Source organism: Pseudomonas sp. SLFW (assembly GCF_009905615.1).
Classification (GTDB): Bacteria; Pseudomonadota; Gammaproteobacteria; order Pseudomonadales; family Pseudomonadaceae; genus Aquipseudomonas; species Aquipseudomonas bambusae.
On sequence record NZ_JAAAKW010000026.1, the window covers coordinates 1 to 55,509 of the forward strand.

The following is a 55,509-nucleotide window of genomic DNA, read 5'->3' on the forward strand; positions in this document are numbered from 1 at the left end:
GATAATCAGTTGACTTCAGTCTTACAGCACAAGCACCCACACGAATTGCTTGATTCAATTGTTAAAGAGCGGTTGGTCAAGAGCTTTTCGTCTCAACCGAGGCGCGCATTCTACAGCAGCGCCTCAATCTGTCAAGCGGTTATTTTCAGAAGTTTTCAAAGTTTCCTTATCAACTTCAACCACTTGCGCTTCGTTCGACTTGGCGTCTCATATCAGCGGGAGGCGAATTCTACAGCGTTACAACTTGCTGTCAACCACCTTTTTCACCGCTATCGATTCGAACACCAGAACCGAAGCACTTCCTCGCTATCCTGAACCTGTAACTCGTTGATCTTCAAGGAGTTTTAGGTTCCGACTGCGCCGGAAGTGGGGCGAATTATAGACACATCCGGAGGGGCGTCAAGCACTTATTCAAGCTTTTGTCACAACAGAAGGTTTTTTATGGACGCGACGCGGGATTCGTCTCGCAATCACGGGGATTCTTAGCAATAACAGCAATACCCCCACAGCCGCATATATCGACCACTCTTTAAGATCGGCCCGCACAATCCACAGCATGTGCAGTAATCCAAGCCCGAGAATCAGATAAGCCAAACGGTGCAGCTTCTTCCATCGCGCCCCCAGCCGACGCTGGCTATAACGATTAGAGGTGATCGCCAGCGTCAGCAGGCACAGGAATGCCAGGCTGCCAACGATAATGTAGGGTCGCTTGACCAGCTCGACGCTCAGCTGAGCCCAATCAAACCCCAAGATAAAGAAGCCATACCCCAGCATGTGCAACAACGCATAGGTGAAACACCACAAACCGAGTTGGCGACGGACATGCACCCACCCCGCCCAACCGGTCACACGCTGAAGTGGCGTCAGCGCCAATGTGATCAGTAACAATATCAACGTGCCCAGCCCAAAGAGATCAACCAGTGCCTTTCCGGGATCTGGCCCCAAGTCGAGTACCCAAGCCCGATCCAACCAGTAAATCGGAGGAATGCAGATTGCAACGAACACGGCGAGGCGCCAAAGCAGATAACGCATCAATAGTTCTTCCGCAAATCCATGCCCGTATAAAGAGAGGCGACCTCCTCCCCATAGCCGTTGAACATTTCAGTGGGTCGGATATTTGGACTGAACAAGCCACTGGGCAGCCGCCGTTCACGGGCCTGAGTCCAACGAGGGTGATCGACGTTCGGATTCACGTTGGCATAGAAGCCGTATTCATTGGCCGCGATGCTTTGCCAGGTTGTCTTGGGCTGCTCACTGACCAGACTGATGCGAACGATGGACTTCACACTTTTGAATCCGTACTTCCACGGCACCACCAACCGTAGCGGCGCCCCATTTTGGTTGGGCAGTTCACGGCCATACATCCCTACCGCAAGAATCGCCAAAGGATTCATCGCCTCATCCAGTCGCAGCCCTTCTACATAGGGCCAGTCGATCAGCGCGAAACCGGACCGTTGCCCTGGCATGGCCTTGGGGTCCTGCAGCGTTTCGAACCGGATGTACTTTGCTTTTGCCGTGGGCTCTACCTGTTTGAGCAAATCAGCAATAGGAAAGCCAATCCACGGAATCACCATCGACCACGCCTCTACACAGCGCAAACGGTAGATGCGTTCTTCCAATTGATAAGGTTTGATGAAATCTTCGAGCGCATAACGACCCGGCTTTCCGACCTCACCGTCGATTACAACAGTCCAGGGTTCGGTCTTCAACGAGCCTGCATTTTGAGCCGGGTCCCCTTTGTCGGTGCCGAACTCGTAGAAATTGTTGTAATGCGTGGCGTCCTTGAACGGCGTAATGGCTTCGTTCTGAACCGTTATCGCCTGCCATTTCGTCGAAGGCAGTTTGTCACTGAACCAATGGGGCGCATTTCCGGCCTCAACCCCGGCGTATTGTGAGGCGTCGGCAGCCTGTGCCCATGAAGGCAACGCACTGATCGCGAGCCCGGCCATTGAGGCGCCGAGCATCGCACGACGTGAGAGATAGACCGATTCGGGCGTGACATCCGACTCTTTGCAGGCGGACGCGGAAGGTGTCTTGATAAGCATGGTAACTCCGCAGCCAAGGTGAATGGCTCAACCTTATAGGCTGCGGAGTGCGGTGTGAAATGAATCTGTGGTGCTATTTATGACGACGCAGGCGCAGCAGGTACTGAACAGGACCCGACGCGGCGTAGGCGAGGAAAATCAGCAGCAGAATGCGTGGCGGATCACTGAACACGACCGCAAACACCAACACGACAGCGAGGATCGCCACAAAAGGCACGCGGCCTTTGAGGTCCAGCTCCTTGAAACTGTTGTACTTGATGTTGCTAACCATAAGCATCCCGGCAGCCGCTACCAACAACGCGACGAGGAACGACAGTTTGGAACCCTGAATGCCGTAGTCGCTGAACGCCCACACCGTACCGGCTACCACGCCCGCAGCCGCCGGGCTCGCCAGGCCGATGAAATAGCGCTTGTCAGCCTTCCCCACCTGCGTATTGAAACGTGCGAGGCGCAATGCAGCGCCGGCGACATAGATAAAAGCGACCATCCAGCCGACCTTGCCCATATCACCCAACGCCCAACCGAACGCCAGCAATGCGGGGGCAACGCCAAAGGCGACCATGTCTGAGAGGGAATCGTACTCAGCGCCAAAGGCGCTCTGGGTGTTGGTCATCCGCGCGACGCGCCCATCAAGGCCGTCGAGCACCATAGCGACGAAGATGGCGATGGCTGAAAACGCGAAATACTTGCTCGCCCCGGCCGCATCACCTGCGCTCATCGCGCTTTGCGCACTCATGGCACTGATGATGGCGTAGAAGCCGGCAAACAGGTTGGCGGTGGTGAAGAGGTTGGGCAGCAGATAAATCCCACGATGGCGGACTTTGCGCCCTTCGGCATCGTGCCCTTCTTCTATGTGTTCATCGATCGGTAGCAGGCTTTCGGCGTCAGAGGCCTGGTTCGGCTCTTCGGGACGTTCGCTCATGGACAATACCTTGCAGCTATGAATTTTCGACAGATGTTCGCGGCGCCGCTGCGCCGGCAAACGATGCAGCTTTATACCAGATGAGCCCCCATAACGAAAAAGCGCGACCCGAAGGCCGCGCTTTTCGTAAACCGTAATCAGACTACAGAATTTTAGTTCTTGGTCTGATCAACGATTTTGTTCTTGGCGATCCAAGGCATCATCGAGCGCAGTTGCTCGCCGATGATTTCGATGCCGTGGGCCTTGTTGTTGCGGCGCTTGGCGGTCATCGATGGGTAGTTGCTCGCGCCTTCGGCGATGAACATCTTGGCGTATTCGCCGTCCTGGATGCGCTTCAGAGCATTGCGCATGGCCTGGCGGGATTCGGCGTTGATGACTTCAGGCCCGGTCACGTACTCGCCATATTCGGCGTTGTTCGAGATCGAGTAGTTCATGTTGGCGATACCGCCTTCATACATGAGGTCGACGATCAGTTTCAGTTCGTGCAGGCACTCGAAGTAAGCCATTTCTGGCGCGTAGCCAGCTTCGACCAACGTTTCGAAACCGGCTTTGACCAGCTCAACGGTACCGCCACACAGTACGGCTTGTTCGCCGAACAGGTCAGTTTCGGTTTCGTCTTTGAATGTGGTTTCGATGATACCGGTACGGCCACCGCCAACGCCCGAGGCGTAGGAGAGCGCAACGTTTTTGGCGTTGCCCGAAGCGTCCTGGTAGATAGCGATCAGGTCAGGGATACCGCCGCCCTTGACGAATTCGGTACGAACGGTGTGACCTGGCGCTTTTGGCGCGATCATGATCACGTCCAGGTCCGCGCGTGGCACGACCTGGTTGTAGTGAATCGCGAAGCCGTGGGAGAAGGCCAGGGTGGCGCCTTTCTTGATGTTCGGCTCGATTTCGTTCTTGTACAGCGAGGACTGGAACTCGTCCGGGGTCAAGATCATGACCAGGTCGGCAGCAGCGACGGCGGAAGCAACGTCAGTCACTTTCAGGCCGTGGGCCTCAGCCTTGGCGACAGTAGCCGAACCTTTACGCAGGCCAACGGTGACATCAACGCCGGAATCTTTCAGGTTGCACGCTTGAGCGTGACCTTGAGAACCGTAACCGATAATGGCCACTTTTTTGCCCTGGATGATCGAAAGGTCGCAGTCTTTGTCGTAATAAACTTTCATGAAATTCCCCTGTTATCTTGGCTGTTCAGGCCATTCGCTAAATGTATGTAGGTTAGATGCTCAGCACTTTGTCGCCGCGGGCAATGCCCGTGACGCCGCTGCGTACGGTTTCCAGGATGGCGGTGGTGCCAATGGCCTGAATAAAGCTATCCAGTTTGTCGCTCGTCCCTGTCAGCTGCACGGTGTAGACACTGCTGGAAACATCAACGATCTGGCCACGGAAGATATCCGTGGTGCGCTTGATCTCGGCGCGCTGGGCGCCAGTGGCCTTGACCTTGATCAGCATCAGTTCGCGCTCGATGTGAGCACTTTCCGACAGATCGACCAGTTTGACCACTTCAACCAGCTTGTTGAGGTTTTTGGTGATCTGCTCGATCACCTCATCATGACCGACGGTGGTCAGCGTCAGACGCGACAGAGTCGGGTCTTCGGTTGGGGCCACGGTCAGGCTTTCGATGTTGTAGTTGCGCTGCGAAAACAGGCCGACGACGCGAGACAAGGCACCCGGTTCGTTTTCCAGCAATAGCGAAATGATGTGCCGCATATTAGGTACGCTCCGTCTTGCTCAGCCACATGTCGCGCATCGAGCCGTCTCTGATTTGCATCGGATAGACGTGCTCGGCAACGTCGACTTGGATGTCGAGGAACACCAGACGATCTTTCATGGCGAACGCTTCTTCCATCTTCGGCTTCAAGTCTTTCAGATCGGTGATCTTCATGCCGACATGACCGTAGGCTTCGACCAGCTTCACGAAGTCAGGCAGCGACTCCATGTAGGAGTGCGAGTGACGGCCGCTGTAGCTCATGTCCTGCCACTGACGGACCATGCCAAGCACGCCGTTGTTAAGCAGGATGATCTTGACCGGCAGGTTGTACTGCAGGCAGGTCGACAGTTCCTGGATGTTCATCTGAATGCTGCCTTCGCCCGTGACGCAGGCAACGTGCGCATCCGGGAAGCTCAGCGCAACACCCATGGCGGCCGGAAGACCGAAGCCCATGGTGCCCAGGCCACCGGAGTTGATCCAGCGGTTAGGCTTGTTGAAGCGGTAATACTGCGCCGCGAACATCTGGTGCTGCCCCACGTCGGAGGACACGTAAGCGTCCCCTTTGGTGACTTCGCACAGAGTTTCGATCACGGTCTGCGGCTTGATCAGACTGCCATCACCGCGGTTGTACGGGAACAGGTCGCCGCCGGCACGCCACTCGTCGATCTGCTTCCACCAGGTCGCCACCGATTCCTTGTTAGGGGTCTCGCCGATTTCCTTGAGGGTCGCGACCATTTCGGTCAGCACGCTCTCCACAGGACCAACGATTGGCACGTCGGCCTTGATGGTCTTGGAGATCGACGCCGGATCGATGTCGATGTGGATGATCTTGGCGCCCGGGCAGAAACGCGAAGCGCCGTTGATGACACGGTCATCGAAGCGTGCACCGACGGCCAGGATCACATCAGAGTGGTGCATCGCCAGGTTGGCGGTGTAGCTGCCGTGCATGCCGAGCATGCCGACGAACTGACGGTCCGTGCCCGGGTACGAACCGAGGCCCATCAGCGTGTTGGTCACAGGCGCGTTCAGCAGTTGTGCCAGCTCGGTCAGCGGCGCAGAACCGTTGCCCATAACCACACCGCCACCGGCGTAGATGATCGGACGCTTGCCCGCGAGGAGCATTTCCACGGCCTTGCGGATCTGGCCCGAATGCCCACGAACCGCCGGGCTGTAGGAACGCAGCTTGGCTTTTTTCGGGAAAACGTATTCGAACTTCTCGGCCGGGTTGGTCATGTCTTTCGGGATATCGACCACGACAGGACCAGGACGACCGGACTGCGCGAGGTAGAAAGCCTTTTTCAGGACTTCCGGGATTTCGGACGGGTGCTTGATCATGAAGCTGTGCTTCACGATCGGCCGGGAGATACCGATCATGTCGGTTTCCTGGAACGCGTCGGTGCCGACCATGGTGCTCGGGACCTGGCCCGACAGGACGACCATCGGGATGGAGTCCATGTAGGCGGTCGCGATACCGGTGATGGCGTTGGTCGCACCCGGACCCGAAGTCACCAATACAACGCCAGCTTTGCCGGTCGCACGTGCATAACCGTCAGCCATGTGAGTGGCAGCCTGTTCGTGACGAACGAGGATGTGGCTCACGGCCGGTTCTTTGAACAGCGCATCGTAAATATGCAGGAGGGCACCGCCGGGGTACCCATAGATATGCTCAACGCCTTCGTCACGCAAAAAGCGGACGACCATTTCAGCGCCAGATAAAAGCTCCACGTTGTTCACCTCTAAAACGCCAGAATACCGTCCACACAGGAGAAGACGGGTCTTAATAGGTTTACTGCCAGCAGAGCATGAGCGACGGTGGTCGCCGACTACGTCAGCACTGACTGAGCAAGTATTGGGAGCTCCCCTAAGTGTTTCGGGGTCATCCCACCCAGCGCGAGGTAACGCGTTGCGGGTGTAACAGGTCGACGCGGGTGTGCGCCTCATGATCTACCGAGACGGTCTGCTTCTGGCAGTCCCTCTACAGCGAACTTTGGATTGTTCTGATTCGTCCCTCTCAAGTCAAGTCATCGATGCGCTTTCTTCACTCACAGCCTATGAAAAAGCACCGAATGAGGTCGTTGCGGTCGGCTTGTGGTAGGTTTCACCCGTACAGCAAACGAAGTTCTAAGGAAGCAGTATGCGCTGGATGATTCTTGCCGCCACACTGACGCTGGCAGCCGGTTCGACCGCCAGTCAGGCCGCCCAGATCTATAAATGGGTCGACGCACAGGGCGTGACGCACTTTGATGCGCAGCCTCCGGTCGGGCAATCCGCCCAGGAACTCGAAACGCAAAAAGCCGTGACGCCGCCACCCGCTCCCCCCGTTCGCACCGAGTCCTCGCAAGAACAGCAAACGGTCGACGCGAAGGTCAAGAAACAAATCGCGGCTCAGGAAGCCAAGCGCAAGGAATACTGCGAGACACAGCGCACCAACCTAGCTCAGTTGCAGAACAACCCGCGGGTGCGTGAGGAAGTGAACGGTGAGTTCAGGCGCTTCACTGAAGAAGAGCGCCAGGCACGTATCGCCGAGGTCAAGAAATCCATCGACGAGACGTGTAATTGAGCGTCAGACCGACTCGGTGATCAGTCGGTCGAATTGCGCCAGGAGCGCTTGCAGGTTTCGCGTTTCCTGAGCACGGCTGGCGTAAACCATCTGCGCCATCTCCAGAATGCCCGAAGCGTTTGGCAGTGCGAGGTCCTGCTCCAGAATGACCTTCATTCGCGGTAGGAAAATCCATTGCAGCCACTGATCGAAATCCAGCGTATCGACACAGAACGGCTCGCGGCTCGATAACGCCTCGTCGCTGGGCGGCACTTCTTTCCACCATCCCAGCACACGCAATTCGCGCTCGATCAGCAACAACTGATCGGCGATCTTCGGGAAGCGTTTATCCATTGGCCTTCTGCCGGGCCAGCGCGGCACCCGCTGCGTCGCCTTGCTTCTCACGCGCTTGAGCGATCAATCCCCAAAGACTGGCCTGCAAACTCGCACGACCATTCGCATAGGTCAGGCCACGGCGAGCCAACTGCTCCGCCTGAGGCGCGTCCCCTTGGGCCAGACGAACCTGTGCCAATTTGTAAAGCACTTGCGGTTCGCGAGGGGCAACGCGCTGAGCGCGCTCCAGGCTCGACGACGCGCCGTTCAGGTCACCGCTGCTCTGCTGTTGCTGAGCGGTGGTCAGCAGCGCGAGAACCGGGCCGTCCAGTTGCTCATCCGCTGACAAGCCACCGCTGGACGCCGACGGAATGCCGGTGGGCGCTGACGAGGGCATGTTGTAGGTGTTGCTGGTCGCAGCCGGCGGGGTGTAGGTGTTGTTAACCGGCGCGGTGTTGATGGGCGCCTGATTGACGGGAGACGTGTCGATCGGTGCCGAATTGATCGGCGCCGACGTTGGCGGGACGAACGTCGAAATCGGCGCGGCGCTGGCGTTGGCACCGCCCGGCACCATCACCGTCACGCCGGAATCCTCTTGGATCGACTGCGTTTGCGTCGGGGCCTGCACTGGAGCGCGATACGCCGCATTGCGATTGGCTGAGACTCGCTCGCTGTTGGACACACGGGAACCCGAGTCCACCACCGGGATATTGCCGCGCGTTTGAGTCGCGCAACCATTGAGCAAAGCCAGAGCCGTTAAAGCCGGAATCCACCACTTGTTCACTTCACATCCTCTTCGCTTAGTTCAACCAGCCTTTGACCCAGTCCATCACCGATTCGGCAGGCGCTGTCGGCCCGCCGCACGTTGGGCCTGGTTGCGGCTCACTGCCACGAATATACGGCATCTGCACGGCACCCGGGCAGCTGGCATCAGTGCCTTGGCCCGTAGACGCGTTGACCCACGCCTGTACCACGTTGTCCGGCATGGCCATGTCCAGCGGAAGCGGGTCGGCCTTTTTCATGAAACTGGTCCAGATCTGCAACGCACCGGTGGCGCCGGTGAACGGTGTTTTGCCGTTATCGTCGCGACCCATCCAGACAATCGCCAGCAGGTCTTGGCTAAAACCGGCGAACCAGCTGTCCCGGGAGTCGTTGGTCGTCCCTGACTTGCCCGCCAGGTTCAGCGTACTCGGCAACACGTTGTACACCGACTTGCCCGTGCCTTCGCGCATCACGCGCTGCATGGCATTTTGCAGCAGATAAATGGAGCCGGGATCGAAACGCTGCTGGATCTGAAACGGATAACGCTTGAGCGGCTCGCCTTCGGCTGTCAGGACACTGCGGATGCCGCGCAACGGCGTATTGAATCCGCCACTGGCGATGGTCTGGTACATCGTTGCCACTTCAATCGGACTCAGCGCACCGGCCCCCAGCAACATCGACGGGAACGCCGGCCAGTCGCGGGTGACACCCAATTTGGTCAGGGTTTTGAACACATTCGGCACGCCCAGGTCCAGACCCAGCTTGGCGCTGGACAGGTTGTAGGAATGCGCCAACCCTTGATACAGGAAAATGTTGCCGTGAGCCTTATGGTCGAAGTTCTGCGGCTTCCAGATCTGGCCGTCTGCACCCTTGACCTGAAACGGCTCGTCAGGCACCCAACTGGTCAGTGTGTATTGCTGCGGACGTTCGAGCGCGGTCAGGTAAATCGCCGGTTTGACCAGCGAGCCAATCGGGCGAACGGCGTCCAGTGCGCGGTTGAAACCCGCGAACCCGGCCTGACGACTGCCGATCAGCGCTTGCACTTCGCCGGTTTCCGGGTTGGTCACGACCATCGCCGTTTCCATGTCGTCCGCGCCCTTGCGGCCCGAAATCTTAGCGAAGCTCTCGCGAACGGCGGCCTCGGACTTCATCTGCAGAATCGGGTCGAAACTGGTGAAAATGCGCAGACCTTCTTCGGTCAAGTCTTCGTCACGGTAGTCCTGACGCAGCTGGCGCTTGACCAGATCGAGGAAGTCCGGGAACGAGCTGTCGGCCAGCGAGCCGTTTTTGGTTACACCCAGTGGCATTTTCTTCGCTGCAGCGACAGCTTCAGCCGACGCAACGCCCTGCTGCTCAAGCAGATCAAGTACCAGATTACGACGCTCAAGTGCGCGATCCGGGTTACGACGCGGGTTGTAATAGGACGGACCTTTGACCAAGCCCACCAGCAACGCGACCTGATGCAGTTTCAGCTCCGACAGCGGCTGGCTGAAAAAATATTGGCTGGCAAGGCCGAAACCGTGCACCGCGCGCTGGCCATCCTGACCGACGAAGACTTCGTTGAGGTACGCCTCGAGAATTTCCTGCTTGCTGTAATGGATCTCCAACAGGATCGCCATCATCGCTTCGGTCAGCTTGCGGGTGATGCTGCGTTCGTTGGTCAGGTAGAAGTTCTTGACCAATTGTTGCGTCAGCGTCGAGCCGCCCTGACGCATCTGCCCCGCCGAGGCGTTAACCCAGAAGGCGCGGGCGATGGACTTGGGCGACACACCGAAGTGGTGATAGAAATCCCGGTCCTCCACCGTGACCAAGGTATCGAGCAAATAGGGCGGCGCCTGATCGAGCTTGATCAGGATGCGGTCTTCGAGGTTCTTCGGATAAAGACCGCCAATCAGCAGCGGCTCAAGCCGTGCCACGGCCAGCTTGGAGCCGTTGGCAGCGGTCAGGTCGGCGACATAATCCCCGGAGAATCGGACGTGAATCTGCTGGGCAGGATCTGCGCCTTCATAAAATTGAAAACCGCGAGTATTCAGATCGACGTTGTTGCCGTTGACCGACGCCGCACCCGGGCCGTTGGCTACACTTTCGCGCCGGTAGCCCAAGGCATCAAGCTCGATCAGGAAATCGTCGCGGGACAGTTTCTGGCCGACGAACAGTTCCAGCGGACGGGCGTAAACCTTGGCCGGGATCGTCCAGCGCTTGCCGGAGAATTTTTCCTGAACGATGGAATCGAGATAAACAGCGAAGCAGGCAAGCACCACCAGCCCGACAAGACTGAGTTTCAGAGCCCAGCCCAACAGGCTGCGCAAGCGGCTGTTGGCGGGTTTGGGGGATTTTTTCGAAGCGCGGGATCGAGTCATGGCGGCGGATTATACGCACTTTCAAAGCCACGGGCAGACCACCCTCACGGCGGTTTTCAGCAATGCGCCGAGCGGCCATAATGGCCACCTTTAGTCACATCATTCTCGACTTATCATCTTTCAAGGATCGTCCGTGAGCCAGACACTGATTGCCGCGCTTCAAAATCCTGCCCTGTTCCCCCACCCAGTGGAGCAATTTCAGGTCATCGAGACGCATATTTCCTGGGTGCTGCTCACTGGCCCCTACGTGTACAAGATCAAGAAACCGATGAATTTCGGTTTCCTCGACTTCACCACCCTGTCGGCGCGCGAGCACTTCTGCCAACAGGAGTTGAAGCTCAATCAACGCCTGACCAATGATTTGTATCTGGACGTGTTGCCCATCACCGGGACCGCCGACGCGCCGCAATTGGGCGGCGAAGGTGAAGCTATCGAATTCGCCTTGAAGATCCGCCAATTCCCGCAGGACGGCTTGCTCAGCACCCTGCAGGCCAAGGGCGAACTGACGACGGCACACATTGACGACATCGCTCGCCAGATCGCCGAGTTCCACATGAGCACCCCCCGTGTGCTGTCGGAAAACCCGCTGGGGTCGCCTGAATATGCGATGGCCCCCGTCACTCAGAACTTCGAACAGATCCTGCCGTTTCTCACCGAGAAGGCTGACCTCATTCAATTGAATGCACTGGAAGCCTGGGCGAATGCCAGCTACGAGCGTCTGAAGCCGTTGATGGGCCGCCGCAAGGCTGACGGTTTCATCCGCGAATGCCATGGCGACATTCACCTCGGCAACATCACGTTGATCGACGGCAAGGTCGTGATCTTCGACTGCATCGAATTCAACGAACCGTTCCGCATGACCGATGTGTATGCCGACATCGGTTTCCTCGCCATGGACCTGGAAGATCGCGGTCTGAAGAGCCTGTCACGTCGCCTCATCAGCCAGTACCTCGAACACACCGGCGATTACGAAGGTCTGGAGCTGCTTAATTTCTACAAGGCATACCGCGCACTCGTTCGGGCGAAAGTGGCTCTGTTCAGCCTGTCTGCGGACGCCGATCATGTGCAGCGCGCCACTACCCTGCGCCAGTACCGCAACTACGCCAATCTGGCGGAAAGCTACAGCGCGATCCCGTCGAACTTCCTGGCCATCACCCACGGCGTTTCGGCTGTCGGCAAAAGCCACGTGGCGATGCGCCTGGTCGAAGCGCTCGGCGCCGTTCGCCTGCGTTCGGACGTGGAGCGCAAACGGCTCTTCGGCGACAGCCAGGATCTGTACTCGGCAGATGTCAGCGGCAAGACCTACCAGCGTTTGAACGAATTGGCTGCGGTCGTCCTGCATGCAGGCTTCCCGGTAGTGATCGATGCCACGTTCCTCAAGCTCGATCAACGCCAGGCCACCGCAAAGGTAGCCGAAGCCACCGGCGCGCCGTTCCTGATCCTCGACTGCGCCGCACCGAAAGCCGTCATTCAGGGCTGGCTGGCGCAACGTCAGGCACAGAACAGCGACCCTTCCGACGCAACCATGGAAGTCATCGAGGCTCAGTTGGCGAATCGTGAGCCGCTGACCGCCGACGAAACCCCGCGCAGTCGCCACGTCGAAACCAACCTGAGTGGGGATCTGGATAAATTGGTGGATGACATCCGCCAATACCTGCCGGGCTTGTAAGCGGCCGAGCCACCAGTCATCGAATCGTGAAGTCTGTCACTTCACGGCTCGATGATAGTGGCATTATAATGGCGTCAGAATTCCAACAAGGTGACGCCAACATGAACCAGCCCAAGCAGCTCGACTCGCCGCTTTTCGCCCTTCTGCGAAAAGATGACGTCAATGCCTTTAATCTCCAACGCCCGAAAGGCGGTCCCATTGACCTCGCGGGCGGTGATTTCCGTGGGCTGGATTTGCGTGAACTCAACGCCGAGGAAATCGACTTCAGCGACGCCTATTTCCGTTCCGCAGATTTGCGCGGTGTCGATTTCCGCACCGCGTCGCTGGAAGGCGCCAGCATCGCTCACGCACAAATCTCAGGTGCTTATTTCCCGGCCGAATTGAGCGCTGACGAGATACTGATGTCTGTCAACTTTGGTACTCGCCTGCGGTATCGCACTCGCTGACACATTCGGCACGCTTCAAACGAGTCACCTGTCCCCTGCCCTGCATGCACAGACATGCCGGGCCCGCGCTGGCGCACTGTCTCCTCACGCTACCGTTCGGCGGCTGATCCGCGAATTCCGCGCGCCCGATTCGAGCAACGCGCTGAGTGAATCTACACTCATTCCATGTCTTGCATCTGCAGTTTTTACAAGGCCAGGAGGTACCCAAAGGGAGCTGTACACACGGAGCGACACCCGCAGGAGGCATCATGGAAGACGAGCTGCTACAGATGAAAAATCTGGGCAAAACCACCGCCCAGTGGCTACACGCCGCGGGCATTCACAACGCTGCTGACCTTCGCCGACTCGGCCCCATCCTCGCCTACAGAGCTGTCAAAGCGCGCGACTTTCGAACGTCCAAAGCCCTGCTGTACTACATTGCAGGCGCACTGAACGACCTGGACTGGCGCGACCTCACCCAAGCAGACAAAGCCCGGCTGGATAGAGAACTGAACAGACTCTGCCCCAATCCGAAGAACGCAGATTGCCAAACCTGAAAATAGTTTGGGATTGCCTGTTGACTTACAAATGAGAATCACTATGATTATCACATCCGGTCGCGAGACTGGCTGGTAACCTGAAAGGCTCCTTGGTTCGGACTCTCAGATTATCTCCTCATCAGGCTAATCACGGTTTTTGACCCGGCTTTTTGCCGGGTCTTTTTTTGCCTTCCATTTGGGACGTTCGTGGCCGACGGTTCGTGCTGCCCAGCCTTTCAAGGCCGGACCCCCAGGTACGCCAACAGATCATCCAGCAGGCTTGCGCCACTCAGCCGAACCCGCGTGGGCTCGGCCCAGAACGGGCCGAACTTGCGTTGAACGACATCAAGATATGTTCGAGCCTCATCAAGCGTACGAACATTCCCGGACGCCTTGAATCCCACCTGCGCGCCCATCTCGGCAATGGCTTCGATGAGTATCCGGGCCGCTTGCGACGTGGTGCCCGCTGCCTGCTTGCCGGTGCTCGTCTTCAGGAATGACGCCCCCTCTCGAATGGCCGTGCGGCACACCTGATGGATGATCTGCGGATCACGCAAAACGCCGGTCTCCAACGTAATCGTCAGCAATCCACGTTGCCCACACTCGGCCCTGCACGCAGCAATCATGTCGGCGCCGACCGTTTTGTCACCACTCAAATGGGCGTGGAAGGGGTACACCAGATCGATCTCGTCGGCCCCGGTGAGCATGGCTGAATGCGTTTCCGACTCGGCAGCACTGACCGAAGCGCCGCCATTCGGGAAGTTGACCGCTGCCACGACCTTGACTTCCCGCGCCAGCAGGCTATCGAGCGTCCGTCGGGCCAGCCCGGCAAATCGAGGCAGCACGCAGACAGCGGCAACATTCCCTACAGGCGTCAGCGCCCGTTCACACAACGCGACGATGCGCTCCGTCGTGTCATCGAGATTCAACGACGTCAGTTCCAGCAGGCCTATCGCTTTTTGAGCAACGGCTTCGTCACTCTCATACACCCGATCCATCACGCACTCCTCGACAACCTGCGAACTCAAGGTAGCGACGATAATCCAGTCGAAGGCAGCGTGAACGGCCATGCGCGCACCAGAGAGCGGGCCTACGCGACTATCAGAAATATCTTAAGGAAATTGCCTTCGAAAAAGTGGGGGCGGAAGGTTGCAAGTCATCGAGCGATGATCAGTGGGTGCCCACGTTCGGGGTGCCGTTGCACCAAGACCTCAAGGCCAAACACTGCCCTCAATGCGTCCGGCACCAGCACCCCGTCCGGAGTGCCCAGAGCAAAAGGGCGACCTGATTCGAGCATTAACAATCTGTCGCAATAACGTGCAGCCAGATTGAGGTCATGCAGGATCACCATCACTGCGCCACCGCGATCCGCGAATCCGCGCACGGCCTGCAACGTGGTGTGCTGATGCAAAGGGTCGAGCATTGAGGTCGGCTCATCCAGCAACAACGTTTGCCCTCCCTCTCCGGGCCATAACTGCGCCAGCACCCGAGATAAATGCACCCGCTGACGCTCACCGCCGGACAGGGCAAGGTAACTGCGATCCATCAGGTGCAACGCGTCGGCGGCTTCGAGAGACTCCCGAACGATCTCGGCATCGCGCTGCCGGCCGGTGTCATGAGGCAATCGGCCCATGGCCACCACATCCCGAACACTGAACGCAAAGCTCAGCGTCGAACTTTGCGGCAATACCGCCAGACGCCGAGCGCGCTGCTGACCCGTCCAGTACGACAATGGCTGATCATCGAGCCACAGTTGCCCCTTCATCGTTTTCAGCTCGCCGCACAGTGCGCTGAGCAACGTGCTTTTCCCTGCACCGTTGGGCCCCAGTACGCCTAGCATTTCGCCGGGCTTGATCGTCAAATCAACATCGGCCAACACGCATTTTCCATCGCGATGCACGCTGATATTTTCGGCTCTCATCATCAGGCGCGCCCTCTCACCAGCAGAAACAGAAAGAAGGGTGCCCCGATGAAAACGGTCACGATACCAATCGGCAATTCAGCCGGTGCCAGCACCAGACGGGCAAACACGTCGGCGAGCAGCAATAGACTCGCCCCTGCAAGCGCCGACGCGGGCAGTACGACTCGATGATCAGGCCCCGCGATCAGCCGCACCAGATGCGGCACGATCAACCCGACGAAACCAATGAGGCCAGCTGCAGCGACGGCAGCACCCACCCCCAGCGCGATGCAGAGGATGAGCTCGCGCTTCAGCCGTTCGACCTCGATCCCCAAATGACGGGCTTCCGATTCCCCGAGCAGCAGCGCATTCAAGGCTCTTGCCCGGCGCGGCAGCCAGGCGATGACGAGCCCGCAGACCAGCAGCAACGGCCATAGCCTCGCGTAACTTGCGCCGTTGAGTGTGCCCAGGTTCCAGAACGTCAGAGTGCGCAATGCCGCGTCATCTGCCAGATAGGTGAACAGACCGATGATCGAGCCGGCCAGCGCGGTCATTGCCACACCTGCCAGCAGCATGACGCCCACGCTGGTCTGGCCGTCCTGACGACCAAGGCGATAGACGATACCTGTCACGATAAGTCCACCTGCAAAAGCACAGATCGACAGCAGATAAGGGGCGAGTGCTTCCGGTAAACCGCCCAGTGACGCACCCGCGACGATCGCGACCGCTGCTCCCAACGCGGCACCGCTGGACACGCCGACCAAACCGGGGTCGGCCAGTGGGTTGCGAAACAGGCCCTGCATGGCCACGCCCGACAGTGCCAGCACCGCCCCCACTGCCAGGCCCAGCAAGGTCCGGGGCACGCGAATCTGACCGAGGATCAGTTCGGCCTGTTGCAGATTCTCGCCCTCCACGGGAAAGCCCAACAGGCGTAACCCGGCACGCAGGGTGTCCATGAGTGGCAGGCTGATCGGCCCCAGCGCGAGAGACAGCCATATCGCTACCACACAGACGACGCTCAGGACGATGAACAACGCGCGAGGTTGCAGAATGACCCTCATTGAGCGGGCGAGACCTTGGCCTTGAGGTCGGTATCCGTGGTGTAAAACGCTTTGCCGAGGGTCTGCATCGCCTCGGGAAGGCGTGGCCCCAGACCGCCCACCAGCAACGTCGGGTCCACTTCAATCAGGCGATTCTGCTGAACGGCACGGGTAGCGCCCAACAATGGGTTTTCCCGAAGCAACGCCTCCCGAGACGACGCGCCGTTTTGCGCGCGGTCTGTGAACACCAATACGTCAGGGCTAAGCCCCGCCATCGCTTCTGCAGAAAAAACCTTGTAGCCCGCATGGGTCGCCAGATTCCGACCGCCTGCCTGTTTGATCAGCCAGTCCCCGACCGTACCCGTTCCCGCCACCATCGGCGCAGCGCCCGCATGGCTGACCAACAGCAACACACCTGGCACGGGTTGATGCAGCTGCGCCCGAGCCACCCAGTCATGCTGGACGCCCAGACGTTTTGCATACTGCTCGCTCAGTTCATCTGCCTGCGCCTGTTTGTCGAGCAAGACGCCCAGCTTTCGCAGGTTGCTTTGAAGCGCACTCACGTCAGCACCGGCGGAAAACACCTCGACCTTCACTCCCGCTGCACGCAATTGTTCCAGCACGGGAGGCGGCCCCATTTCTTCCGTTCCCACCAGAATATTCGGACGCAGACTGAGGATGCCTTCAGACGACAACTGTCGTTGGTAGCCAATACTCGGCAGCGATTTGATGGACGCCGGATGCTGACTGGTACTGTCGATGCCCACCAGCTTCGCCTCACCCCCCAGCGCCACGACCCACTCGGTCAGTGCGCCGCCCGCGCTGACCCAGCGCTGCGTGTCTGCGGATACCACATGAGTGAATGAGAGCCCGATCAGGATGCCAGCCAGCTTGGCGAGAAAACGCATGGGGGAGGAGTCCTTTATATAGAAGAAGCGCGTCAGCTGAATCCCCTGGAAAGGCGATCAGTTGGATCGACGCGTCAATGGCGGAGCTGTCAAACTAAGCCGCTTACAACAGTCGGGCAATTTGATAATTATTTGCATTTACCCGTCAAGCAGCAAGGAGACTCCGCTGAAATACCTGTGTGAAAAAACCGATCTTCGCGAAGGCATGAGCCGGGGTTTCGACGTGGATGGCGTTCGGCTGCTGGCGGTGCGGCGCGCGGGGCAGGTTTACACCTACCAGAACCGCTGCCCCCACCGGAACGTGCCGCTGGAATGGCACCCCGATCAGTTCCTCGACGCCAGCGCCAGCCTGATTCAATGCGCAACGCACGGCGCGCTGTTTGTGATCGAAAGCGGCGAATGCATCGCGGGTCCCTGCGAGGGCAAATTCCTGAGCACCGTTGAATGTCGCGAAGATGCTCAGGGAGTCTGGATCAATCTGCCCATTCAGGACTGACCAGACGCTTTTGGGTCAGGTGAATCTCAAGCCGCCGATCAACCCGCACCTCTTCAGGTGTCAGCTGCACGCCATACGCCAGTACTTCGACACCTGCGGCGACGGCATCTGTGAGCGCTTCGGCGTAGGCAGCGTCGATTTCTTCCGCAGGTCGAACGGCCTCGATGCCCGTCAAATTGACGCAATACAGCAGCACCGCGCGCACGCCCTCCCGCGCCAACGCTGCCAATTCACGCAAATGTTTCGCGCCGCGCTGCGTAACGGCATCGGGAAAGGCGGCGACAGCACTGTCGTCGAAACCCAAGGTGACGCTCTTCACTTCCAGAAACAGCGGGCCTGCCGGGTAGTCGAGGCGAAAATCGACGCGGCTGTTTTCCTGCCCATACGGCACTTCCCGCTTGAGCGCCGTGAAGCCGTTCAGCTCGGTGATCACGCCCGCCAGCAGTGCCTCTTCGACCAGCTTGTTGGCGCGGCCCGTATTGACACAAGCGAAGCGGCCTTGCGGCGTTTCGCTGATTTCCCACGTGCCGGGCAGCCTGCGTTTCGGGTCGGTGGAGCGACTGAACCAGACGCGCCCACCTGGCATCATGCAATTGAACATCGAGCCGGTGTTGGGGCAATGGATGGTCAGGCGCTCACCGCTGGCCGTTTCGATGTCGGCCAGAAACCGCTTGTAGCGCTGTAGCAGGCGTCCTTCTTCAAGTTCGGGAGAAAAGCGCATCAGCCTTGCCAGCTCCGCAGCCCACGACCGATACGCTCGACCGCTTCTTGCAAGCGCGGCAGGCTTTGGGTGTAAGCGAAACGCACGTGATGCCCCGCCTGATGACGACCGAAGTCCAGGCCTGGCGTGAAGGCAACGTGCTCGGTTTCGAGAAAATGTCGGCAGAATGCGAACGCATCACCACCAAAAGCGCTGATGTCCGCATACAAATAGAAGGCGCCCTCCGGCTCGACGGCGATATTGAAGCCCAGTTCACGCAGCGCAGGCAGCAAAAAATCCCGGCGTTTGCCGAACTCGGCGCGACGCTGTTCGAGGATTTCCAGGGTTTGCGGCTCGAAGCAGGCAAGCGCTGCACTTTGCGCCATGCTCGGTGCGCTGATGTAAAGGTTCTGCGCCAGCTTCTCCAGATCACCGACCGCCGCCTCGGGCGCAACCAGCCAGCCGAGGCGCCAACCGGTCATGCCGAAATACTTTGAAAAACTATTCAGCACGAACGCATCGTTATCCACTTCGAGCACGCTGGCCGCGTCGGTGCCGTAGGTCAGGCCATGATAAATCTCGTCCACCACCAAATGACCGTCGCGGGCCTTGAGCGAAGCCGACAGCGCCGCCAGTTCGTCCCGATGCAACAGCGTGCCGGTCGGGTTAGCGGGCGACGCGACCAAGGCGCCGACGCTGTCCTGATTCCAGTGTTGAGCAATCAGATCGGGGGTCAACTGGTAACGCACGTCGGGCCCAACCGGCACCAGTTGCGCGGCACCTTCCACCAGTCTCAGGAAGTGCCGATTGCACGGATAACCTGGGTCGGCGAGCAGCCAGTGTTTGCCCGGATCGACCAACAGGCTCGTCGCCAACAGCAACGCGCCGGAGCCGCCCGGCGTGATCAGAATACGCCCCGGATCAATGCTCAGACCGTAGCGCTGTTGGTAGAAACCCGAGATCGTCTCGCGCAGCTCCGGTAAGCCGCGAGCGGCGGTGTAGCGGGTCTTGCCGGCTGCCAACGCTGCTTGACCGGCCTTGATGATGGGCTCAGCGGTAGTGAAATCGGGCTCGCCGATTTCCAGGTGGATGACGTCGTGCCCCGCCGCCTGCAATTCATTGGCACGGGCCAACAGCGCCATGACATGAAAAGGTTCGATGGCGCGACTGCGCGCACTGTAGGGCTGAGGCATGAGTCTTCCTTTAATAGCAGTGTCGGAAACGATCAGCCGATTCTACCCAACCGCTTTCGCCGCTACAGATTTATCGTTCGGCGCACGAGTGATGCCGGTGATCCGCAAAAACGGATGATGTCGCAGGAGGGGCTAGACTGATGGCACCGCAAAATAATATAAAACCGGGCGCTTTGGCTGTGGTCATAGTTCACGGGCGCGTTGCCGGGCCATGCTCGACAACCGGGAGTAGCGCGCTCCGATACGATCTGGTAAGTTCGCCCGCTTGCAGCCGCAGGGCCGGCAGGTGTCGGCGATGGATCTTTACCCTGCGCAATGGCTTAGAAGAGTGAGAGGCGGTCCGTTCATGCCCACCGAAGAAAAGCAAAAAAGCACACAAACGATTAGCGGGTTCGAACCTTACGTCCCGACGAAGGACGAGGAGTACATGGGCAAGCCCATGCGTGCTCACTTCACCAAGATCCTGAACAAGTGGAAACAGGACTTGATGCAGGAAGTCGACCGTACTGTTGATCACATGAAGGACGAAGCGGCTAACTTTCCTGACCCTGCTGACCGTGCAAGTCAGGAAGAGGAATTCGCGCTGGAACTTCGTGCTCGTGACCGTGAGCGCAAGTTGATCAAGAAGATCGACAAAACGCTGCAACTGATCGAAGACGAAGAATACGGTTGGTGCGAATCCTGCGGCATCGAGATTGGCTTGCGCCGTCTGGAAGCCCGCCCGACTGCCGACCTGTGCATCGACTGCAAGACGCTGGCAGAAATCAAAGAAAAACAGATCGGTAAATGATCCTGCTTTTCGAGTAAGACAAAAGACGCTTCGGCGTCTTTTGTTGTTTATGGACAGGGCCATCACCGCAGTAGACGCACGGCTTTCCGGCAGCAGCGTTGATCCAGACAACACACATGCACCTGTGGGAGCGAATTCATTCGCGAAAACGCCGACAGGAGCGATGCATCTTCATCGCCTGATCTATTTCGCGAATGAATTCGCTCCCACACGGCCAGAGCATCGTTCACCGGCAGCGGTGTCCTACACGAACCGAAGCATCATCCAGTTTTTCGTACATATCATTTCCAGTACCATCATCGCCCATGAAATCCCCTTCTTATATAGGGCGCTTTGCGCCAACCCCCAGCGGTTATCTGCACTTCGGCTCGCTAGTCGCCGCGCTGGCGTCGTACCTCGATGCCCGCTCCGCCGGTGGCCAGTGGCTGATGCGCATGGAAGACCTCGACCCGCCACGGGAAGAACCGGGCGCACAGACCGCCATCCTCAATACACTGGAAACCTACGGCTTTGAGTGGGATGGCGAATGTGTGAGGCAAAGCGATCGTCACGACGCCTATCAGGACATCATCAACCGTTGGTTCAGCTATGGGCTTGCGTACGCCTGCACCTGTTCACGCAAGGAGCTGGAAGATTTCCACGGCATCTACCCCGGTTTTTGCCGCAATGCGGGCCACTCGCCTGAAAACGCCGCGATCCGTATTCGCGTCCCGGAGCTGGAATACCGTTTCGACGACCGGGTTCAGGGCACCTTTCGCCAGCACTTGGGCCGCGACGTCGGCGATTTCGTGATTCGACGTCGTGATGGCCTGTATGCCTATCAACTGGCGGTCGTCCTCGACGATGGCTGGCAAGGCGTCACCGACATTGTGCGGGGCGCTGACTTGCTCGACTCCACGCCTCGTCAGCTCTATCTGCAGGAATTGCTGGGCCTGCCACAGCCGCGTTACCTACACGTGCCACTGATTACCCAACCGAACGGGCACAAACTAGGCAAGTCCTACCGCTCCCCGCCCCTGCCCGTCGATCAGGCTACGCCTTTGCTGCTTCGGGCATTGCGGGCGTTGGGCCAGCCGGCACCGGAAGACCTTTTGTTCGGTACGCCGAGAGAGGTTCTGGACTGGGGAATCGCCCACTGGAATGCCGATTTGATTCCACGGGTCGCCAGTATCGAAGAAGCTCGAATAGACTGAGCCAGAGCACTTGAGGCCAATAGCGGCATGAAGGTGGCCGAAACGTCGCTTGCAGCCTGATAGCCATCCGTTACCATGCCGCTCCTTCACCCGGCGTCAGTCAACCCAGGAGGCCAAATGTACATTTATCGATTGGTCCTGCTACTGGTGGTAGGCATCTACCTTTTTTCCCCAGCCATCATGGACTGGTGGATCGACGCGACAGGCGCCTGGTATCGGCCTTATATGCTGTGGCTGATCCTGATCGTGGTGACTTTCATTCTGCAGAGCCAACGAGATGCCGATGAGCTTTAGCCTGACCCAGATGATTCTGGTCAGCGCCGCCTACTTGCTGGCGCTGTTCAGCGTTGCATGGGTCAGTGAGCGCGGGCTCATTCCGCGCTGGATCATTCGCCACCCACTGACGTACACCCTGTCGCTGGGCGTGTATGCCAGCGCCTGGGCGTTTTACGGGACTGTCGGCCTCGCGTATGAATACGGTTACGGCTTCCTTTCCAGTTATCTGGGGGTATCCGGGGCATTTTTGCTGGCGCCGGTGCTGCTGTACCCGATCCTGAAAATCACCCGCACCTATCAGCTTTCGTCCCTCGCCGACCTGTTTGCCTTCCGCTTTCGCAGCACATGGGCCGGAGCGCTGACGACCATTTTCATGCTGATCGGGGTGTTACCCCTGTTGGCCCTGCAAATTCAGGCGGTGGCGGACTCCATCGGCATCCTCACCCGCGAGCCGGTCCGCAACTACGTCGCGCTGGCGTTCTGCATCCTGATCACACTGTTCACCATTTTCTTCGGCTCCCGGCATATCGCCACGCGGGAGAAACACGAAGGGCTGGTGTTCGCCATCGCGTTCGAGTCGGTCATCAAACTGGTGGCCATCGGCGGTATCGGCATTTATTCGCTGTACGGCGTATTCGACGGTCCGGCGAGCCTTGAGCAATGGCTGCTACAGAATCAAAGCGCGCTCGCGGCGTTGCATACCCCGTTGCAGGAAGGCCCTTGGCGCACGCTGCTGTTGGTGTTTTTCGCCTCGGCCATCGTCATGCCGCACATGTATCACATGACCTTCACTGAAAACCTCAACCCTCGTTCGCTGGTCAGCGCCAGCTGGGGCTTGCCGCTGTTTTTGCTGCTGATGAGCCTCGCCGTTCCGCTGGTGCTGTGGGCCGGACTGAAACTGGGCGCCACCACCAGCCCCGAATACTTCACCCTCGGGATCGGCATCGCGGCGCACAACCCGGCGTTGGCATTGCTGGCCTATGTAGGCGGCCTTTCGGCGGCCAGCGGGCTCATCATCGTCACGACACTCGCCCTCTCGGGCATGGCGCTGAACCATCTGGTGCTGCCGCTCTACCAGCCGCCCGCCGAGGGCAATATCTATCGCTGGTTGAAGTGGACCCGTCGCGCCCTGATCGTCGCGATCATCATGGCGGGATACGGTTTCTACCTGCTGCTGGGCGCCAAGCAGGATTTGGCCAACCTCGGCATCGTCGCGTTCGTCGCCACCTTGCAGTTCCTGCCAGGCGTGCTGTCGGTGCTGTACTGGCCAGCGGCTAACCGTCGAGGCTTCATGGCGGGCCTGATTGCCGGGATCGTGGTCTGGATGGTCAGCATGCTGTTCCCGCTGATCGGCAATTTCCAGGGCTTCTACATCCCCCTGCTGAACATGATCTACGTGCTCGACGACACCAGTTGGCACATGGCAGCCATTGCTTCGCTTGCCGCCAACGTGCTGGTGTTCACCCTGATTTCGCTGTTCAGCAACCCCAGCCCTGAAGAGGCCAGCGCCGCCGAAGCCTGTGCGGTGGACAACGTGCGTCGACCGCAGCGTCGGGAGTTGCACGCCGTTTCTCCGCAGGAGTTCGCGACACAACTGGCCAAGCCGCTGGGCGCCAAAGCCGCGCAGAAGGAAGTTGAACAGGCCCTGCGCGATCTGTACCTGCCGTTTGACGAGCGCCGCCCCTACGCACTGCGCCGTTTGCGTGACCGGATCGAGGCCAACCTGTCCGGCCTCATGGGCCCCAGCGTTGCTCAGGACATGGTGGAAACCTTCCTGCCGTACAAATCGGGCAGCGAGAACTACGTCACCGAAGACATTCACTTCATTGAAAGCCGCCTTGAGGACTACCATTCGCGCCTCACCGGTCTGGCCGCCGAGCTGGACGCCCTGCGTCGCTACCACCGCCAAACGTTGCAGGAATTGCCGATGGGCGTCTGCTCGCTGGCCAAGGATCAGGAAATCCTGATGTGGAACAAGGCGATGGAAGAACTCACCGGCATCGGGGCCCAGCGCGTGGTGGGGTCTCGCCTGGAGACCATCGCCGATCCATGGCGTCAGTTACTGCTGGGTTTCATCAACGTGCCGGATGAGCATTTGCACAAACAGCGCCTGGCGCTGGACGGACAAACGCGCTGGCTGAACCTGCACAAAGCAGCCATCGACGAGCCCTTGGCACCTGGCAACAGTGGTTTGGTGATTCTGGTGGAAGACCTCACCGACACCCAGATGCTGGAAGACAAGCTGGTGCACTCCGAGCGCTTGGCGAGCATTGGACGCCTGGCAGCCGGGGTGGCCCACGAAATCGGCAACCCGATCACCGGTATCGCTTGTCTCGCGCAAAATCTGCGCGAGGAGCGTGAAGAAGACGGCGAACTCACTGAAATCAGCAGCCAGATCATCGAACAGACCAAGCGCGTGTCGCGCATCGTTCAATCGCTGATGAGCTTCGCCCATGCGGGTGGTCACCAGCATGCGGACGAAGCCGTCTGTCTGGCCGAGGTCGCTCAGGATGCCATTGGTCTGCTCGCGCTGAATCGCCGCAACTTCGAAGTGCAATTCTATAACCTGTGCAACCCGAACCACTGGGTCGATGGCGATCCGCAACGGTTGGCGCAGGTATTGATCAACCTGCTCTCCAACGCCCGTGACGCCTCGCCTGCAGGCAGCGCGGTGCGGGTGAAAAGCGAGGCGTCCGAACATACGGTCGATTTGATCGTCGAAGACGAAGGCACTGGAATTCCGAAAGCAATCATGGACCGCTTGTTCGAACCGTTCTTCACCACCAAGGACCCGGGGGAAGGGACAGGACTGGGGCTCGCACTGGTCTATTCCATCGTTGAAGAGCATTATGGACAAATCACCATCGACAGCCCGGCTGACCCCGAGCAACAGCGCGGAACCCGCATTCGGGTGACCCTACCGCGACATGTCGAAGCGACGTCCGCTGTGAACTGAGACCGTCGAGAGTATCGAATCAATGCCGCACATTCTGATCGTCGAAGACGAAACTATTATCCGCTCTGCCTTGCGTCGCCTGCTGGAACGTAATCAGTACCAGGTCAGTGAAGCCGGCTCCGTACAGGAAGCTCAGGAACGTTTCAGCATCCCCTCGTTCGACCTGATCGTCAGCGATTTGCGCTTGCCCGGTGCTCCCGGTACCGAGCTGATCCGGCTCGGCCAAGGCAAACCGGTGCTGATCATGACCAGCTACGCCAGCCTCCGCTCGGCCGTGGACTCGATGAAAATGGGCGCTGTGGATTACATCGCCAAGCCCTTCGACCACGACGAAATGCTGCAAGCCGTGTCTCGCATTCTGCGAGACCGACAGACCGTGCAAAGCATCCAGGCTGAACGCGTGGCCTCGGCTGGCAAGGCGTCGGGGTCCGACAAATCAGCCCCTGACAACAGCAATGGCGAGATTGGGATCATCGGCTCTTGCCCGCCGATGCAAGACCTTTACAACAAGATCCGTAAGGTCGCCCCGACTGACTCCAACGTGCTGGTGCAAGGTGAATCAGGTACGGGTAAAGAGTTGGTCGCCCGAGCGCTGCACAACCTGTCCCGCCGCGCCAAGGCACCGATGATTTCGGTGAACTGTGCCGCGATCCCGGAAACGTTGATCGAGTCCGAGCTGTTCGGCCACGAAAAAGGCGCGTTCACCGGCGCCAGCGCCGGGCGTGCGGGGCTGGTTGAAGCCGCCGACGGCGGAACCCTGTTTCTCGATGAAATTGGCGAATTGCCTCTCGAAGCTCAAGCCCGTCTGCTGCGTGTGCTCCAGGAAGGCGAAATTCGTCGGGTTGGCTCGGTACAGTCGCAGAAGGTCGATGTGCGCCTGATTGCCGCGACCCACCGAGACCTGAAAAGCCTGGCCAAAGTCGGGCAGTTCCGTGAAGACCTTTACTACCGTCTGCACGTCATTGCCTTGAAGCTGCCGGCCCTGCGCGAACGGGGCTCGGACGTGAACGAAATCGCCAATGCGTTCCTGGCTCGCCAAAGCGCCAAAGCTGGCCGTACCGACTTGCGCTTCGGACCAGACGCCGAACAGGCGATCCGCCACTACTCGTGGCCGGGTAATGTCCGCGAACTGGAAAACGCCGTTGAGCGTGCCGTCATCCTCTGTGAGAGCCCGGAAATTTCCGCCGACCTCTTGGGCATCGACATCGAGCTGAGCGATCTGGACGTCGAGGAGTTCATCGGCCTGGCGCCGCAGCAGCCTTCATCCAGCTCAACGGCTCATGAACCTACGGAAGATTTGTCCCTGGAGGACTACTTCCAGCACTTCGTGCTTGAGCATCAGGACCACATGACCGAGACCGAACTGGCGCGCAAGCTTGGCGTCAGCCGTAAATGCCTGTGGGAGCGTCGTCAACGGCTGGGCATCCCGCGTCGCAAAACCGGTGTAGCCAGCGAAACCTGATCTCAGGAGCAGGCGCGAGGCTCTGGCACGCGCCTTCCGGGACTTGTGAAAAAACTGTTACCTCATCAGCAACACGTAACAAAAGCCGGGGCGTACGGTAACGTAGTCCCGGTTTTTTTTGGCTACACAAAAATAGCGTCGATTTGCCACACCCCCGGATTTAAAGGGCTGTAGCCGTTTCGACAAAAGTTGGCACGCGTTCTGCTATATCCTTAGTACAAGAACAACAAAAATCAGTCACCCGCAAAACACCATAATAAAAATAAGACGTATCGACTCACGCATAATAAAAACAACACGGCGGAGGCGCAGCTAACTGATTCTTTTGGAGAGGCGTTGCATTTGGGACTTGTCCCGCAACCAGGCTGAGAACAACAAAAAACTACCCCAAGGTAGCGCCTGAACTGGTTGGATCGATTGATCACTGCAGCACAGCGACCAAAGCAATCCGTTTGCTCTTGACTCCCGATTGGGAGGTTTCACAGGCGAAAGCCGTGAATTGGGCGCTCAACAAAAACAAAAAGCCCGACAGACAATAAAAATAAGAGCACGCACTTTGGGGGAGCTTCGGCTCCCCCAGTAGCTTCCGAAACAAAACAATTTTCCGGTAGCGTTCGCCAAAAACCGCTCCAAACTCTTCGTAACAACCGCTCCAGCCCCGCCATACCTGCCTCCAGAGCCCGTTCGCGCGGCGTCCTACACCATCCCTCGACTAAATGCTAGAATCCCCGCCCATCATGCGGTCATTCTTTGTCATTGGCCGAATATTCCTTCAAACAGTGCATCCCATGCTGAAGAAGCTGTTCCAGTCATTCCGTACTCCCCTGCGCAAGCCGCAGCAACATACGCGCACCACGCCTGAAGTGCTCAGCAGCAGCCAACACTCGTTGCAACGCGCTCAATTCAGCCGTTATGCGGTGAACATCGTCGAGCGTTTGCAGAACGCGGGCTACCAGGCCTATCTGGTCGGCGGCTGCGTGCGGGACCTGATGCTGGGCATCACCCCCAAGGACTTCGACGTCGCCACCAGCGCCACGCCTGAGCAAGTCCGGGCAGAATTTCGCAATGCGCGCATCATCGGCCGCCGCTTCAAGCTGGTTCACATCCACTTCGGTCGCGAAATCATCGAAGTGGCCACGTTCCGCGCCAATCACCCTCAAGATGACGAGGAAGAAGACAGCAATCAGTCGTCGCGCAACGAGAGCGGCCGAATTCTGCGAGACAACGTCTACGGCACACTGGAAGAAGACGCCCAGCGTCGTGACTTCACCATCAACGCGCTGTATTACGATCCGGTCAGCGAACGTGTGCTGGATTACGCCAACGGCGTACACGACATCCGTAACCGTCTGATCCGACTGATCGGAGACCCTCAGCAGCGTTATAAAGAAGACCCGGTGCGGATGCTGCGTGCCGTGCGCTTCGCCGCCAAGCTGGATTTCGGCATCGAAAAGCACAGCGCCACGCCGATTCGCCCGCTGGCACCCATGCTCCGCGATATTCCGGCAGCGCGCCTGTTCGAGGAAGTTCTCAAGCTGTTCCTGTCGGGTTACGCCGAACCAACGTTCGAGATGCTGGTGGATCTGGAGTTGTTCGACCCGCTGTTCCCGGCCAGCGCCAAGGCGTTGGAATACACCCCGACCTACACGCACACGCTCATCAGCGAGGCATTGGCCAACACCGATTTGCGCGTGCAGCAGAACAAGCCGGTGACGCCAGCGTTCCTGTTCGCTGCGCTGTTGTGGCCTGCCTTGCCCGCTCGCGTCCTGCGCCTGCAAGAGCGCGGCATGCCGCCGATCCCGGCCATGCAGGAAGCCGCGCACGAGCTGATTGCCGAGCAGTGCCAGCGCATCGCGATTCCCAAGCGCTTCACCATGCCGATCCGCGAGATTTGGGACATGCAGGAGCGTCTGCCACGTCGCTCGGGCAAACGTGCCGATCTGTTGCTGGACAACCCGCGTTTCCGAGCCGGTTACGACTTCCTGCTGCTGCGTGAAACGGCAGGCGAGGAAACCGACGGCTTGGGCGAGTGGTGGACCGATTATCAGGACGCCAACGAATCCGGTCGCCGCGACATGATTCGTGATCTGGGCAGTAAATCCGACACCACCGGCCAGGGCCCGCGCAAGCGTCGCCGTAGCGGTGGCGGCAAGCGCAAACGCGCTGGCGCCGACGCATCGGAGTGATGGTGATGGAACGGGTGTATGTCGGCATGGGCAGCAACCTCGCTGACCCTGCCGAACAACTGCGCGAGGCGATCCAGTCATTGGGACAGTTGCCTCACACCAGCCTGTCAGGCGTTTCTTCTTTTTACGTGAGCGATTCGTTGCTGCCCGGTCAGCCGCGCTACACCAACGCCGTCGCCGCCCTAGATACCACAATGGAGCCACTGGCCCTGCTGGATGCCTTGCAAGGCATCGAGAACGGTCAAGGGCGCGAGCGGCTTGAGCGCTGGGGGCCGAGGACGCTGGACCTGGACATTCTGTTGTTCGGTGACCGGCTGATCGACGAGCCCCGTCTGATGGTCCCGCACTATCACATGCAGGCGCGGGCGTTCGTGTTGTATCCCTTGGCCGAGCTGGCGCCCGGGATTACCTTCGCTGATGGCCGCGCGCTGGATGACCTGCTGGCCGACTGCCCGTTTGAAGGGCTGGAAAGACTCTCGGGTTGAATGCCGACGCGCGCGATTCGGGCACATTCTCGATTCATAGCTCGGTACAAATCCTGTAGGCGCGAATTCATTCGCGAGACCTCGGTACAGCCGATGAAGGTGTGTGGATTGACCCGTCCAATCGCGAATGAATTCGCGCCTACAGGGGTAATGCGTCGCGCCGAGCGAAGCGACGTTGCCTACAGATCGTTTGCAGGCACTGCGCGCCGTTACATGTCTCGGTAACATCCCCACCTCATCCGGTAACACCCGGAATTGACTTCCCGCCCCCTCCTCACGAAGATAAGCGTCCCAAAGCCGGACGACCGGCTTGCCAGGTGCCAGACAGGCTTTTTCAAACATCGCGAAACGACGATGTGCCTGCGTTTGCAGAATGAATCACGCGTTGCTCGCCGTCGTATTCACAGCGCCTGTAATGAGGACTTTTTCATGCCAGATATCACCGTGACGTCCCTGCTGGGCCTGAAGCAGAAAGGTGAAAAAATCACCATGCTCACGGCCTACGACGCAACGTTCGCCCACGCAGCTTCACAGGCAGGCGTTGAAATCCTGTTGGTGGGCGACTCGCTGGGCATGGTTTTGCAGGGTCACGACAGCACCCTGCCCGTGACGAACGCCGACATGGCGTACCACGTGGCCAGCGTCAAACGTGGCAATCAGGGTGCACTGATCCTCGCCGACCTGCCGTTCATGTCCTACGCCACCCCGGAACAGCTATTCGCCAGCAGCGCGACGTTGATGCAGGCGGGCGCGCACATGCTCAAGATCGAGGGCGCGGGCTGGCTGGCCGAGTCGATTCGCTTGCTGGCTGAAAGGGGCGTTCCGGTGTGCGCACACATGGGCCTGACGCCGCAGACCGTCAACGTGCTGGGCGGCTATAAAGTGCAGGGCCGTCAGGAAGCGCAGGCGCGGCAGATTCGTGCTGACGCCATCGCCCTGGAACAAGCCGGGGCCGCGATGCTGCTGCTGGAATGCGTGCCGAGCGAGCTGGCGCAGGAAATTACCCAAGCGGTGAAGATTCCGGTGATCGGCATCGGCGCGGGCAGCGCCGTCGATGGCCAGGTGCTGGTCCTGCACGACATGCTGGGTCTATCCATCACCGGGCGCGTGCCCAAGTTCGTGAAGAACTTCATGATCGGCCAGCCTGACATTCAATCGGCCATCGCCGCCTACGTCAGCGCTGTGAAAGACGTCAGCTTCCCGGCCCCTGAACACGGATTCTCGGCATGAACACTGTAAAAACCGTGCGTGAACTGCGCGCCGCCGTGGCCCGCGCCCGCAGCGAAGGCAAACGTATCGCGCTGGTCCCGACCATGGGCAACCTGCACAGCGGTCACACCGCGCTGGTGACCAAGGCTGCGCAACGTGCCGATTTCGTGGTAGCGAGCATTTTCGTCAACCCTTTGCAGTTCGGTCCTACAGAGGACTTGGCCACCTACCCACGCACGCTGGCGGCCGACCAGGAGAAGCTGCTGCAAGCCGGTTGCCATCTGCTGTTCACGCCCACGGTCGAAGAAATGTACCCCCACGGCATGGCCGACCAGACCATCGTGCGCGTGCCCGTCGTGTCGGAAGGCTTGTGTGGCGGCAGTCGCCCCGGCCATTTCGACGGCGTATCCACAGTTGTGAGCAAACTGTTCAACATGGTTCAGCCTGACATCGCGATCTTCGGCCAGAAAGACTTTCAACAGCTTGCCGTGGTCAGTGCGTTGGTGCGCGACTTGAACATGCCGATCCAGATCATTGGCGAGCCCACCGTCCGCGCGGCCGATGGCCTGGCGCTGTCTTCGCGCAACGGTTACCTGACCGAAGCGGAACGTGCGACTGCCCCCGCGCTGTACCGTGTCATCAAACAGATCGGTGACGCGCTGCACAATGGCGAGCAGAACCAAGAACAATTGCTGGATGACGGCAGGAAGGCCCTCGAAAGCGCGGGTTTCCGTCCGGACTATCTGGAAATCCGCCAGGCCGTGACCCTGCGCCCCGCGACCCCGGGCGATCAGGATCTGGTGGTGCTCGGCGCCGCGTTCCTGGGCAAGACACGCCTGATCGACAATCTGCACCTGACCACGGCCCCGTAAACGGAACGCCATGGTCTCGGGATTCGCAACTATGCTCAGTCCCGGAACGTTTCATGAAACTTCAGCCCGCGCAGGCTCTATCTGGCTCCGGGCAATGAACTTAGCCACACCCGCAATGCCATACCGGTACAGGTCGCCCCACACGGGCGACACTACCTTGTGAGAAAAAGTACCGAGCAAAGGTAAAGCGAGGCGCAGACATCGGCGCGTCCGAGGATTAGGCTTCGGAGAACGCACGCATTCGACCCGCCCCTGGCTTTTCAACGTCCAAAGGCAGTTCAAGTACAAGGAAACCCGCAGCGATGGCGTACTACCACACCCCTCATGACGTCACCACCCTGCCCGCCTGGCAGGCGCTCTCCGACCACCGCAAAGCGATGCAGAATTTCAGCATGCGCGACGCGTTCAACGAAGACCCGCAGCGTTTCAACGAATTCACCCTCAGCAGTGCCGGGCTATTTCTCGACTACTCGAAGAACCTGATCACCGCCGAAACCCGTCAGCTGTTGGTCAATCTGGCCAACGAAGTGGGCCTGAAAGACGCAATCAAAGCGCAATACGACGGCGAGTTGGTCAACTCTTCCGAAGGTCGCCCGGCCCTGCACACCGCGCTGCGCCGTCCAGTGGGCGACAAGCTGTTGGTGAACGGCGTCAACGTGATGCCCGAAGTGCACAAGGTGCTGAACCAGATCACCGACCTCGTGGGCCGCATTCACGACGGTCTGTGGCGCGGTTACACCGAGAAGCCGATCACTGACGTGGTTAACATCGGCATCGGTGGCTCGTTCCTCGGCCCTGAGCTGGTGTCCGAAGCGCTGTTGTCCTACGCGCAGAAAGGCGTTCGCTGCCACTACCTGGCGAACATCGACGGCACAGAGCTGCACGAACTGACCAGCAAGCTGCGTGCGGAAACCACGCTGTTTATCGTCTCGTCCAAGACCTTCAGCACCCTCGAAACCCTGAAAAACGCCACCGCCGCACGCGCCTGGTACTTGGCTCAAGGCGGCTCCGAGGCGGAGCTGTACCGTCACTTCATCGCGGTGTCGAGCAACAACGCGGCTGCCGTGGCGTTCGGCATCCGTGAAGAAAATATCTTCCCGATGTGGGACTGGGTCGGCGGTCGTTACTCGCTGTGGTCGGCCATCGGTCTTCCCATCGCTTTGGCTGTGGGCATGTCCAACTTCAAGGAATTGCTGTCCGGTGCCTACACCATGGACCAGCATTTCCTGAACGCACCGTTCGAGCAAAACATGCCGGCGCTGCTGGGCCTGCTCGGCGTGTGGTACGGCAATTTCTGGGGCGCGCAAAGTCACGCGATCCTGCCGTACGACCACTACCTGCGTAACATCACCAAGCATTTGCAACAGCTGGACATGGAATCCAACGGCAAGAGCGTTCGTCAGGACGGCGTGCCGGTGAAGACCGACACCGGCCCGGTGATCTGGGGTGGCGTGGGCTGTAACGGTCAGCACGCGTATCACCAGCTGCTGCACCAAGGCACCCAACTGATTCCGGCCGACTTCATCGTGCCGATCGTCAGCTTCAACCCGGTGTCCGACCACCACCAATGGCTATACGCCAACTGCCTGTCGCAGAGCCAGGCTCTCATGCTCGGCAAGACTCGCGCTGAGGCCGAAGCCGAACTGCGTGCCAAAGGCCTGTCGGAAGACGAAGTGCAGCGTGTCGCGCCGCACAAGGTCGTGCCGGGCAACCGTCCGAGCAACACCATCGTCGTCGAGCGCATCAGCCCGCGTCGTCTGGGTGCGCTGGTCGCGATGTACGAGCACAAAGTCTTCGTCCAAAGCGTGGTCTGGGGCACCAACGCCTTCGACCAGTGGGGCGTCGAGCTGGGCAAAGAACTGGGCAAAGGCGTTTACAGCCGCCTCGTCGGCACGGAAGAAACCGTTGCTGAAGATGCGTCCACTCAAGGCTTGATCAATTACTTCCGCGGTCGTCACCGCGGCTGATACCGCCTTGGCGCAACCCCCGAAACCCGCCCCCTCGCAAGAGGCGGCGGGTTTTGTGTATCTGGATCACCGAGTCAAGCCGAAAGGCAGAATCAAAAGAGAGCACGACTGAATCCGACCCGCCTGAACCCTGCCGACACGATCGACTCTGATGTCCTATTGTGGCTACACAACATCACAAAAAAAAGGAGACGCCATGTTCAATATCAGCGATTTCCCACACGCCGACGCGACGCGCAAAGCCGCTCAACTCAGTGCCGATGACTATCAGCGTCTGTACCGGCAATCCATCGAGCAGCCCGACACCTTCTGGGCCGAGCAGGCGAAAAAATTTCTCCACTGGTTCTCGCCGTGGGATCAGGTCCAGCAGTGCGACATCAAGACCGGCAGCGCGCAGTGGTTCAAAGGCGGCACGCTGAACGTGAGTTACAACTGCATCGACCGTCATCTGGAAAAGCGCGGCGACCAAGTGGCGATCATTTGGGAAGGCGATAATCCCTCCGAGTCCGCCGAAATCACCTACAAGAAGCTGCACCACAACGTTGCCCGTCTGGCGAATGTGCTGAAGCAGCGCGGCGTGAAGAAAGGCGACCGGGTGTGCATCTACATGCCGATGATTCCGGAAGCGGCCTATGCAATGCTGGCCTGCACCCGCATCGGCGCGATTCATTCGGTGGTGTTCGGCGGCTTTTCCCCTGACGCCCTGCGTGACCGGATTCTCGACGCTGATTGCCACACCATCATCACCGCCGATGAAGGTGTGCGCGGCGGCAAATACGTGCCGTTGAAACAGAACGTCGACAAAGCCCTGCAAAGCTGCCCGAACGTCAGCACGGTGCTGGTGGTCAAGCGCACCGAAGGCCAGGTCGAGTGGGTCGAAGGCCGCGACATCTGGTATCACGAAGCGCTTCACGGCATCAGCGACGATTGCCCGCCCGAACCGATGGACGCCGAAGACCCGCTGTTCATCCTCTACACCTCGGGCAGCACCGGCAAACCAAAGGGGGTGCTGCACACAACCGGCGGTTACCTGCTGCAAGCGGCGATGACCCATCAGCATGTCTTCGATTATCGCGAGGGCGAGATTTTCTGGTGCTCCGCCGACGTCGGCTGGGTCACCGGACACACGTACATCGTCTACGGCCCGCTGGCCAACGGTGCCACCACGCTGATTTTCGAAGGCGTGCCGAATTACCCCGACACCTCGCGCTTCTGGCAGGTGATCGACAAGCACCACGTCAATATCTTCTACACCGCGCCAACGGCATTGCGAGCACTGATGCGTGAGGGGCCGAAGCCGCTGGAAACGACAAGCCGGGAAAGCCTGCGCATTCTCGGCACGGTCGGTGAGCCCATTAACCCGGAAGCGTGGGAATGGTATTTCCATAAAGTAGGAAAAGACCGCTGCCCTATCGTCGATACGTGGTGGCAGACCGAAACCGGCGGCACGATGCTCACCCCGCTGATCAGCACAACGCCCCTAAAACCGGGCTGCGCCACTCAGCCGATGTTTGGCGTACAGCCCGTGCTGCTCGACGAAAAAGGCAATGAGCTGGAGGGCGCGACCAGCGGCTTATTGGCGATCAAGGCCAGTTGGCCGGGGCAGATTCGCGGTGTGTATGGCGATCAGCAACGCATGATCGACACCTACTTCAAACCCTACCCCGGTTATTACTTCACGGGTGACGGCGCGCGTCGGGATCAGGACGGGCATTACTGGATCACCGGGCGGGTGGACGACGTGATCAACGTGTCCGGGCATCGCATCGGCACGGCGGAGGTCGAGAGCGCGTTGGTATTGCATGACAGCGTGGCCGAGGCAGCGGTGGTGGGTTACCCCCATGACGTGAAAGGCATGGGTATTTATGCATTCGTGACCACCATGGCCGGGATCGAGCCGGACGAGGCGTTGCAGAAGGAACTGTTGACGCTGGTCAGCAAGGAAATCGGCAGTTTCGCTAAACCGGAGCTGATTCAGTGGGCCCCGGCCTTGCCGAAAACCCGTTCCGGGAAGATCATGCGGCGCATCCTGCGCAAGATCGCCTGCAACGAAATCGACAGTTTGGGGGATATCTCGACCCTCGCGGATTCGAGTGTCGTGGAGGGGTTGATCGAGAAGCGCCTTAACCGATAGAGGTAGGAGCGTGGCTTGTCCCGCGATCGGCGGGGAACCCGTCGTAAAACCGCCATACGTGTAGTGTCAGGTGCACTGCTGATCGCAGGCTTTTACTGCCGTTCCGGCAGATCGCGGGACAAGCCACGCTCCTACAGTATTGGCATTCCATCTTTCGACTGGACACCCATGGAATTCATCCGCACCCGCATCGAAACCCAGGTCATGAGCATGACCGGCCTGGCCCTTGGCCAACTGGACATGGAGAACCCCAAGGGCGATCCGGGTCTGTTCGGGCCGCAGGCGGTGTGCTGGCAGGTGCACGGCGATTTCCCGAGCATGATGATCGGCGGCATTTGCGCATTGATGCTGCAAATGCTCCATCCTCGCGTGCTGGCTGGGGTGTGGGATCACTCCAACTTTCGTGAAGACCTGCTCGGGCGGCTGCGGCGAACCGGGCAATTCATCTCCGGCACCACGTTCGGTTCGACCCACGACGCCAATTGGCTGATCGACAAGGTGCTGAGCATCCATTCGCAGATCAGCGGGATCGCCCCGGACGGCACCCCGTACAAGGCCGATGACCCGGCGCTGCTAACGTGGGTGCACGTGGCCGAAGTGAGCAGTTTCATGGCTGCACATTTGCGATACCTCAATCCGGACCTGCCCCTCGACGCTCAGGACTGCTATTACGCCGAAACCGCGCTCGTCGCGGAGCGTCTGGGTGCGCGCGACATTCCGCGTTCGGCCGCTGAAATCGACGCTTACCTGCATCGGATGCGCCCGCAGCTGGTGTGTGATGACCGGGCGCGTGAGGTGTTCAGCGTCCTGCAGAATGCCCCGGCACCCAGCCGCATGGCCAAGCCAATGGGGCGTCTGATGATGCAGGCCGGGGTTGAATTGATGCCGGAATGGGCGAGCGGGATGTTCGATATCCGGATGGGGAATTTCAAACGCCAAATGATCCGCGCGGGGGTTAACCGGACCGCACCGATCTTGAGATGGGCCGTGCGCAATGCGTCGGTGCATCGGGCGCGGCGCAGGATGGGAGTTCTCTGAGACCGGCATCACCCTATCCTCCTGTAGGAGTGAGCGTGCTCACGAAAGGGCACGTACATTCAAAACATTTCAATGTCCTGACGTCAGCATTCGCGAGCAAGCTCACTCCTACAGTTGATCGTATCCCCTGTAGGAGTGAGCTTGCTCGCGAGGGCCGGCACTACCAATACAGGGCTCGCGGGAAGGAACAATCTTGAACAGTCAGCGCAATCAAGAAAACGCTTAAATTACCACCGTCATTCATGCCACCATGTGCCCCTTTGATTTCCCGGCCACGGGCCTCCCTTTTCAGCTTTGTCTCCAGGCCCGGGCGTTACACCCACAACCGTGAGGATTCGTACCATGCAAGACGTCGTAATCGTTGCAGCCACCCGCACCGCGGTCGGCAGTTTTCAGGGTTCGTTGGCGAATGTGTCGGCTGTTGATCTGGGCGCAGCGGTGATCCGTCAGTTGCTGGCGCAGACCGGTCTGGACCCGGCGCAGGTCGATGAGGTGATCATGGGGCAAGTCCTTACCGCAGGTGCCGGTCAGAACCCAGCGCGTCAAGCATCGATCAAAGCGGGGCTGCCGTTCGCGGTGCCCGCGATGACGCTGAACAAGGTCTGCGGTTCGGGCCTCAAGGCCCTGCACTTGGGCACTCAGGCAATCCGTTGCGGCGACGCTGACGTGATCATTGCGGGCGGTCAGGAAAGCATGAGCTTGGCCAACTATGTGATGCCGGGTGCGCGTACCGGCCTGCGCATGGGCCACGCGACTATGGTCGACACCATGATCAGCGACGGCCTGTGGGATGCGTTCAACGATTACCACATGGGCATCACCGCCGAGAACCTGTCGGAAAAGTACGGCATCAGCCGTGAGGCGCAAGACGCCTTCGCCGCTGCCTCGCAACAGAAAGCCGCTGCGGCCATCGAAGCCGGGCGTTTCGTCGATGAAATCACCCCGATCCTGATCCCTCAGCGCAAAGGCGACCCGATCTCCTTCGCCACCGACGAACAACCCCGTGCAGGCACCACCGCCGAATCCCTGGGCAAACTCAAGCCGGCCTTCAAGAAAGACGGCACCGTGACCGCCGGTAACGCCTCGTCGCTGAATGATGGCGCCGCTGCGGTCATCCTGATGAGCGCGAAGAAGGCTGAAGAACTGGGCTTGCCGGTGCTGGCGCGCATTGCCGCTTACGCGAACGCGGGTGTTGACCCGGCGATCATGGGCATCGGCCCGGTCAGCGCCACCCGTCGTTGCCTGGACAAAGCGGGCTGGTCGCTGGATGAGCTGGACCTGATCGAAGCCAACGAAGCGTTTGCCGCGCAATCGCTGTCGGTGGGCAAAGAGCTGGGTTGGGACATGGAGAAGGTCAACGTCAACGGTGGCGCCATTGCCATCGGCCACCCGATCGGTGCGTCGGGCTGCCGCGTGCTGGTGACCCTGCTGCATGAAATGATCAAACGCGATGCCAAGAAGGGTCTGGCGACCCTGTGCATCGGTGGGGGTCAGGGCGTGGCGTTGGCACTGGCGCGGTAATTTCACCCACACCGCAACTCCCCCTGTGGGAGCGAATTCATTCGCGAAAAATGGTTCAACCGACGCACATGTGTTGGTTGAACCAATGCCTCGCGAATGAATTCGCTCCCACAGTCGTTTTCAGCCCGCCGTAGGCATCGGCTTTACCTCACTGCCACCCAAACTTGCGCACGTAGAACCCCTTCACCGCCTGAGTCAGCCCCACGTACGCCAGTAGAATCACCGGCAGGATGACGAAGTACAGCGGTGGCAGCGCCTGCAGTTTGAAGTAATGCGCCAGCGGCCCCATCGGCAGGAACACGCCCACCGCCATGATCACCCCGGTCATCACCATCAACGGCATGGCCGCGCGGCTCTGCAGGAACGGGATTTTCGGGGTGCGGATCATGTGCACGATCAGCGTCTGAGTCAGCAGCCCCACCACAAACCAGCCTGACTGGAACAGGGTTTGATGTTCAGGCGTGTTGGCGCCGAACACGTACCACATCACCGCAAAGGTGGTGATGTCGAAGATCGAGCTGATCGGCCCGAAGAACACCATGAAACGCCCCACGTCCGCAGGCTGCCAGCGTTGCGGTTTTTTCAGCAGTTCCTCGTCGACGTTATCGAACGGAATGGCAATCTGCGAAATGTCGTACAGCAGGTTCTGCACCAGCAGGTGCATCGGCAGCATCGGCAGGAACGGAATGAACGCACTGGCCACCAGCACCGAGAACACGTTGCCGAAGTTCGAACTGGCCGTCATTTTGATGTACTTGAGCATGTTGGCGAAGGTACGACGCCCTTCCAGCACGCCCTCCTCCAGCACCATCAGGCTTTTTTCCAGCAGGATGATGTCGGCCGCTTCCTTGGCGATGTCCACCGCGCTGTCCACCGAAATGCCGATGTCAGCAGTGCGCAGTGCTGGCGCGTCGTTGATGCCATCGCCCATAAAACCCACCACGTGGCCGTTGGCCTTGAGCAGCCGCACGATGCGTTCCTTGTGAGAAGGCGTCAGTTTGGCGAACACGTTGGTGGTTTCCACGGCGACCGCGAGTTCAGCATCGCTCATGCGCTCAACGTCGCCGCCCAGCAACAGGCCCTGGCGTTCCAGCCCCACTTCACGGCAGATCTTCGCGGTCACGCGCTCGTTGTCGCCGGTCAGCACCTTTACCGCCACGCCGTGTTCAGCCAACGCCTTCAGTGCAGGCGCGGTGCTTTCTTTGGGTGGATCAAGGAAGGCCACGTAACCGATCAGGGTCAGGTCGCTTTCATCGGCCAGCCCATAAGTGTCACGCCCCGCGTCCATTGCACGCGCAGCCACAGCCACGACGCGCAGGCCTTCTTCGTTGAATTCCGCCGTGACTTGCAGGATGCGCTCCAGCAGTTCCGGGGTCAGCGCTTCATCCGCATCGCCATGACGCACGCGGTTGCACACGCCCAGCACTTCTTCCAGCGCGCCTTTGCAGATCAGCAGATGCGGCTGGCCTTGCTCCTGCACCACCACCGACATGCGCCGACGGTTGAAGTCGAACGGCACTTCGTCGACCTTGCTGAACGCCGTGCCGACTTGCAGTTCGCGGTGGATTTCCACGTGTTCCAGCACCGCGACGTCCAGCAGGTTTTTCAGGCCGGTCTGGTAGTAGCTGTTCAGGTACGCCATTTCCAGCACGTCGTCGGACTCATCCCCCCACACGTCCACATGGCGGGCGAGGAAGATTTTGTCTTGGGTCAGCGTCCCGGTTTTGTCGGTGCACAGCACGTCCATGGCGCCGAAGTTCTGAATCGCGTCCAGACGTTTGACGATGACTTTCTTGCGCGACAGGAACACCGCGCCTTTGGCAAGCGTCGAGGTGACGATCATCGGCAGCATTTCCGGGGTCAGGCCCACGGCGATGGACAGCGCGAACAGCAGCGCTTCCATCCAGTCGCCCTTGGTGAAGCCGTTGATGAACAGCACCAACGGGGCCATGACGAACATGAAACGGATCAGCAGCCAGCTGACCTTGTTGACCCCGGCCTGGAACGAAGTGGGTGCGCGGTCGGTGGCGCTGACCCGCTGAGCCAGGGCGCCGAAATAGGTGTGGTTGCCGGTCGCTAGAATCACCCCGGTCGCAGCACCGGACACCACGTTGGTGCCCATGAACAGGATGTTTTCCAGGTCCAGCGGATTGCCGGTATCGACTTCCTGACGGCGGGCGAATTTCTCCACCGGCATAGACTCCCCGGTCATCGCGGCCTGACTGACGAACAGGTCCTTGGCGCTCAGCACGCGGCAGTCGGCGGGGATCATATCGCCAGCCGAGAGCACGATCAGATCACCCGGCACCAGTTGCTTAATCGGCAGCTCGATGCGCTGCGACTTGGTTTCCTGACGACGCAGCACGGTCGCGGTGTTGCTGACCATCGCCTTGAGGGCATCGGCGGCCTGATTGGAGCGGGTTTCCTGCCAGAAGCGCAGCAGGGTCGAGAGCACCACCATCGAGAAAATCACGGTGGCGGCTTTCATGTCCTCGGTCAGCCATGAGATGAAGGCCAGCAGGGTCAACAGCAGGTTGAACGGATTTTTGTAGCAGTGCCACAGATGTACCCACCAAGGCAGCGGCTGCTCGTGCTCGACTTCGTTGAGGCCATGTTGCTGGCGCAAGGCCAGGGCTTCGTCTTCGCTCAGGCCTTCGTGGTGGGTGTGCAGGCGTGCGAGCAATTCAGGCACGTCGCTGCTGGCACCCCGGGTGAGGGTTTGCGCCAGAGTGGGCGGGACTTCGCGGCTGACGGTGGCGTCGGTGAGGCTGTCGAGCATCGCCAGCCGACGGAAGTGCCGGGCGAAGTGGCGAGTGCGCAGGAAGCCTGCGAAGAACTCTTTCAGGGTGTTGAATTTCATGGCCGTGTCCCCTGGACTGAAGGGCTACTACTCATGGAGATTCAGGGGGCACAGCCGAGCGCACTGCGCGTCGTTCAGGTGTGAACGGCGCACAACGATAAGCCCGCGCGACCGATAAACGGCGCGCGGTGCCTGGGCGTCAGGGAAGGACAGGAAAAAGAATCGCCTGCCGTTTCTCGCGTTTATCAGCGAGATAACGGCAGTGAAAAGACTGCGCGTTATCTTGCCGAGGATTGGCCGGTCGTCAGAACCGGCTGACGTCTGTCACTCGAACAAGTACCCACTGTGGGTCTCCGCATCTGTTGAAAACGGGCGAAGAATACGCCCGGCTTTTATGAGAGTAAACCGCCATCACGGGACCTGCAGAGACTATTGCGCGGGGATTCAGGGAAGGTTCAGGAAGGGCGTTTCCTACAGGTGACGCGACCGTCTTGCGACTCGTCCCGGGGAAATGAACGACGCCTCAGCACGGACGCCGCCGATCCCTGTGGGAGCGAATTCATTCGCAAGACGTCAGTAAGGTCGACACATCGCTGTCGCCTGACCTATCTTTCGCGAATGAATTCGCTCCCACAGGGTTCCGTGTCGCCTCACTGGCAAGCGCCAGCTGCAACACTGCCGTTGGCCGAACTGTTAAACTCGCGCGCCTTATTCCTGCCCCAAGGCGCCGAGCATGTCTTCCTTGAATCAGGCGCTCAGCGTCGCCCTCGACAACCGTCAAGCCCTGCTCGCCGAGCTGCATTCTGAAGGCACCGACTGCTATCGCCTGTTCCATGGCAGCCAGGAAGGCGCGTGCGGACTGACCATCGACCGCTACGGCCCGCAGTTGCTGGTGCAGAGTTTTCACACCAGCCTGGACCGCGACACCTTGCTGGCGGCCCACGTCACGATCAATGCCCGTTTGGATCTGGACTTGATGCTGGTCTACAACGACCGCTCCCACGGCAACTCGCGGATTGATCGCACAGACGCTGTCTATAAAGCCGACGACGCCGCGCTGAACGATCTGGTCGGCCACGAATGGGGGCTGAACTATCGAGTGCGTGGCCGTCATGCCGGTCAGGACCCTCTGCTGTTTCTCGACCTGCGCAACACCCGCGGCTGGGTCAAGGCTCATGCCAAGGGTAAAAGCGTGCTGAACCTGTTCGCTTACACCTGCGGCGTCGGCTTGAGCGCAGCAGCGGGCGGCGCGCGGGAGGTCTGCAATCTGGACTTCGCCGAAGGCAACCTCGCCGTCGGTCGTGAGAACGGCCAGTTGAACCCGCAATTGCCGGAGATGCAGTTCATCCAGTCCGACTATTTCCCGGCCATTCGCCAACTGGCGGGCCTGCCGATTGCCTCCCGTCGTGGCCAGAAACTCCCCAGCTATGTGCGCCTGGATCAACGTCAGTTTGACCTCGTATTGCTCGATCCGCCTGCGTGGGCGAAGAGCGCCTTCGGTACCGTCGACTTGCTGCGCGACTACCAAAGCCTGCTCAAGCCCGCGCTGCTGGCGACCGCCGAAAACGGTGTGCTGATCTGCTGCAACAATCTGGCAAAGGTCAGCATGGAAGAATGGCGCGAACAGGTGCTGCGCTGCGCCAACAAGCTCGGTCGGCCTGTTCGCGACTGGCAGGTGATGACGCCCGGCGTCGATTTTCCGTCGATGGATCAGCAGCCCCCACTCAAGACCTTGATCTTGCAGCTTTGATCTCCCACCCGCTGTAGGGAAATTTCCCACAAGGAATGCAGAGCCGCGACTTCGGAACCAGATTGGCGTGCCATACTCAAAGGCACCTCAGACCGAGAGAGTTGGCGACCTACATGCCCAAAGGATTGAAACGCGCCATCGGCGCCTTGCTGGCCGTCTTCGCCATTTACAGCGTGCTGGGGTTCCTTATCCTGCCCGGCATTGCGTTGCGGGTGATCAACCAGCAATTGGCGAATTACGCCACGGTGCCCGCCAGGCTGGACCGCCTCGAACTCAATCCCTACACCTTGGAAGTAACCCTGTGGGGCCTGAACATCGGTGCACCGGGCAAGGAACAGATCGGCTTCGAACGGCTTTACGCCAACCTGCAGATCGACAGCCTGTGGACCAAGGCCCTGCACCTTCAGGCCGTGAAGCTCGACAAACCCAAGACCGAATTGCTGTTTTCCAAGGACGGCAAACTCAATCTGGCTGGTCTGTTCAAGCTGCCACCCAGCGAACCCGCCAAACCTGACGAACCGCCGAGCAAGCCGTTCCCGCTGCGCATCGGCGAGATCAAGCTGTCTGACGGCTTCGTGCATTTCCAGGACCAGCGCCCCAGCGAGCCCATCGAATTCCTCTACGACGCCCTGAATTTCGAACTGAAAAACCTCAGCACTCTGCCCGAAGACAACGCCGACATGACGCTGGTCGCGGCGGGTCCTGAAGGCGGTCAGATTGACTGGGTGGGCAAAATCAGCCTGGTGCCGATCAGCTCCGAAGGCACGCTGAAAGTCACCGACGGCAAAATGAAAGTCTGGTGGCCCTACGTGCGCGACGCCTTGCCGCTGGTGCTCAAGGATGGCGTGCTCAACCTCAGCACCCATTACACGCTCAATCTGGCCAAGGGAACCGAGCTGCGGCTGGACAACACGTCACTCAAAGTCGCGCCTTTCGCCATCGATGCACCGGACGGTCGCCCGTTGGTGCGCCTGAAAAACCTGGAAGTCAGCGACACATCGCTTGATCTGGCGAAGCAGTTGGTCACCGTCGGGAAGATTCGTAGTCAGGGCCTGGAAACCTGGGCCGCTCGCGAATCCGATGGCCAACTCGACTGGCAGAAGCTGTTTGCCAGCCAGCCCTCGAAGACCGAACAGAAGAAAGCCGACGCTGAAAAGCAGCAACCCGCGACAGCATCAGACGCCGAAACCACCGCCAGCGCAAAACCTGCTGTGCCGAGCAAGCCGTGGCAAGTGCTGTTGCGCGACACTCAACTGCGCGATTACCGCGTGCACCTGGCCGACAAAGTGCCCAAGGAACCAGTCGCGCTGGACGTCGGCCCGCTCAATCTGGACCTGACAAACTTCGACAGCCTCAACAAATCGCCCTTCAACATCAAACTCGACACCGGGCTGGGGAAACAGGGCAAGCTGACGGCGGAAGGCGAAGTCAATCTTGACCCCGTGCGCGCCAAGCTCAACGTGACGACCCGCGACATCGACCTGCGCCTCGCGCAGTCCTACGTCACGCCGTTCATTCGCCTGGAAGTGCGCAGCGGCATGCTCAACACCGACCTGGCCGTTGACCTTAAAAGCACCGAGCCGTTGGCGCTGGGCATCACCGGCAAAGCGCAGGTCGATCAGTTGCACACGCTGGACACGCTCAAATCCCGGGATTTCGTGAAATGGCAGCAACTGAACGTTGAGGGCCTGAACTTCCAGCTCGGCGACAGCCTGAGCATCGCCAAGATCAACATTGAACAGCCCTATGCGCGTTTCGTGATCGCTGACGACCGCACCACCAACATCGACGACTTGCTGATTCCGCAGCCTGCCGACGGGGCACCTGCTACGACCAAAGCTGAGGCGAAACCCGCATCGAAACCGAAAACCGCGTCCGCCGACAAGCCCATGGGCATTCATATCGGCGAGGTGAACATCAACAATGGCTCAGCCAATTTCGCCGACTTCAGCCTTACGCCGAACTTTGCGACCGCCGTGCAGCAGCTCAACGGTAAGATCGGCACCCTTGATAACCGGCAGGACAAACCGGCCCCGGTGGACATTCAGGGCAAGGTCGACCGCTATGCGCCGGTCACCATCAAAGGCGCGCTTAACCCGTTCAACCCGCTGGCCAGTCTGGACATCGCCACCAGCTTCAAGCGCGTTGAGCTGACGACATTGACGCCCTACTCCGGCAAGTTCGCGGGCTACCGCATTCGCAAGGGTCGGTTGAACCTGGACCTGCATTACCTGATCACCAAAGGCCAGCTCAAGGCCGAGAACAAGGTGGTGGTCGAGCAATTGCAGCTGGGTGAAAAGGTCGACAGTCCCGACGCCGTGAACCTGCCCCTCAAACTGGCGATTGCGCTGCTCAAGGATGTGGACGGCAAGATTTCCATCGAACTGCCCGTGACCGGCGACCTGAACAATCCGCAGTTCAGCGTGATGCCGATTGTCTGGCAGACCCTGCGCAACCTGGTGGTCAAGGCTGCCGCCGCGCCGTTCAAATTCATCGGCGGTTTGATCAGCGGTGGCGGTTCGGAAGATTTGGGCACCGTGGCGTTCGCCCCCGGTTCGGACGACTTGAGTGGCGAGGCGCAGGCGTCGCTGGACAAGCTGGCCGCCGCCCTGAAAGCGCGCCCTGCCCTGCGGCTGGAAATCGAAGGCACCAGCGCCGAGGCCAGCGACGGGCCGCTCATTGCGCAACAGCGTCTGGAGCGCGAATACCAGAGCACGTACTACAAAATTCTCCAGCGACGCGGCGATAAGGTGCCAGCGCAGGCGGGCGATCTGAAGGTGCCTGATGACGAGAAAGCGCCGATGCTCGAAGGCATTTATCGCACACGCCTAAAACAGCAACCACCGGCGGAATGGGTTGACCTGGGCAAGGAAGAACGTCAAAACAAGCTGCGCGAGGCCGTGCTCAAATCCTGGAGTTCCAGCGCTTTACTGCTGCGCCAATTGGGTCAGGCCCGGGCAGGCAGCATCAAGGACTATCTGGTGGACAAGGGACAATTGGCGGATGATCGGGTCTATTTCGTGGACGCCTCCCTCGGTCAGCCGGAAAAAGACGGACGCGTCATCAGCCCCTTGCACCTGGACAGCGAGTAAAGACTTTTGAAGAGTGTGTTCACCAAGACCGTGGCCATTATCGGTCTGGCAACGTTGAGCGGTTTGAGCCAGGCCGATACGTTGCGTTGCGGCAGTCAGTTGATCAGCGTCGGTGACCGGATGTTCGAAGTGCAGCAGAAATGCGGCCAGCCGGTCAGCCAAGACATCGTCGGCTACAAAGAAACCGTCAACCATTTCCGCCAGGTCGATCAGGTGCAGGTCCAGGAATGGGTCTACGGCCCGAACAGCGGGATGTTTCAGTATCTTCGTTTCGAAGGTGGGCGGTTGGTGCGGATTGATAGTAAGCGGGGGAATTGAGTCCTGCGTCCATCGTTCACGCTCCACCGAATCTGTAGGAGCGAATTCATTCGCGATACGGACGCACAACCGACACATCCCCATCGTCCGAAACACCTTTCGCGAATGAATTCGCTCCCACAGTTGATCGCGTCGTTACACGCGATCGCTGCCCTCAAATCCTGAACTGCTTCACCAACCCACCCAACCGATCCCCCAACTCCGTCAGGCTGCGTGCGGTGTAGGCGCCGCTTTGTGCGTCATCGGCCACGGTGTCCACGGCCTGGGCGATCTGGGTCATGCTGCGGCTGATTTCTTCGGCCACGGCGGTCTGTTCTTCCGAGGCGCTGGCGATCTGCGCGTTCATGTCGTTGATGGTCTCGATCAACTGCCCGATGGCGTCCAGTGACGTGCCCGCCTCATTCGCCAGTTCACCGGTGGTTTTGCCGGTGTCGCTGGAACGACTCATCGCCACGACCGCCTCTTCGGCACCGCGTTGCAGCGAGTTGATCATGTCGTGAATTTCCTGAGTGCTCTGTTGCGTGCGGCTGGCCAGGGCGCGAACCTCGTCGGCGACGACCGCGAAACCCCGACCGGCATCCCCGGCACGGGCCGCTTCGATCGCGGCGTTCAAGGCCAACAGGTTGGTCTGCTCGGCCACCGAGCGAATCACGTCAACGACCGTGGCGATGGATTGCACGTCCTTGCGCAGGTGATCGAGGGACGAGCTGCTGTCGCCAATCTCGCCAATCAGCGCATGAATGCTGTCGATGCTCCTGTTCACCACGTTTTTTGCGTCCAGCCCGACATCACTCGTCTTGCGAGCGGCTTGGGAAGCGCCTTGAGCGCTGATGGACACCTGATGCGCCGCCGACGACATTTCATGAATCGCTGTCGCGACCTGATCGGTTTCCTGACGCTGACGCCCCATGGCCTGTTCCGAGCGCTGGGCCTGAGCCGACATATCACTGACCAGCCCGTTGAGCTGACTGGTCATTTCGGCGATCTGCCGCACCAGGCCATGAATCTTCTCGACGAACAAGTTGAAAGATTTCGCCAGGGCGCCCAGTTCGTCATTGCTGGTTTCCGGGAGACGACGGGTGAGGTCGCCGTCGCCGGCCGCGATGTCGTCCAGGTTCTGTTTGATCACCAGCACCGGCTTGACCAGTCCGTTGCCGAGGAACACCCCAATCAGCGCAACGATGATCAACAGGACTGCAACGACGGCGACGATCAACGCCGCTGAAGAACCGATGCGACCCTGTGTCGATGCCTCAATAGCCGCGACTTGCGTGTCGATGTCGTCGAGGTTGGCCTGGGTGCCGAATGCGAGGTCCCACTTCGCGAGGTAGTTGGTGTATCCCAGCTTCGGAATCGGCTTGTCGCTGCCCGGCGTTGGCCAGTCGTAGCGGAAGAAATGAGTGCCGTCTTTGGCCCGATCCACCAGACCGCGGATCACGAAAACACCGTTGGCGTCTTTGGCGTCGGAGAAATTCTTGCCGATATCCAGGTCCTTGTCGGCCCAGAACACGCGCACGTATTGCGAGTTGTAGCCGAAGAAGTAACTGGCCTTGTCGTATTGCAGGCTCTTCAGCACTTTGAGGGCGCGGTCGCGAGCGTCCATGTCGCCCGGTGCAGAAGCGTCGTAGATCGGCTTGATTGCCGCTTCGCCGATCTGCTGGTAGTTCTTCAGCGACAGTTTGCGCTCTTCAAGCAGCAGCGCGCGGGTCTGTTCGACTTCCTGCGTGGCCAGCTTTTGCAGGACCACCCACGTGATGCAGCTAATGACCGCAGCCAATAAAAGGCTCGGAATGATGGCAAGCAGAATGACCTTACGGCGTAGGTTCAACGTCACGTCGGCGTCCTTGTAGGCGGAAGTATCATTTTCATTGATAAAAAGACGGCAAGCCATTGCTGAGCAGCGGTCATCTAAATGGAGGATTCAGATAACCGTATCGCTGACTTCGTGCATATCTTTAGGGGAGCTGTAAGATAAATTACGGGCGCAATATGTTACAAGGCCATCATGATTGATGGGGATGATGGCGGGATCGGCTGTATCGATTTGATTGATGTATCTCGACGGGATAAACGTGAGATTAACGTCTTAGAGGGCGCTTCCCAGTGGGAGCGAATTCATTCGCGAGAAACCTTACAGGCGACAGACCCTCACCGCCCGAAACACCGCTTCGCGAATGAATTCGCTCCCACCGAGACATGTAGCATCAATCAACGCTCGTGCAACGCCTCGGCGCGAGCCTTGAGCACGGGCTTGAGCAGGTAGCTGAGAATGCTCTTCTTGCCGGTGATGATGTCCACGGAGGCAACCATGCCGGGGATGATCAGCAGCGGGTGCTCATCGGTGCCCAGGTGGCTGCGGTCGGTGCGCAGCTTGATCACGTAGAAGGTGTTCTTCTTCTCTTCGTCCTGAATGGTGTCGGCGCCGATCTGTTCCAGCTTGCCCTTGAGCCCACCGTAAATGGTGTAGTCATAGGCCGTGAATTTGATCATGGCTTCCTGACCCGGATGCAGGAACGCGATGTCTTGCGGACGAATCCGTGCTTCCACCAAAAGCGTGTCATCCAGCGGCACGATTTCAGCGATGTCGCTGCCCGGCTGGATCACGCCACCCACCGTGTTCACCAGCATCTGCTTGACGACGCCGCGCACCGGCGAGGTGACCATGGTGCGGTTGACCCGGTCTTCCAGGCCTTTGGCGGTGGACTGCGCCTTTGAGAGATTGGTCCGCGCCTCGTTCAATTGGGTCAGCGCATCGCTGCGGAATTTGCCGCGGGTCTCGTCAATCTTGCGTTGCACTTCGGCAATGGCGGCTTGGGCGCGAGGAATCGCCAGGCTGGTGCCGTCCAGTTGACCGCGGGTTTCCACTTCGGAACGCTTCAAACGCAGGATGTCCACCGGCGAAACGGCGCCCTGTGCCACCAACGGCTCGGACATGCCGATCTCCTGACGCAGCAGGTTCAGGCTGTTGCGGTATTGCTCCTGCTTGGAACCGAACTCGCGCAATTCTTGCTGACGTTGAATCAACTGCTGCTGTAAACCGCCCACTTCGTCGGCAAGTTGCTGGCGACGGCTTTTATAGAGCGACTCTTCGTTGGCGGCCTGATTGGCAGCCGACTTGCGCGCTTCCGGGCTGATGTTCAGCGGGCGGTCATCGACCTCAGCGCTCAGACGCTCAACGCGCAGTTCCATCGCCACTCGGTCAGCCTCGGTTTCACCGACGTTAGATGCGAAGCGGGTGTCGTCCAGACGAATCAGCGGCGCACCGGCGTCCACGATCTGCCCATCGCGGGCGTAGATCTGCGCGACGATGCCGCCTTCCAGGTTCTGGATTTTCTGAATTTTGGTCGAAGGGATCGCCTTGCCCTCGCCCTTGGTCACTTCGTCGATGACAGCGAAGTTGGCCCACAGCACGAGAAAGGTGAAGAACAGGATGACGGCCCAGATGGTCAGTCGAACGATGCGCGGCGCGTCATCGACCAGCGCCTTTTCCACCTCGGGCATCGGCTGCCCTTCCAGGGAAGGCGAACCTTTGAAATAGCCGAACAACCCACCGCCGGAATTTGGACCCGATTTAAGCAACACTGATCTGCCCCTTCTTCAACGCTTCCATCACGGCGGCTTTCGGGCCGTCGGCAAGAATCTGGCCACGGTCGATCACCAGCAGGCGGTCGACCAGAGAGAGCAGCGAGGCCCGGTGTGTCACAAGAATCACGGTCTTTTTCTCGATAACGGCTTGCAGGCGCTGCTTCAAGCGCTCTTCGCCGGTGTTGTCCATGGCGCTGGTGGGTTCGTCGAGCAGCAGAATCGGCGGATCGAGCAACAAAGCCCGAGCCAGTGCCACGTTCTGACGCTGGCCGCCCGAGAGGTTCTGCCCACGCTCGCCCACCTGCAGCTCGTAGCCTTGAGGGTGAAGACGGGCAAACTCGTGAACGCCTGCCAGCTCGGCGGCTTGAAGGACCATTTCGTCATCGACGTACCGCGCGCCGGACACCAGGTTGTCACGGAGCGTGCCCGCCAACAGTTGAATGTCTTGCGCGACGTAACCGATGTTGTGCCGCAACTCGCTCACGTCAATCTGGCGAATGTCCACGCCATCCACCAGCAACGAGCCTTCATCTGGTTGATACAACCCCACCAGCAACTTGGCCAGCGAGCTTTTACCCGAGCCGCTGCGGCCAATGATGCCGATCTTCTCGCCAGGGCGGACCACCAGGTTGATGTTCTTCAGCGCGAGGTTCTGTTGATTCGGGTACGTGAACTCGATGTTGCGGAATTCCATGGCGCCTTGCAGGACCTGACGGCTGAGCGGGCGCTCTTCGAAGTTGCGCTCCTGCGGCAGCTCCATCATCTGGTCTACGGACACCATGGTGACCTTGGCCTGTTGATAGCGGGTCAGCAAACCGGACAGCGCGGCCAATGGACCCAGCGCACGGCCGCTGAGCATGTAGCACGCGACCAGGCCGCCCATGCTGAGGTTGCCGTCGATGATCATGTACACGCCAAAGCAGATCATCGCCACGCCCGCCAGTTGCTGGATCAGCAGCGTGATGTTCATGGCCAGGCCGGACAGAATCTTGACCCGCAATTCGAGGCGGCTGAGGGTGCCGATGGTGTGTTCCCAGTGGTACTGACGCTCGCTCTCGGCGTTGTTCACCTTCACCGCATCCAGCCCGGAGAGGGTTTCGATCAGGCTCGACTGACGCTCGGCACCCAGCGCCATGGTGCGTTCGAGGGTCGCGGTCAACGGCTTCTGCAGGAAGTGACCGATGCCTAGGGCCAGCGGGAACGCCACGACCGGAATCCACACCAGATGCCCGCCCAGCAGCGCGATCACCAACAGAATGATGAGGGTGAATGGCAGATCGATCAGGCTGGTCAGGGTCAGCGACGTCAAAAAGTCGCGCATGCCCTGAAACTCATGGATGTTCTGGGCGAAGCTGCCGACCCGCGCCGGACGAAACTTCATCGCCATGCCGACGATGCGTTCGAACAGCGTGGCGGAGATGATCAGGTCGGTTTTTTTGCCGGCCAGGTCCAGACACAGACTGCGCAGGCCCTTGAGCAACAGGTCGAACAGGTACGCGCCACAAATACCGGTCGCCAGCACCCAGAGGGTCGCGGTGGCCTGGTTCGGCACGACGCGGTCGTAGACGTTCATCACGAACAGTGGAGCGGCCAGTGCGATCAGGTTGATCACGAAACTGGCGGCAATCGCATCGGCATACAGCCAGCGCGACAGCTTGAGGGTGTCTTTGAACCAGGAGCGCGCCCGTGGGATGAGCGAGCCTTTGGTTACGTCAAATTTATGTTGCGGCTGTGCGAAGAACACCTTGCCGCCGTAATCCTTTGCCAGCACTTCACGCTCGACACGGACTTCGCCGCCGTCGCTTTCGCTGATCAACAGACGCGCGAGGTCGCCTTCCCAACCGAGCAACACCGCGCTGCGGCCTTCCTTGAGCAGCACCATCGCAGGCAGCGCGATGGTCGGAATCTGGTCGAGCCTGCGCACCAGCAGACGCCCCTGCAAACCGGCCCGGGCTGCCGCGCGGGGCAGCAAATCCGGGGTCAGGCGCTGGTCCGGCAACGGCAAGCCGGTGGTCAGCATCGCCCGGCTCGCCGGTTTGTGATGCAGGGCGCAGAGTGTCAGCAGGCCGTCCAGCAACGGGTCATCATGCTGGCTGCGGGGATCATGACCTAATTGAGCCGAAGGTAATTCCAAATCCACGCTGACACTCTCTTTCGTTAAGCAGTTAAAAGAAGCTGGGCCCTAACGGAAGCTTGCTCCGTCAAGAATCAGTTCATACCCGGCAGTTTGACCGACGGCTTTATATCGTTTTGCACAACTGATGCCAGCGGCGCCACGACGCCCTGACTTTTCAGCAGGGTGCCCATGTCGGACTGAATCCGGTATTGGGTGTAGGTTTTCAGGCTCTGCAGCTGCACCAGACGCTGTTGCGCGGTGAACAACTCGTTCTCGCTGTCGAGAAGGTCGAGCAGAGTACGCTCTCCCAGACTGAATTGCTGCTGATACGACGTACGGACACTGGTGGCCCGATCAACGTACTGCTGCGCGATAGGCACCTGAGCGGTGGCGTTGTTATAGGCGTTCCAGGCCAGGCCCAGCTCTTCATTCAGTTGACGCAGGGCGTTGTTGCGGATGTCCAGTGCCTGCGAGGTCTGATAGGACTTGGAGCTCAGGTCAGCCTTGTTGCTGCCACCGGCATACAGGTTGAACTGCATGCGCACCATCGCTTCCCAGCCATTGTTGTGGCCTTGGTCGCCACCGACGTTGTTGTCGGCGTTGCGGCCCAGCTCGGCATCGAAGCGCGGGTAGAAGGTGGACTTGGCGGTCTCGTACTGCTTCTCGGCAGCGGCGATGTCCGACTCGGCCGAACGCAGCACCGGGCTGTTGTCCAGCATCTGGCGGCGAGCTTCGTCCAACGTGGCCGGCATCAGCGCGAACGGAGCAGGTCTTTCCAGCTGATCGGGCATGTCGCCGACGGCGCTGAGGAAGTTGGTCTGGGCATCGGCCAGGTTGGTCTGCTCAGTGATCAGGTTGTTACGGGCCTGGGCCAGACGGGCATCAGCCTGGTCCATGTCGGCCATGCGACCCACACCCCGGCTGGTGCGCAGTTTGATCTGGTCATAAATACGTTCGTGGCTTTTGAGGTTTTCCTCGGCCAAACGGACCATTTCGCGTTGCGTCATTACATCGATATATACCTGCGCAACTGACAGCGCAGTTCGCTCCGAAGTATTCAACAACGAATACGCCCGAGAATTGGCGGTGGCTTGTTGACGCCCAACTTCGTTAGTTGTTTGAAAACCATCAAACAGCATTTGGCGCAAACGCACACTGGACTCGCCGCGGTTCGAAGTTTGCCAGTCGTTATTACGGCCAGAGGCACGCGTGGTCGGGTTGTCGGAGCCTTCGCGGCCATACCCCGCCAGAACGTCGACACGTGGCAGGTAGCCACCCTTCGCAGCCCGAACGTTGTAGTCCTGCGCGATACGGGCGTTGACGCCTGCCTGTACCTCGGGATGCACGTCCATGGCCTTCTGCATGGCTTCTGGCAAGGTTTGTGCCTGTACGAAACCGATTGAAAGAGCGAAAGGTACAGCGGTGTAAAAAGGCAGGCGCATGCTCGTGACTTCCCGAAAACGGACTGGGTTCAAACGGGCAAAAGGGACATTGCCGCGTCGTAGAAAATGACCATTGATGTGTGGGTTATCGGAGTGTTCTGAGCACGCTTGAGGCCGCACAGCAGAATTTGTCGATCTCTTAAAATATCAATGTGACATTACGGGTGCGATTGTTTAGGATGGCGCGAAATAGGTCAATAGTTTGGCGTAAAGTTAATTCAAAACCGGATAAGTAGCAGTTTTGAAATTGGCGTCAAATAACCAGCATCAAGAAAATCAAGTAGTTAGTGTTTAAGTAAAAAAATCAAACATTCGGACCCTTCATTCCAGCGCCAGATGGCCGATGAAGGAGTCCACAGACGTAGATCCGGAGAGTCACCCCATGAGCAGTGTTGTTGCCATCGTCAAAAGCATTGTTGGCCAAGTAGTCGCAGTCTCCGCTGAAGGGATTCGCCGTGTACTCATCGAGGGTGACCGGCTGCTGGCCGGTGAACAGGTCCTGACAGGCCCGGGAGGCGCGGTCACGCTTGAACTGGCCGACGGTCGTCACCTCGACCTGGGCCGTGACACGCAATGGAGTGCAGACACTCCGGCCTCCAGTTCTACTACTGACCTGGCAGAAGCCACCGCGCAGGCCGCGCCGTCGGTCGCTGAACTGCAGCAAGCCATCGCTGCGGGCGCCGACCCGACGCAAGACCTTGAAGCCACCGCAGCGGGCCAGACCACCGGCAGCACCGACGGCGGCAACGCGGGCGGCGGGCACAGCGTCGTCATGCTGACTGAAACGGCAGGCGTCGTAGATCCAACCATCGGTTACCCCACCGGCCCTATCGGCTCGGGTGCCGCCACCGACACACAACGTACCGCGCTCGATGACCCGTCCAACACCCGGACGCCGTCCACGCTTAGCCTGACCGGCACGCCGACCATTACCGAAGCCGGTGGCGTACTCGTTTACACCGCGACCCTGACCGTCGCGGCGCAGTCGGCCATCACCGTCACCCTGTCCAACGGCGCGATCATCAATATCGACGCAGGCCAGTTGAGCGGCAGCGTCAACGTGCCGATGAACAGCATCAACGATGTCTACCTCAACCCGAGCCAGATCAGCACCACGGTCACCGGCACCACGGGCGGCGACGGCATTGCAATCACCATTGATCCGCAACCGGCCAACACCCAGGTCACGGACACGATCGACACCACCACCGTCAGCCTCTCTGCGGACGCCGCTGCCACTGAAGGCGGTCAGATCACCTACACCGCGACGCTGACCAATGCCGCGCAGACTGCCGTCACCGTGACCCTGTCCAACGGCGCGATCATCAACATCGCTGCTGGCCAGTCCGTGGGCACCATCAAAGTCGATGCCCCGGCCAACGACGTCTACAAGACCACCGCAACAGTCAACGCGACCATCACCGGCGCATCGGGCGGCAACTTCGAACAACTGGCAATCGACGGCAAAGCCGCATCGACCACCATCGCCGACTCCATCGACACCACCCGCGTGACCCTGACCGCTTCCAGCACTGTGGCTGAAAACGGCACCATCACGTACACCGCCAGCGTCTCCAACCCAGTGACCGGCTCCCCCGTGAGCGTCACGCTGGACAACGGCAAAACCATCACCATCGGCGTCGGCCAGAGCAGCGGCAGCACCACCGCCGTCGCCACCAATGATGTGTACGTCGGTCATCCCGCGGTGACAGCTGCAATCACTGGCGTCAGCGGCGGCAACTACGAAAACCTGGCCTTCAGCAACACCCCGGTCAGCACCGCTGTCACTGACGTGCGCGACACCACGCTGATCAGCATTTCCGGCCCTTCGGCGGTCACTGAAGGTGGCACCGCGGTTTACACCGTTTCGCTGGACAACCCGGCGCACGCCACCGTCAATGTGACACTCAGCTACACAGGCACCGCCAAAGACGGCACAGATTTCACCGCCGTCAAAACCGTGACCATTCCGGCGAACGCCAGCAGCACGAACTTCTCCCTCACGACCGTCGATAACAAAGATGTCGACGGCACTCGCGACCTGACCGTGAAGATCGTCTCGGCCACCGGTGGCAACTTTGAAAACCTGGCAGTCAGCGGCAGCGCTGGCAGCGTCACTACGTCGATTCTGGATAATGATGCGCCGGTGATCGTTCCACCGACGCCAGGCACTCCGCACATTGATCTTGACGGCAACGACTCCAGCGGCGCCACTGGCAGCGATTACAAGACCGTATTCAAAGCTGGCGACCCGGGTGTTTCGGTTGGCGATTCCGATGTTGTGATCACCGATGGCGGCGCAATCAAAACCGTGACCATCAGCATCGTTAGCCCTGTGAGCGGCAGCGATTCCCTGACTGCCGGCGCTCTGCCAAGCAACATCGTCGCAACACCCTCCACCGATGGCACCCGCATCGAGCTGAGCGTCAAGCCAGGCTCGACCGCCACCCTGGCCGATTTCCAGGAGGCCATCAAAGCCATCACTTTCAGCACCACCGATACAACTGTGGGCACGCGCAACGTCAACGTCAGTTTCGTCGATGACAACAGCCAAACCTCCAATACAGCCACCACCAGCATTGCACTGAATGGCGGCGTCATCGTGACCCCGCCAGCCGGTCCAACCATCGACCTGGACGCCAACGACTCCAGCGGTGTAACCGGCAACGACTACAAAACCACCTTCAAGGTCGGCGACACCGGCGCGGCGATTGCTGACACCGATGTCACCATCACCGACGGCAGCGCAGTCAAAACTGTGACCATCAGCAT

42 protein-coding genes and 1 pseudogene are annotated in these 55,509 nt (G+C 59.6%); 22 read left to right on the plus strand and 21 right to left on the minus strand.

The features are described 5' to 3' along the window. Nucleotides 1–411: 411 nt before the first annotated feature. From msrQ to GVN17_RS26575, 6 genes are all read right to left on the minus strand, one after another. Nucleotides 412–1,032 carry a protein-methionine-sulfoxide reductase heme-binding subunit MsrQ gene (gene msrQ / locus GVN17_RS26550; RefSeq protein ID WP_166598263.1) on the minus strand — a complete coding sequence of 207 codons (621 nt, stop codon included), beginning with the start codon at nucleotides 1,030–1,032 and terminating at the stop codon, nucleotides 412–414. After that, the gene (gene msrP / locus GVN17_RS26555) at nucleotides 1,032–2,045 is read right to left on the minus strand and encodes a protein-methionine-sulfoxide reductase catalytic subunit MsrP (protein ID WP_166598264.1); all 1,014 of its coding nucleotides are present in this window, start codon (nucleotides 2,043–2,045) and stop codon (nucleotides 1,032–1,034) included. Before msrP ends, msrQ begins: the two co-directional genes overlap by 1 nt. 73 nt (nucleotides 2,046–2,118) lie before the next feature. Continuing rightward, the gene (pssA, locus tag GVN17_RS26560; RefSeq protein WP_166598265.1) at nucleotides 2,119–2,967 is read right to left on the minus strand and encodes a CDP-diacylglycerol--serine O-phosphatidyltransferase; all 849 of its coding nucleotides are present in this window, start codon (nucleotides 2,965–2,967) and stop codon (nucleotides 2,119–2,121) included. A gap of 152 nt (nucleotides 2,968–3,119) precedes the next feature. Continuing rightward, a complete protein-coding gene (ilvC, locus tag GVN17_RS26565; protein ID WP_166598266.1) occupies nucleotides 3,120–4,136 on the minus strand; it encodes a ketol-acid reductoisomerase in 1,017 nt (338 codons plus the stop codon). Between the two features lie 52 nt (nucleotides 4,137–4,188). Next, a complete protein-coding gene (gene ilvN, locus GVN17_RS26570; RefSeq protein WP_093469284.1) occupies nucleotides 4,189–4,680 on the minus strand; it encodes an acetolactate synthase small subunit in 492 nt (163 codons plus the stop codon). Nucleotide 4,681: 1 nt separating this feature from the next. Next, nucleotides 4,682–6,406 carry an acetolactate synthase 3 large subunit gene (locus GVN17_RS26575; RefSeq protein WP_166598267.1) on the minus strand — a complete coding sequence of 575 codons (1,725 nt, stop codon included), beginning with the start codon at nucleotides 6,404–6,406 and terminating at the stop codon, nucleotides 4,682–4,684. A gap of 409 nt (nucleotides 6,407–6,815) precedes the next feature. On the opposite strand from GVN17_RS26575, the gene GVN17_RS26580 reads away from it, so the two are divergent. Next, entirely contained in the window at nucleotides 6,816–7,241 is a 426-nt protein-coding gene (locus tag GVN17_RS26580) for a DUF4124 domain-containing protein (protein WP_166598268.1), read from the plus strand. 3 nt (nucleotides 7,242–7,244) lie between these two features. On the opposite strand, the gene GVN17_RS26585 is transcribed toward GVN17_RS26580, so the two are convergent. The 3 genes from GVN17_RS26585 to mrcB are packed head-to-tail and all read right to left on the minus strand — an operon-like array spanning nucleotide 7,245 to nucleotide 10,675. Then, nucleotides 7,245–7,574: a YqcC family protein gene (locus tag GVN17_RS26585; protein WP_166598269.1), complete on the minus strand. Its 330-nt coding sequence runs from the start codon at nucleotides 7,572–7,574 to the stop codon at nucleotides 7,245–7,247. Further along, nucleotides 7,567–8,337, minus strand: a complete 771-nt coding sequence (locus GVN17_RS26590; RefSeq protein WP_166598270.1) for a hypothetical protein — start codon at nucleotides 8,335–8,337, stop codon at nucleotides 7,567–7,569. The genes GVN17_RS26585 and GVN17_RS26590 overlap by 8 nt, the downstream gene beginning before the upstream one ends. A 16-nt stretch (nucleotides 8,338–8,353) precedes the next feature. Then, on the minus strand, nucleotides 8,354–10,675 hold the full coding sequence (mrcB, locus tag GVN17_RS26595) for a penicillin-binding protein 1B (RefSeq protein ID WP_166598271.1): 2,322 nt from the start codon (nucleotides 10,673–10,675) through the stop codon (nucleotides 8,354–8,356). Between the two features lie 133 nt (nucleotides 10,676–10,808). Here mrcB and GVN17_RS26600 point away from each other — a divergent pair, with 133 nt between their 5' ends. From GVN17_RS26600 to GVN17_RS26610, 3 genes are all read left to right on the plus strand, one after another. Next, complete coding sequence (locus GVN17_RS26600; RefSeq protein ID WP_166598272.1) at nucleotides 10,809–12,344, plus strand: bifunctional aminoglycoside phosphotransferase/ATP-binding protein; 1,536 nt, start codon at nucleotides 10,809–10,811, stop codon at nucleotides 12,342–12,344. A 101-nt stretch (nucleotides 12,345–12,445) separates the two neighbouring features. Then, entirely contained in the window at nucleotides 12,446–12,790 is a 345-nt protein-coding gene (locus tag GVN17_RS26605) for a pentapeptide repeat-containing protein (RefSeq protein ID WP_166598273.1), read from the plus strand. Between the two features lie 248 nt (nucleotides 12,791–13,038). Continuing rightward, nucleotides 13,039–13,326 (plus strand): TfoX/Sxy family protein, encoded by a 288-nt coding sequence (locus GVN17_RS26610; RefSeq protein WP_166598274.1) that lies wholly within the window; start codon nucleotides 13,039–13,041, stop codon nucleotides 13,324–13,326. Between the two features lie 218 nt (nucleotides 13,327–13,544). Here the strand turns inward: GVN17_RS26610 and deoC are convergent, their stop codons facing one another. The 4 genes from deoC to GVN17_RS26630 all read right to left on the minus strand — a co-directional run bounded on the left by deoC (nucleotide 13,545) and on the right by GVN17_RS26630 (nucleotide 17,156). Continuing rightward, on the minus strand, nucleotides 13,545–14,306 hold the full coding sequence (gene deoC, locus GVN17_RS26615; protein ID WP_166598299.1) for a deoxyribose-phosphate aldolase: 762 nt from the start codon (nucleotides 14,304–14,306) through the stop codon (nucleotides 13,545–13,547). Between the two features lie 158 nt (nucleotides 14,307–14,464). Beyond that, nucleotides 14,465–15,232, minus strand: a complete 768-nt coding sequence (locus GVN17_RS26620; RefSeq protein WP_166598275.1) for a heme ABC transporter ATP-binding protein — start codon at nucleotides 15,230–15,232, stop codon at nucleotides 14,465–14,467. Continuing rightward, nucleotides 15,232–16,215 (minus strand): iron ABC transporter permease, encoded by a 984-nt coding sequence (locus GVN17_RS26625; RefSeq protein ID WP_166598300.1) that lies wholly within the window; start codon nucleotides 16,213–16,215, stop codon nucleotides 15,232–15,234. Before GVN17_RS26625 ends, GVN17_RS26620 begins: the two co-directional genes overlap by 1 nt. A 50-nt stretch (nucleotides 16,216–16,265) precedes the next feature. Further along, on the minus strand, nucleotides 16,266–17,156 hold the full coding sequence (locus GVN17_RS26630; RefSeq protein WP_166598276.1) for a hemin ABC transporter substrate-binding protein: 891 nt from the start codon (nucleotides 17,154–17,156) through the stop codon (nucleotides 16,266–16,268). 166 nt (nucleotides 17,157–17,322) lie between these two features. Between GVN17_RS26630 and GVN17_RS26635 the strand changes: the two genes are divergently transcribed. Continuing rightward, nucleotides 17,323–17,652, plus strand: a complete 330-nt coding sequence (locus GVN17_RS26635; protein WP_166598301.1) for a Rieske (2Fe-2S) protein — start codon at nucleotides 17,323–17,325, stop codon at nucleotides 17,650–17,652. Here GVN17_RS26635 and sfsA read toward each other — a convergent pair. Further along, nucleotides 17,630–18,373, minus strand: a complete 744-nt coding sequence (gene sfsA / locus GVN17_RS26640) for a DNA/RNA nuclease SfsA (protein ID WP_166598277.1) — start codon at nucleotides 18,371–18,373, stop codon at nucleotides 17,630–17,632. The two genes, GVN17_RS26635 and sfsA, sit on opposite strands and share 23 nt — an antisense overlap. Beyond that, nucleotides 18,373–19,545 (minus strand): pyridoxal phosphate-dependent aminotransferase, encoded by a 1,173-nt coding sequence (locus tag GVN17_RS26645; protein ID WP_166598278.1) that lies wholly within the window; start codon nucleotides 19,543–19,545, stop codon nucleotides 18,373–18,375. The genes sfsA and GVN17_RS26645 overlap by 1 nt, the downstream gene beginning before the upstream one ends. A 346-nt stretch (nucleotides 19,546–19,891) precedes the next feature. Between GVN17_RS26645 and dksA the strand changes: the two genes are divergently transcribed. The 13 genes from dksA to GVN17_RS26710 all read left to right on the plus strand — a co-directional run bounded on the left by dksA (nucleotide 19,892) and on the right by GVN17_RS26710 (nucleotide 37,634). Then, nucleotides 19,892–20,335 carry an RNA polymerase-binding protein DksA gene (gene dksA, locus GVN17_RS26650; RefSeq protein WP_166598279.1) on the plus strand — a complete coding sequence of 148 codons (444 nt, stop codon included), beginning with the start codon at nucleotides 19,892–19,894 and terminating at the stop codon, nucleotides 20,333–20,335. 305 nt (nucleotides 20,336–20,640) lie between these two features. Further along, a complete protein-coding gene (gene gluQRS, locus GVN17_RS26655) occupies nucleotides 20,641–21,528 on the plus strand; it encodes a tRNA glutamyl-Q(34) synthetase GluQRS (RefSeq protein WP_166598280.1) in 888 nt (295 codons plus the stop codon). Nucleotides 21,529–21,645: 117 nt separating this feature from the next. Further along, on the plus strand, nucleotides 21,646–21,822 hold the full coding sequence (locus tag GVN17_RS26660; RefSeq protein WP_002552060.1) for a hypothetical protein: 177 nt from the start codon (nucleotides 21,646–21,648) through the stop codon (nucleotides 21,820–21,822). After that, entirely contained in the window at nucleotides 21,806–24,760 is a 2,955-nt protein-coding gene (locus tag GVN17_RS26665; RefSeq protein ID WP_166598281.1) for a sensor histidine kinase, read from the plus strand. The genes GVN17_RS26660 and GVN17_RS26665 overlap by 17 nt, the downstream gene beginning before the upstream one ends. 22 nt (nucleotides 24,761–24,782) lie before the next feature. Continuing rightward, nucleotides 24,783–26,222, plus strand: a complete 1,440-nt coding sequence (locus tag GVN17_RS26670; RefSeq protein ID WP_166598282.1) for a sigma-54 dependent transcriptional regulator — start codon at nucleotides 24,783–24,785, stop codon at nucleotides 26,220–26,222. 788 nt (nucleotides 26,223–27,010) lie between these two features. Then, nucleotides 27,011–28,408, plus strand: coding sequence for a polynucleotide adenylyltransferase PcnB (locus GVN17_RS26675; protein ID WP_166598283.1), 1,398 nt, complete (start codon nucleotides 27,011–27,013; stop codon nucleotides 28,406–28,408). A 5-nt stretch (nucleotides 28,409–28,413) separates the two neighbouring features. Next, nucleotides 28,414–28,893, plus strand: coding sequence for a 2-amino-4-hydroxy-6-hydroxymethyldihydropteridine diphosphokinase (gene folK, locus GVN17_RS26680; protein WP_166598284.1), 480 nt, complete (start codon nucleotides 28,414–28,416; stop codon nucleotides 28,891–28,893). Between the two features lie 429 nt (nucleotides 28,894–29,322). Next, nucleotides 29,323–30,123 carry a 3-methyl-2-oxobutanoate hydroxymethyltransferase gene (panB, locus tag GVN17_RS26685; RefSeq protein WP_166598285.1) on the plus strand — a complete coding sequence of 267 codons (801 nt, stop codon included), beginning with the start codon at nucleotides 29,323–29,325 and terminating at the stop codon, nucleotides 30,121–30,123. Then, entirely contained in the window at nucleotides 30,120–30,974 is an 855-nt protein-coding gene (panC, locus tag GVN17_RS26690) for a pantoate--beta-alanine ligase (RefSeq protein WP_166598286.1), read from the plus strand. The genes panB and panC overlap by 4 nt, the downstream gene beginning before the upstream one ends. A gap of 302 nt (nucleotides 30,975–31,276) precedes the next feature. Then, the gene (gene pgi, locus GVN17_RS26695) at nucleotides 31,277–32,941 is read left to right on the plus strand and encodes a glucose-6-phosphate isomerase (RefSeq protein ID WP_166598287.1); all 1,665 of its coding nucleotides are present in this window, start codon (nucleotides 31,277–31,279) and stop codon (nucleotides 32,939–32,941) included. Nucleotides 32,942–33,137: 196 nt separating this feature from the next. Then, on the plus strand, nucleotides 33,138–35,075 hold the full coding sequence (gene acs / locus GVN17_RS26700) for an acetate--CoA ligase (protein WP_166598288.1): 1,938 nt from the start codon (nucleotides 33,138–33,140) through the stop codon (nucleotides 35,073–35,075). A 168-nt stretch (nucleotides 35,076–35,243) separates the two neighbouring features. Beyond that, the gene (locus GVN17_RS26705) at nucleotides 35,244–36,113 is read left to right on the plus strand and encodes an oxygenase MpaB family protein (RefSeq protein WP_166598289.1); all 870 of its coding nucleotides are present in this window, start codon (nucleotides 35,244–35,246) and stop codon (nucleotides 36,111–36,113) included. Nucleotides 36,114–36,455: 342 nt separating this feature from the next. Next, nucleotides 36,456–37,634, plus strand: a complete 1,179-nt coding sequence (locus GVN17_RS26710; RefSeq protein WP_166598290.1) for an acetyl-CoA C-acetyltransferase — start codon at nucleotides 36,456–36,458, stop codon at nucleotides 37,632–37,634. Nucleotides 37,635–37,782: 148 nt separating this feature from the next. On the opposite strand, the gene mgtA is transcribed toward GVN17_RS26710, so the two are convergent. Beyond that, nucleotides 37,783–40,494: a magnesium-translocating P-type ATPase gene (mgtA, locus tag GVN17_RS26715; RefSeq protein ID WP_166598291.1), complete on the minus strand. Its 2,712-nt coding sequence runs from the start codon at nucleotides 40,492–40,494 to the stop codon at nucleotides 37,783–37,785. A gap of 673 nt (nucleotides 40,495–41,167) precedes the next feature. Between mgtA and GVN17_RS26720 the strand changes: the two genes are divergently transcribed. The 3 genes from GVN17_RS26720 to GVN17_RS26730 all read left to right on the plus strand — a co-directional run bounded on the left by GVN17_RS26720 (nucleotide 41,168) and on the right by GVN17_RS26730 (nucleotide 45,594). Continuing rightward, nucleotides 41,168–42,184: a class I SAM-dependent rRNA methyltransferase gene (locus tag GVN17_RS26720; RefSeq protein ID WP_166598292.1), complete on the plus strand. Its 1,017-nt coding sequence runs from the start codon at nucleotides 41,168–41,170 to the stop codon at nucleotides 42,182–42,184. A 113-nt stretch (nucleotides 42,185–42,297) separates the two neighbouring features. Beyond that, entirely contained in the window at nucleotides 42,298–45,276 is a 2,979-nt protein-coding gene (locus tag GVN17_RS26725; protein ID WP_166598293.1) for a DUF748 domain-containing protein, read from the plus strand. A gap of 15 nt (nucleotides 45,277–45,291) precedes the next feature. Then, the gene (locus tag GVN17_RS26730) at nucleotides 45,292–45,594 is read left to right on the plus strand and encodes a DUF2845 domain-containing protein (protein WP_371928629.1); all 303 of its coding nucleotides are present in this window, start codon (nucleotides 45,292–45,294) and stop codon (nucleotides 45,592–45,594) included. A 154-nt stretch (nucleotides 45,595–45,748) separates the two neighbouring features. Here GVN17_RS26730 and GVN17_RS30120 read toward each other — a convergent pair whose 3' ends face one another. The 5 genes and pseudogenes from GVN17_RS30120 to GVN17_RS26750 form a co-directional block, all read right to left on the minus strand. Next, entirely contained in the window at nucleotides 45,749–46,570 is an 822-nt protein-coding gene (locus tag GVN17_RS30120) for a methyl-accepting chemotaxis protein (protein WP_371928630.1), read from the minus strand. A 36-nt stretch (nucleotides 46,571–46,606) separates the two neighbouring features. Then, nucleotides 46,607–47,485, minus strand: a pseudogene (locus GVN17_RS30125) (cache domain-containing protein); the annotation flags it as partial. 317 nt (nucleotides 47,486–47,802) lie between these two features. Beyond that, the gene (locus GVN17_RS26740; RefSeq protein WP_166598295.1) at nucleotides 47,803–49,176 is read right to left on the minus strand and encodes an HlyD family type I secretion periplasmic adaptor subunit; all 1,374 of its coding nucleotides are present in this window, start codon (nucleotides 49,174–49,176) and stop codon (nucleotides 47,803–47,805) included. Next, nucleotides 49,166–51,319 carry a type I secretion system permease/ATPase gene (locus tag GVN17_RS26745; protein ID WP_166598296.1) on the minus strand — a complete coding sequence of 718 codons (2,154 nt, stop codon included), beginning with the start codon at nucleotides 51,317–51,319 and terminating at the stop codon, nucleotides 49,166–49,168. The genes GVN17_RS26740 and GVN17_RS26745 overlap by 11 nt, the downstream gene beginning before the upstream one ends. Before the next feature lie 68 nt (nucleotides 51,320–51,387). After that, nucleotides 51,388–52,737, minus strand: a complete 1,350-nt coding sequence (locus GVN17_RS26750; RefSeq protein WP_166598297.1) for a TolC family outer membrane protein — start codon at nucleotides 52,735–52,737, stop codon at nucleotides 51,388–51,390. A 382-nt stretch (nucleotides 52,738–53,119) separates the two neighbouring features. Between GVN17_RS26750 and GVN17_RS26755 the strand changes: the two genes are divergently transcribed. Further along, nucleotides 53,120–55,509: retention module-containing protein (locus GVN17_RS26755; protein WP_166598298.1), on the plus strand; the 2,390-nt coding region annotated here is incomplete at its 3' end.

Bases quoted from the DNA above. Each gene is read 5' to 3' on its own strand.
- msrQ (WP_166598263.1), bottom strand. From the start codon at position 1,032: ATGCGTTATCTGCTTTGGCGCCTCGCCGTGTTCGTTGCAATCTGCATT.
- msrP (WP_166598264.1), bottom strand. From the start codon at position 2,045: ATGCTTATCAAGACACCTTCCGCGTCCGCCTGCAAAGAGTCGGATGTC.
- pssA (WP_166598265.1), bottom strand. From the start codon at position 2,967: ATGAGCGAACGTCCCGAAGAGCCGAACCAGGCCTCTGACGCCGAAAGC.
- ilvC (WP_166598266.1), bottom strand. From the start codon at position 4,136: ATGAAAGTTTATTACGACAAAGACTGCGACCTTTCGATCATCCAGGGC.
- ilvN (WP_093469284.1), bottom strand. From the start codon at position 4,680: ATGCGGCACATCATTTCGCTATTGCTGGAAAACGAACCGGGTGCCTTG.
- GVN17_RS26580 (WP_166598268.1), top strand. From the start codon at position 6,816: ATGCGCTGGATGATTCTTGCCGCCACACTGACGCTGGCAGCCGGTTCG.
- GVN17_RS26585 (WP_166598269.1), bottom strand. From the start codon at position 7,574: ATGGATAAACGCTTCCCGAAGATCGCCGATCAGTTGTTGCTGATCGAG.
- mrcB (WP_166598271.1), bottom strand. From the start codon at position 10,675: ATGACTCGATCCCGCGCTTCGAAAAAATCCCCCAAACCCGCCAACAGC.
- GVN17_RS26605 (WP_166598273.1), top strand. From the start codon at position 12,446: ATGAACCAGCCCAAGCAGCTCGACTCGCCGCTTTTCGCCCTTCTGCGA.
- GVN17_RS26610 (WP_166598274.1), top strand. From the start codon at position 13,039: ATGGAAGACGAGCTGCTACAGATGAAAAATCTGGGCAAAACCACCGCC.
- deoC (WP_166598299.1), bottom strand. From the start codon at position 14,306: ATGGATCGGGTGTATGAGAGTGACGAAGCCGTTGCTCAAAAAGCGATA.
- GVN17_RS26620 (WP_166598275.1), bottom strand. From the start codon at position 15,232: ATGATGAGAGCCGAAAATATCAGCGTGCATCGCGATGGAAAATGCGTG.
- GVN17_RS26630 (WP_166598276.1), bottom strand. From the start codon at position 17,156: ATGCGTTTTCTCGCCAAGCTGGCTGGCATCCTGATCGGGCTCTCATTC.
- sfsA (WP_166598277.1), bottom strand. From the start codon at position 18,373: ATGCGCTTTTCTCCCGAACTTGAAGAAGGACGCCTGCTACAGCGCTAC.
- GVN17_RS26645 (WP_166598278.1), bottom strand. From the start codon at position 19,545: ATGCCTCAGCCCTACAGTGCGCGCAGTCGCGCCATCGAACCTTTTCAT.
- dksA (WP_166598279.1), top strand. From the start codon at position 19,892: ATGCCCACCGAAGAAAAGCAAAAAAGCACACAAACGATTAGCGGGTTC.
- gluQRS (WP_166598280.1), top strand. From the start codon at position 20,641: ATGAAATCCCCTTCTTATATAGGGCGCTTTGCGCCAACCCCCAGCGGT.
- GVN17_RS26660 (WP_002552060.1), top strand. From the start codon at position 21,646: ATGTACATTTATCGATTGGTCCTGCTACTGGTGGTAGGCATCTACCTT.
- GVN17_RS26665 (WP_166598281.1), top strand. From the start codon at position 21,806: ATGCCGATGAGCTTTAGCCTGACCCAGATGATTCTGGTCAGCGCCGCC.
- GVN17_RS26670 (WP_166598282.1), top strand. From the start codon at position 24,783: ATGCCGCACATTCTGATCGTCGAAGACGAAACTATTATCCGCTCTGCC.
- GVN17_RS26675 (WP_166598283.1), top strand. From the start codon at position 27,011: ATGCTGAAGAAGCTGTTCCAGTCATTCCGTACTCCCCTGCGCAAGCCG.
- folK (WP_166598284.1), top strand. From the start codon at position 28,414: ATGGAACGGGTGTATGTCGGCATGGGCAGCAACCTCGCTGACCCTGCC.
- panB (WP_166598285.1), top strand. From the start codon at position 29,323: ATGCCAGATATCACCGTGACGTCCCTGCTGGGCCTGAAGCAGAAAGGT.
- panC (WP_166598286.1), top strand. From the start codon at position 30,120: ATGAACACTGTAAAAACCGTGCGTGAACTGCGCGCCGCCGTGGCCCGC.
- pgi (WP_166598287.1), top strand. From the start codon at position 31,277: ATGGCGTACTACCACACCCCTCATGACGTCACCACCCTGCCCGCCTGG.
- acs (WP_166598288.1), top strand. From the start codon at position 33,138: ATGTTCAATATCAGCGATTTCCCACACGCCGACGCGACGCGCAAAGCC.
- GVN17_RS26705 (WP_166598289.1), top strand. From the start codon at position 35,244: ATGGAATTCATCCGCACCCGCATCGAAACCCAGGTCATGAGCATGACC.
- GVN17_RS26710 (WP_166598290.1), top strand. From the start codon at position 36,456: ATGCAAGACGTCGTAATCGTTGCAGCCACCCGCACCGCGGTCGGCAGT.
- mgtA (WP_166598291.1), bottom strand. From the start codon at position 40,494: ATGAAATTCAACACCCTGAAAGAGTTCTTCGCAGGCTTCCTGCGCACT.
- GVN17_RS26720 (WP_166598292.1), top strand. From the start codon at position 41,168: ATGTCTTCCTTGAATCAGGCGCTCAGCGTCGCCCTCGACAACCGTCAA.
- GVN17_RS26725 (WP_166598293.1), top strand. From the start codon at position 42,298: ATGCCCAAAGGATTGAAACGCGCCATCGGCGCCTTGCTGGCCGTCTTC.
- GVN17_RS30120 (WP_371928630.1), bottom strand. From the start codon at position 46,570: ATGACCAGTCAGCTCAACGGGCTGGTCAGTGATATGTCGGCTCAGGCC.
- GVN17_RS26750 (WP_166598297.1), bottom strand. From the start codon at position 52,737: ATGCGCCTGCCTTTTTACACCGCTGTACCTTTCGCTCTTTCAATCGGT.